Annotated in this window: 47 protein-coding genes and 2 pseudogenes (1 of these 49 only partly in view); 31 read left to right on the top strand and 18 right to left on the bottom strand. The window is 71.8% G+C overall.

The genetic code is table 11. The features are described 5' to 3' along the window. Positions 1–131: 131 nt before the first annotated feature. The 6 genes from RDV84_RS07425 to RDV84_RS07410 all read left to right on the top strand — a co-directional run bounded on the left by RDV84_RS07425 (position 132) and on the right by RDV84_RS07410 (position 3670). On the top strand, positions 132–1133 hold the full coding sequence (locus RDV84_RS07425; RefSeq protein WP_309152941.1) for a pyridoxal-phosphate dependent enzyme: 1002 nt from the start codon (positions 132–134) through the stop codon (positions 1131–1133). Between the two features lie 220 nt (positions 1134–1353). After that, positions 1354–2157: a V4R domain-containing protein gene (locus tag RDV84_RS07420; protein ID WP_078996567.1), complete on the top strand. Its 804-nt coding sequence runs from the start codon at positions 1354–1356 to the stop codon at positions 2155–2157. Positions 2158–2312: 155 nt separating this feature from the next. Then, positions 2313–3056 (top strand): MHYT domain-containing protein, encoded by a 744-nt coding sequence (locus tag RDV84_RS07415; RefSeq protein ID WP_057949644.1) that lies wholly within the window; start codon positions 2313–2315, stop codon positions 3054–3056. A 47-nt stretch (positions 3057–3103) separates the two neighbouring features. Continuing rightward, a complete protein-coding gene (locus tag RDV84_RS26000; protein ID WP_425606435.1) occupies positions 3104–3178 on the top strand; it encodes a DUF6053 domain-containing protein in 75 nt (24 codons plus the stop codon). After that, positions 3144–3248 (top strand): DUF6053 domain-containing protein, encoded by a 105-nt coding sequence (locus RDV84_RS25995; protein WP_425606436.1) that lies wholly within the window; start codon positions 3144–3146, stop codon positions 3246–3248. Before RDV84_RS26000 ends, RDV84_RS25995 begins: the two co-directional genes overlap by 35 nt. Then, complete coding sequence (locus tag RDV84_RS07410; protein WP_057949645.1) at positions 3245–3670, top strand: ketosteroid isomerase-related protein; 426 nt, start codon at positions 3245–3247, stop codon at positions 3668–3670. The genes RDV84_RS25995 and RDV84_RS07410 overlap by 4 nt, the downstream gene beginning before the upstream one ends. Positions 3671–4237: 567 nt before the next feature. Here the strand turns inward: RDV84_RS07410 and RDV84_RS07405 are convergent. The 5 genes from RDV84_RS07405 to RDV84_RS07385 form a co-directional block, all read right to left on the bottom strand. Beyond that, positions 4238–5689 carry an efflux transporter outer membrane subunit gene (locus tag RDV84_RS07405; RefSeq protein WP_309152940.1) on the bottom strand — a complete coding sequence of 484 codons (1452 nt, stop codon included), beginning with the start codon at positions 5687–5689 and terminating at the stop codon, positions 4238–4240. Then, on the bottom strand, positions 5682–8855 hold the full coding sequence (locus tag RDV84_RS07400; RefSeq protein ID WP_057949647.1) for an efflux RND transporter permease subunit: 3174 nt from the start codon (positions 8853–8855) through the stop codon (positions 5682–5684). Before RDV84_RS07400 ends, RDV84_RS07405 begins: the two co-directional genes overlap by 8 nt. Before the next feature lie 225 nt (positions 8856–9080). Then, positions 9081–10301: an efflux RND transporter periplasmic adaptor subunit gene (locus RDV84_RS07395; RefSeq protein WP_078996570.1), complete on the bottom strand. Its 1221-nt coding sequence runs from the start codon at positions 10299–10301 to the stop codon at positions 9081–9083. Then, positions 10298–11302, bottom strand: coding sequence for an SDR family NAD(P)-dependent oxidoreductase (locus RDV84_RS07390; RefSeq protein WP_309152939.1), 1005 nt, complete (start codon positions 11300–11302; stop codon positions 10298–10300). Before RDV84_RS07390 ends, RDV84_RS07395 begins: the two co-directional genes overlap by 4 nt. After that, entirely contained in the window at positions 11299–11580 is a 282-nt protein-coding gene (locus tag RDV84_RS07385) for a DUF2798 domain-containing protein (RefSeq protein WP_057949649.1), read from the bottom strand. The genes RDV84_RS07390 and RDV84_RS07385 overlap by 4 nt, the downstream gene beginning before the upstream one ends. Before the next feature lie 506 nt (positions 11581–12086). On the opposite strand from RDV84_RS07385, the pseudogene RDV84_RS07380 reads away from it, so the two are divergent. Next, positions 12087–13049: pseudogene (locus RDV84_RS07380) on the top strand (LysR family transcriptional regulator); the annotation flags it as partial. Positions 13050–13523: 474 nt separating this feature from the next. Here RDV84_RS07380 and recD read toward each other — a convergent pair. The 3 genes from recD to recC are packed head-to-tail and all read right to left on the bottom strand — an operon-like array spanning position 13524 to position 22425. Next, positions 13524–15422: an exodeoxyribonuclease V subunit alpha gene (gene recD, locus RDV84_RS07375; RefSeq protein WP_309152938.1), complete on the bottom strand. Its 1899-nt coding sequence runs from the start codon at positions 15420–15422 to the stop codon at positions 13524–13526. Further along, a complete protein-coding gene (gene recB / locus RDV84_RS07370; RefSeq protein ID WP_309152937.1) occupies positions 15419–19054 on the bottom strand; it encodes an exodeoxyribonuclease V subunit beta in 3636 nt (1211 codons plus the stop codon). Before recB ends, recD begins: the two co-directional genes overlap by 4 nt. Further along, on the bottom strand, positions 19051–22425 hold the full coding sequence (recC, locus tag RDV84_RS07365) for an exodeoxyribonuclease V subunit gamma (RefSeq protein WP_309152936.1): 3375 nt from the start codon (positions 22423–22425) through the stop codon (positions 19051–19053). Before recC ends, recB begins: the two co-directional genes overlap by 4 nt. 435 nt (positions 22426–22860) lie before the next feature. Here recC and RDV84_RS07360 point away from each other — a divergent pair, with 435 nt between their 5' ends. The 7 genes from RDV84_RS07360 to RDV84_RS07330 all read left to right on the top strand — a co-directional run bounded on the left by RDV84_RS07360 (position 22861) and on the right by RDV84_RS07330 (position 27967). Continuing rightward, positions 22861–23649 carry an ABC transporter ATP-binding protein gene (locus RDV84_RS07360; RefSeq protein WP_078999928.1) on the top strand — a complete coding sequence of 263 codons (789 nt, stop codon included), beginning with the start codon at positions 22861–22863 and terminating at the stop codon, positions 23647–23649. After that, on the top strand, positions 23649–24398 hold the full coding sequence (locus tag RDV84_RS07355; protein WP_057949653.1) for an MlaE family lipid ABC transporter permease subunit: 750 nt from the start codon (positions 23649–23651) through the stop codon (positions 24396–24398). Before RDV84_RS07360 ends, RDV84_RS07355 begins: the two co-directional genes overlap by 1 nt. Positions 24399–24612: 214 nt before the next feature. Beyond that, positions 24613–25185 (top strand): outer membrane lipid asymmetry maintenance protein MlaD, encoded by a 573-nt coding sequence (gene mlaD, locus RDV84_RS07350; RefSeq protein ID WP_309152935.1) that lies wholly within the window; start codon positions 24613–24615, stop codon positions 25183–25185. Beyond that, complete coding sequence (locus tag RDV84_RS07345; protein WP_078999930.1) at positions 25182–25844, top strand: MlaC/ttg2D family ABC transporter substrate-binding protein; 663 nt, start codon at positions 25182–25184, stop codon at positions 25842–25844. The genes mlaD and RDV84_RS07345 overlap by 4 nt, the downstream gene beginning before the upstream one ends. Then, the gene (locus RDV84_RS07340; RefSeq protein WP_231783906.1) at positions 25841–26128 is read left to right on the top strand and encodes an STAS domain-containing protein; all 288 of its coding nucleotides are present in this window, start codon (positions 25841–25843) and stop codon (positions 26126–26128) included. Before RDV84_RS07345 ends, RDV84_RS07340 begins: the two co-directional genes overlap by 4 nt. A 113-nt stretch (positions 26129–26241) precedes the next feature. Further along, positions 26242–27444, top strand: coding sequence for an MlaA family lipoprotein (locus tag RDV84_RS07335; protein ID WP_309152934.1), 1203 nt, complete (start codon positions 26242–26244; stop codon positions 27442–27444). Positions 27445–27562: 118 nt separating this feature from the next. Continuing rightward, entirely contained in the window at positions 27563–27967 is a 405-nt protein-coding gene (locus RDV84_RS07330; protein WP_309152933.1) for a hypothetical protein, read from the top strand. 166 nt (positions 27968–28133) lie between these two features. Here the strand turns inward: RDV84_RS07330 and RDV84_RS07325 are convergent, their stop codons facing one another. Continuing rightward, the gene (locus RDV84_RS07325; protein ID WP_309152932.1) at positions 28134–29720 is read right to left on the bottom strand and encodes a DNA recombination protein RmuC; all 1587 of its coding nucleotides are present in this window, start codon (positions 29718–29720) and stop codon (positions 28134–28136) included. A 322-nt stretch (positions 29721–30042) separates the two neighbouring features. On the opposite strand from RDV84_RS07325, the gene RDV84_RS07320 reads away from it, so the two are divergent. Next, positions 30043–30366: a hypothetical protein gene (locus tag RDV84_RS07320; protein ID WP_309152931.1), complete on the top strand. Its 324-nt coding sequence runs from the start codon at positions 30043–30045 to the stop codon at positions 30364–30366. Positions 30367–30376: 10 nt separating this feature from the next. Here the strand turns inward: RDV84_RS07320 and RDV84_RS07315 are convergent, their stop codons facing one another. Then, positions 30377–32032: a tetratricopeptide repeat protein gene (locus tag RDV84_RS07315; protein ID WP_309152930.1), complete on the bottom strand. Its 1656-nt coding sequence runs from the start codon at positions 32030–32032 to the stop codon at positions 30377–30379. 89 nt (positions 32033–32121) lie between these two features. Next, positions 32122–33291 (bottom strand): class I SAM-dependent rRNA methyltransferase, encoded by a 1170-nt coding sequence (locus RDV84_RS07310; protein WP_057949660.1) that lies wholly within the window; start codon positions 33289–33291, stop codon positions 32122–32124. Positions 33292–33417: 126 nt separating this feature from the next. On the opposite strand from RDV84_RS07310, the gene RDV84_RS07305 reads away from it, so the two are divergent. After that, positions 33418–34206 (top strand): rhomboid family intramembrane serine protease, encoded by a 789-nt coding sequence (locus RDV84_RS07305; protein ID WP_309152929.1) that lies wholly within the window; start codon positions 33418–33420, stop codon positions 34204–34206. A 225-nt stretch (positions 34207–34431) separates the two neighbouring features. Here RDV84_RS07305 and RDV84_RS07300 read toward each other — a convergent pair whose 3' ends face one another. Then, the gene (locus RDV84_RS07300; protein ID WP_309152928.1) at positions 34432–34965 is read right to left on the bottom strand and encodes a GNAT family N-acetyltransferase; all 534 of its coding nucleotides are present in this window, start codon (positions 34963–34965) and stop codon (positions 34432–34434) included. A 239-nt stretch (positions 34966–35204) separates the two neighbouring features. Between RDV84_RS07300 and RDV84_RS07295 the strand changes: the two genes are divergently transcribed. The 4 genes from RDV84_RS07295 (at position 35205) to RDV84_RS07280 (ending at position 39677) form a co-directional block, all read left to right on the top strand. Then, positions 35205–35870, top strand: coding sequence for a response regulator transcription factor (locus tag RDV84_RS07295; RefSeq protein WP_057949663.1), 666 nt, complete (start codon positions 35205–35207; stop codon positions 35868–35870). Between the two features lie 93 nt (positions 35871–35963). After that, on the top strand, positions 35964–37463 hold the full coding sequence (locus tag RDV84_RS07290) for an ATP-binding protein (RefSeq protein ID WP_057949664.1): 1500 nt from the start codon (positions 35964–35966) through the stop codon (positions 37461–37463). Positions 37464–37684: 221 nt separating this feature from the next. Beyond that, positions 37685–38914 (top strand): NIPSNAP family protein, encoded by a 1230-nt coding sequence (locus tag RDV84_RS07285; protein WP_309152927.1) that lies wholly within the window; start codon positions 37685–37687, stop codon positions 38912–38914. Between the two features lie 58 nt (positions 38915–38972). Continuing rightward, complete coding sequence (locus RDV84_RS07280; RefSeq protein WP_309152926.1) at positions 38973–39677, top strand: helix-turn-helix transcriptional regulator; 705 nt, start codon at positions 38973–38975, stop codon at positions 39675–39677. A gap of 600 nt (positions 39678–40277) precedes the next feature. On the opposite strand, the gene RDV84_RS07275 is transcribed toward RDV84_RS07280, so the two are convergent. Further along, positions 40278–40754, bottom strand: coding sequence for an Lrp/AsnC family transcriptional regulator (locus tag RDV84_RS07275; RefSeq protein ID WP_057949667.1), 477 nt, complete (start codon positions 40752–40754; stop codon positions 40278–40280). Positions 40755–40924: 170 nt separating this feature from the next. Here RDV84_RS07275 and phhA point away from each other — a divergent pair, with 170 nt between their 5' ends. Continuing rightward, positions 40925–41815, top strand: a complete 891-nt coding sequence (gene phhA / locus RDV84_RS07270) for a phenylalanine 4-monooxygenase (RefSeq protein ID WP_057949668.1) — start codon at positions 40925–40927, stop codon at positions 41813–41815. 184 nt (positions 41816–41999) lie between these two features. Further along, positions 42000–42608, top strand: coding sequence for a DUF4291 domain-containing protein (locus RDV84_RS07265; RefSeq protein ID WP_309153701.1), 609 nt, complete (start codon positions 42000–42002; stop codon positions 42606–42608). Between the two features lie 17 nt (positions 42609–42625). On the opposite strand, the pseudogene RDV84_RS25990 reads toward RDV84_RS07265, so the two are convergent. Together RDV84_RS25990 and RDV84_RS07260 are read right to left on the bottom strand one after the other, a co-directional pair. Then, positions 42626–42706 (bottom strand): annotated as a pseudogene (locus RDV84_RS25990) (DUF6053 domain-containing protein); the annotation flags it as partial. 17 nt (positions 42707–42723) lie between these two features. After that, positions 42724–43236, bottom strand: a complete 513-nt coding sequence (locus tag RDV84_RS07260) for a DUF6622 family protein (protein WP_057949669.1) — start codon at positions 43234–43236, stop codon at positions 42724–42726. Positions 43237–43647: 411 nt separating this feature from the next. Between RDV84_RS07260 and RDV84_RS07255 the strand changes: the two genes are divergently transcribed. The 5 genes from RDV84_RS07255 to RDV84_RS07235 all read left to right on the top strand — a co-directional run bounded on the left by RDV84_RS07255 (position 43648) and on the right by RDV84_RS07235 (position 48412). Then, positions 43648–44274, top strand: a complete 627-nt coding sequence (locus tag RDV84_RS07255; protein WP_057949670.1) for a hypothetical protein — start codon at positions 43648–43650, stop codon at positions 44272–44274. Between the two features lie 110 nt (positions 44275–44384). Further along, a complete protein-coding gene (locus tag RDV84_RS07250; protein WP_309152925.1) occupies positions 44385–45008 on the top strand; it encodes a hypothetical protein in 624 nt (207 codons plus the stop codon). 260 nt (positions 45009–45268) lie between these two features. After that, positions 45269–45631 carry a hypothetical protein gene (locus tag RDV84_RS07245; protein WP_309152924.1) on the top strand — a complete coding sequence of 121 codons (363 nt, stop codon included), beginning with the start codon at positions 45269–45271 and terminating at the stop codon, positions 45629–45631. Positions 45632–45642: 11 nt separating this feature from the next. Further along, on the top strand, positions 45643–46431 hold the full coding sequence (locus tag RDV84_RS07240) for a hypothetical protein (protein WP_309152923.1): 789 nt from the start codon (positions 45643–45645) through the stop codon (positions 46429–46431). A gap of 10 nt (positions 46432–46441) precedes the next feature. After that, positions 46442–48412, top strand: coding sequence for a carboxypeptidase-like regulatory domain-containing protein (locus tag RDV84_RS07235; protein ID WP_309152922.1), 1971 nt, complete (start codon positions 46442–46444; stop codon positions 48410–48412). A gap of 343 nt (positions 48413–48755) precedes the next feature. Here RDV84_RS07235 and RDV84_RS07230 read toward each other — a convergent pair whose 3' ends face one another. The 3 genes from RDV84_RS07230 to RDV84_RS07220 all read right to left on the bottom strand — a co-directional run bounded on the left by RDV84_RS07230 (position 48756) and on the right by RDV84_RS07220 (position 52807). Next, positions 48756–50138: an FAD/NAD(P)-binding protein gene (locus RDV84_RS07230; protein ID WP_309152921.1), complete on the bottom strand. Its 1383-nt coding sequence runs from the start codon at positions 50136–50138 to the stop codon at positions 48756–48758. Positions 50139–50651: 513 nt separating this feature from the next. Continuing rightward, on the bottom strand, positions 50652–52010 hold the full coding sequence (locus RDV84_RS07225; RefSeq protein ID WP_309152920.1) for an alpha/beta hydrolase family protein: 1359 nt from the start codon (positions 52008–52010) through the stop codon (positions 50652–50654). 83 nt (positions 52011–52093) lie between these two features. After that, on the bottom strand, positions 52094–52807 hold the full coding sequence (locus RDV84_RS07220; protein WP_309152919.1) for a hypothetical protein: 714 nt from the start codon (positions 52805–52807) through the stop codon (positions 52094–52096). Between the two features lie 32 nt (positions 52808–52839). On the opposite strand from RDV84_RS07220, the gene RDV84_RS07215 reads away from it, so the two are divergent. From RDV84_RS07215 to sigJ, 4 genes are all read left to right on the top strand, one after another. Further along, the gene (locus RDV84_RS07215; RefSeq protein WP_309152918.1) at positions 52840–54123 is read left to right on the top strand and encodes a sensor histidine kinase; all 1284 of its coding nucleotides are present in this window, start codon (positions 52840–52842) and stop codon (positions 54121–54123) included. Continuing rightward, positions 54120–54758 carry a response regulator gene (locus RDV84_RS07210; RefSeq protein WP_057949679.1) on the top strand — a complete coding sequence of 213 codons (639 nt, stop codon included), beginning with the start codon at positions 54120–54122 and terminating at the stop codon, positions 54756–54758. Before RDV84_RS07215 ends, RDV84_RS07210 begins: the two co-directional genes overlap by 4 nt. Positions 54759–54987: 229 nt before the next feature. After that, on the top strand, positions 54988–55431 hold the full coding sequence (locus RDV84_RS07205; protein ID WP_078999759.1) for a carboxymuconolactone decarboxylase family protein: 444 nt from the start codon (positions 54988–54990) through the stop codon (positions 55429–55431). A 73-nt stretch (positions 55432–55504) separates the two neighbouring features. Continuing rightward, on the top strand, positions 55505–55998 hold the 5' portion of the coding sequence (sigJ, locus tag RDV84_RS07200; RefSeq protein WP_309152917.1) for an RNA polymerase sigma factor SigJ. The gene runs 409 nt beyond the window's last position; the window shows 494 of its 903 coding nt (coding positions 1–494); the start codon lies at positions 55505–55507; its stop codon lies beyond the right edge, outside the window.

The raw sequence follows: 55998 nt of genomic DNA, 5'->3' as shown, positions 1-55998 counted from the left end.
GGCAACGTAGCCTCGGGAAACGCGCGTGCACGATGGGGCAGGGCGGCGTGGCCCTGCCGCGCGCCGCCGCGACCGGAGCATCCGCCACGCCCCCCATCCTGGCGCCGCGGCGCCTGCGCTACGCTTGTGCGATGAACGCACACGACTCCTCGACCCCGGCCGCGCCCGCCGACGCGCCCGTCTACACCGACATCCTCGCCGCCGCCGCGCGGATCGCGCCGCATGCGCACGCCACCCCGGTGCTGACCTCGCGCGCGCTCGACGAACTGGCCGGCTGCCGGCTCCACTTCAAGTGCGAGAACCTGCAACGCGGCGGCGCGTTCAAGTTCCGCGGCGCCTGCAACGCGGTGTTCTCGCTCAGCGACGAGGACGCCGCGCGCGGCATCGTCACCCAGAGTTCGGGCAACCACGGCGGCGCGCTGGCCCTGGCCGCGCGCCTGCGCGGCGCGCGCGCCACCGTGGTCGCACCGCACAACACGCCCAAGGTCAAGCTCGCCGCGATCCGCGCCTACGGCGCCGACGTCGTGTTCTGCGAACCCGGCCAGGCCTCGCGCGACGAGGTCACCGCGCAGGTGCTGGCGCGCACCGGCGGGGTGCTGGTGCATCCGTTCAACGATCCGCGGGTGATCGCCGGCCAGGGCACGGCGACGCTGGAGCTGATGGCCACCGCGCCCGGATTGGACGCGGTGATCGCGCCGGTCAGCGGCGGCGGCCTGCTCTCGGGCACCGCCATCGCCGCGCAGGGCGCCGACCCCGCCATCGCCGTCTACGGCGCCGAACCGCTCGGCGCGCGCGACGCCCACGACTCGCTCGCGCAGGGCCAGCGCATCACCGGCCGCGTCGCCGACACCGTCTGCGACGGTCTGCGCGCGGAGTTGGGCACGCTCACCTTCCCTATCCTTCGCTCACGCGTGCGCGAGGTGTTGCTGGTCGACGACGCGCAGGCGATCGCGGCGATGCGCTTGATCTGGGAGCGCATGAAGCTGGTGGTCGAACCGTCCGGCGCGGTGCCGCTGGCGGCGGTGCTGGCCCATCGCGACGCATTCGCGAACAAAAGCGTCGGCCTGATCGTCTCCGGCGGCAATGTGGACCTCGATCTGGCCGCGCAATGGTTCGCCGCGAAGCCGTCGTGACCGGTTGCCGATTCGGTTTGCGTTTGTTATGCGGCATGCGTTGAGGCGGTGCACACGGGCCGCATAAAACGCATAAAAACCAGACTTTTCTGTGATAAGCGTTTACGTTTTTTGTTAACGCAACTGGCACGCTGCGCCATCGCGCGCCAGTCCCTGTCATGCCGCGCGGACCGCTCCGAACAGGGCGATACGGACCAGCGCACAGGCCGGGGAGTTTTGCATGGTGGATGTCGAGTTTCGCGTGGTCTCCGAGCGCCGCGACGGCCTGTTGCTGGCCCTGGGACAGGTGGTCATCGCCAACGGTTTCACCTTGCTGCGCCAGCGCATGCTCAACAGCGACGAGGGCGTGGTGCTGGTGATGGTCGTGCGCGGGCCGGCCGATCAATTGCTGGTGCTGGAAGAGAAGCTCGGCACGCACCATCTGGTGCAGAGCTTCGAGGCCTCGCCCTACGAAGGCGGCAGCGCGCCGCCGCCGCCCGTGCGCGCCAACGGCGCCGGCAACGGCAACGGCCATGCGTCCGCCCCGCCGCCGCCCGCGGCCTCGGCGCCGCCGCTGGCGCCGACGCCCGCCACCGCCGCGCCGATCGACGTGCAGCGGGTGGAAACGCTGCTGCCGCAGCTGGCCCGCAACTATCCCAACATCCTGCTGCAGCTGGTCGCGCTGGAACGCGAGCTGCCGCCGGCCCAGCGCGAGGCGACCTTGCGCTACATCGGCCAGCGCGTCGGCGCCTGGGTCTACAAGCGCGACTTCGCCCTGGGCGGTCAGCTGCCGCTGGCCGACTCGGTGCGCCGCATCGCCTTGCCGGCGATGCGCCAGCTGGTCCAGGCCGAACTGCAGGACGACGTCCTGCGCGTGCGCAACAGCCCTTTCTGCCATCGCGGCGAACACGGCGAGTGCTGCCATTTCCTGCGCGGCATGCTCGGCGGCCTGCTCGAAGGCCAGCACGGCGGAACCGTGCGGGTGGTCGAGAGCCAGTGCCGCAATACCGGCGCGGAGACCTGCCGGTTCGAATTCGAAGCCTGACCGGATAGACCGGTCGACCGCCGCGGCCGGGACGCCGCGGCGCCACGCGCCGACGCACGCGCCGGCGTGGGATGCCGCTTTGGCGCGGGACGGCGCCCGGGCGGCCGATTGCTGTTCCTATCCAGCCGTACAACCCATCCACCAGGGGGTTCGCCATGCCGCTCGACCATGCGATTCAATGCGTCCACGACCCGTTGCTCGTCATTCTTTCCTATGTGGTGTCGGTGCTGGGATCGTTCACCGCCCTGCAGTTGGCGATCGCCATCCCCGGCGCGACCGGCGCGGCGCGCTGGCGCGCGGTCACCGCGGCCGGCATCGCCATGGGCGGCGGCGCGATCTGGGCGATGCACTTCATCGCCATGCTCGCCTGCCGCATGAACGTGGAGGTGACCTACGACCTGCCGCTGACCCTGGGCTCGGCGGTGGTCGCGGTGGTCTCGTGCATGGCCGGCCTGGCCATCGCCGGCACCGGCGTCTTCAACTGGGGCAAGCTGATCCTCGGCGGCGTGCTGATGGGCCTGGGCGTGACCGGGATGCACTACGCCGGCATGGCCGCGATGTTGATGCCGGCCGACACGGTCTACAACAGCACGCTGGTGGTGGCGTCGGCGGCGATCGCCGTGGTCGCCTCGATCGTGGCGCTGTGGCTGGCCTTCAACCTGCGCGGCTGGGGCCAGATGCTCGGCAGCGCGCTGGTCATGGGCGTGGCGGTGTGCGGCATGCACTACACCGGCATGCTCGCGGCGAGCTTCGTCCCGGACAAGAACGCGGCCGCCGCCGGCGGCGTCAGCGGCGGCTACCTGGGCATCGGCATCTTCGTGGTCACCACCGCCCTGCTCGCCGCGGTGCTGACCATCAGCCTGCTGCGCCAGCGGCAGCGCGCGATGGTGCGGATTTGATGAGGGCGCCGGCCTGACCGCGCCGGCCTGAAGCAGGCGCGGCTGTTGTGGGAGGGCCTTCAGGCCCGATGCTTTCGTTTCAGGTCGCTGCGTCGCCACGGAGCGAAAAGCGTCGGGCCTGAAGGCCCTCCCACAACAGCCGCGCCTGCGCGATCATGCGCCTGCCCCGCAACGCAGGACGATCGACGATGACCGAAGCCGCACGCCACCACGACCGCGCCACCGAACTGGTGCTGTCCTATTACGCCGCTTTCAACCGCGCCGACTGGGACGCGATGCTGGCCACGCTCGGCGACGAGGTCGCCCACGACCTCAACCAGGGCGCGCGCGAAACCGGGCGCGAGGCGTTCGCCGCGTTCCTGCAGCGGATGGCGCGGCATTACCGCGAGCAGCTGCGCGACATCGTGGTGATGGCCTCGGCCGACGGCACCCGCGCGGCGGCGGAATACGTGGTGCACGGCGAATACCTGGCCACCGACCCGGGCCTGCCGGAGGCGCGCGGGCAGAAGTACGTGTTGCCGGGCGGGGCGTTCTTCGAGATCCGCGAAGGCAAGATCCAACGCGTGACCAACTACTACAACCTCGACCACTGGGTCGCCCAGGTCGGCGGCTGACGGCGAGGGCCGCGACGGCCATCGCCGCGCGCATCCATCGGCAAAAAAGCCGACGAGACGGCCGCGGCGGCTGCGGCGCGGACGCGCTACCAGGTCGCGCCCGCGCGCTGCGCGGCCGGCGGAACCCGTGGCCGCGCCGCGCATGCCGCCGCGACCGGCCCGTCGGACCGAGGAAAGCGGCGCCGCGGCCGCATGGCCGCGGACGTCCATCCGAACCGACCGCCCGGGACGCGCCGCGCGCGCCCCACCGCGAGGATCGCGCGATGCGTCCCGGGCGAATCGATTCTGGAACCGGCGCGGCCCATGCGGCCGCGCCGTCAGCGTTCAAAAAGACCGACGAGCGGCCTGCGGCGGTAAGAGAGGGGAGGGGCCGCGCCGCAGGCCGGGATCGTCGGTCGGAAAGCGGTGAACCGCAGGGAACGGGGATGAGGCAAGCGCGGGATCGTCGGATGCGCTCATCGCAGTCGTTGCGATTCGCCCATCTCGCCACGACGGGTCGGGACTGCGTCCCAACCGATCGCTAGACCCGCTCTGCCGGTACTTGCGTCCCCGCTCCCTGCGTTCGGCTCAGTTGCGCGCCATGCCTTCGCGCACCGGCTCGCGCGCCGGCCAACCGCCGGCCATCGCCTTGTACAAGGCGATCGCGCCGGTGACCGAACGCGTGCGGCCGTCGGCGAACGCGTCCTGCGCCTGCAGCTGGGTGCGTTCGGCGTCGAGCACTTCGAACAGGTCGGCGGCGCCGGCCTCGTAGCGCACGCGCGCGAGCTTGGCGGCCTTGAGGCTGTCCTGCGCGGCGCGCTCCAGGTGCTGGTCCTCGACCCGCGCGCGGGCATAACGCACCAGCGCGTTCTCGGTGTCTTCCAGCGCCAGCAGCACGCTTTGCTGGTAACGCGCCAGTTCGCCTTCGGCGCTGGCGTCGGCGGCCTTGATGCGCGAGCGCACGCGGCCGATGTCGAGGAACGACCAGTCGATGCCGAGCGCGACCAGGCGGGTTTCGCTGGCGCGTTCGAACAGCGCGCTGGTGTCGATGGCCTGCGAACCGATCAGGCCCGACAGGGTGAAGCGCGGGAACAGGTCGGCGGTAGCGACCCCTATCCGCGCGGTGGCCGCGTGCAGGCGGTGCTCGGCGGCGGCGACGTCGGGACGGCGGCGCAGCAGTTCGCCCGGGGTGCCGGCGTCGAGCCGCGCCGGCAAGGCCGGCAGCGGCGCGGCCTGGTCGAGTTCGGCGACCAGCGAATCGGGCGTCTGCCCGGTCAGCACCGCGAGCCGGTGCTGGGTCACCGCGACCTGCGCTTCCAGGTTCGGCACCCGCGCCAGGGTCGCTTCGAGCTGCGCGCGCGCGCGCGCCGTGTCGAACTCAGTGCCGCGGCCGGCGTCGAAGCGCGCCTGCACCAGACGCAGCGTCTCCTGCTGGTTCTCGGCGTTCTCGCGCGCGACCCGCAGGCGTTCCTGCAGGCCGCGCAGCTCGACGTAGCTGCGCGCGACTTCGCCGACGATGGCCACCTGCATCGCCTGCAGGTCGGCCGCGCTGGCCCAGGTGTCGGCGCGCTGCGACTCGACGTTGCGGCGCACCCGGCCGAACACGTCCAGCTCCCAGCTCACGTTGGCCTGGGCGCTGTAGCTCTCGTTGTCGCGGCCGCGGTTGTCCACGCCCGGCATCTGGTCGCTGCTGGAGCGCGTGTCGCTGCCGCTGGCGCTGCCGGTGATGGTCGGGAAGCGGTCGAACTTGGCGCCGCGCAACAGCGCGTTGGCGCGGTCGTAGTTGGCCAGGGCGATGCGCAGGTCGTGGTTGGCGCCGAGCGACTCCTCGACCAGACGCGTCAGCGTCGGGTCGTTGAAGTTGCGCCAGAACTCGGCCGCCGGATCCGGCGCGGCGGTGCCGTCGGTGGCCGCTTCGGCGTCGCCGCGGGCGAACTTCTCCGGCGTGGCCAGGGTCGGCCGGACATAGTCCGGACCGACCGCGCAGGCGGCGAGCGCGAGCGTCAGCAACGCGACCGCGGGGAGCTTGAGATTACGCATGGACCGTCTCCGAAACATTGTGGTGGTCGCCGTGCGAGACCAGCTTGTTGCCGACCATCTTGCGCAGCGCCACGTAGAACACCGGGGTCAGGAACAGGCCGAACAGGGTCACGCCGAGCATGCCGGCGAACACGGTGATGCCGGTGACCGAGCGGACCTCGGCGCCGGCGCCGTGCGACAGCACCAGCGGCACGGTGCCGGCGATGAAGGCGATCGAGGTCATCACGATCGGACGCAGACGCAGGCGGCACGATTCCAGCGCGGCTTCGACAATGCCCTTGCCCTGCAGTTCCAGTTCGCGGGCGAACTCGACGATCAGGATCGCGTTCTTGCAGGCCAGGCCCATCAACACCACCAGGCCGACCTGCACGAACACGTTGTTGTCGCCGCCGGTCAGCTTGACGCCGAGCAGGGCCGAGAGCATGCACATCGGCACGATCAGGATCACCGCCAGCGGCAGGGTCCAGCTTTCGTACAGCGCGGCCAGCACCAGGAACGCCAGCAGGATCGCGAGCGGGAACACGATCATCGCCGCGTTGCCCTGGCTGGCCTGTTGGTAGCTCAGGTCGGTCCACTCGATTTCCATGCCGTTGGGCAGGACCTTGGAGGCCACGTCCTTGACCACGTCCATCGCCTGCGCCGAGGACATCACGCGCGGGTCGACGTCGCCGGCGATGTCGGCGGCCGGATAGCCGTTGTAGCGCAGCACCGGGTCGGGGCCGAAGGTCTGCTTGATGGTGACCATCGAACCGATCGGCACCATCTCGCCGCGGTCGTTGCGGGTGCGCAGGTTGGCGATGTCCTCGACGCTGTCGCGGAAGTTGCCGTCGGCCTGGGCGATGACCTGCCAGGTGCGTCCGAACTGGTTGAAGTCGTTGACGTAGGCCGAACCCAGGTAGGTCTGCAGGGTGTCGAACAGCTCGGTCAGCGGCACGCCCTGGGCCTTGGCCTTGACCCGATCCACTTCGGCGTCGAGCTGCGGCACGTTGGCCTGGTAGGTGCTGTTGGCGTAGCCCATGCCCGGGGTCTGCATGATCGTGCCCTGGAACGCGCTGACCGCGTTCTGCAGCGCGCCGTAGCCGAGGTTGTTGCGGTCCTGGATGAACATCTGGTAGCCCGCGCCGTTGCCCAGGCCGAGGATCGGCGGCGGCATCAGCGCGAAGGTGAAGCCTTCCTGGAAGCCGGCGATCTTCTGGTTCAGCTCGGCGGTGATCTCCACCGCGCTGCGGCTGCGCTCGCTGAACGGCTTGAGCGGCAGGAACGCCACGCCGGTGTTGGGCGTGTTGGTGAACTGCACCGCGTTGAGGCCCGGGAAGGCGATCGAGTGCTGCACGCCTTCGGTCTTCATCGCCACGTCGGTCACCTTGCTCAGCAGGGCGTCGGTGCGGGCGATGGAGGACCCCTCGGGCAGCTTGACCGCGGCGATCAGGTACAGCTTGTCCTGCAGCGGGATGAAGCCGGCCGGCACGATCTTGAACATGAAGCCGGTGGCGACCAGCAGCACCGCGTAGACCACGAACACCGCGCCGCGCTTGCCCAGGGTGCGCGAGACCGCGCTCTGGTACTTCTCCGAGCTGGACGCGAAGAAGCGGTTGAACGGACGGAACAGCCAGCCGAACAGGCGGTCGATCAGACGCGTCGGCGCATCCTTCGGCGCGCCGTGCGGCTTGAGCAGGCGCGCGGCCAGGGCCGGCGACAGGGTCAGCGAGTTGATCGCCGAGATCACAGTGGAGATGGCGATGGTGACCGCGAACTGCTTGTAGAACTGGCCGGTCACGCCCGACAGGAACGCCATCGGCACGAACACCGCGCACAGCACCAGCGCGATCGCCACGATCGGGCCGGACACTTCCTTCATCGCCTGGTGCGCCGCGTCGAGCGGGCTCAGGCCTTCCTCGATGTTGCGCTCGACGTTCTCGACCACCACGATCGCGTCGTCCACTACGATGCCGATCGCCAGCACCAATCCGAACAGGCTCAAGGTGTTGATCGAGAAGCCCAGCAGGTACAGCGCGGAGAACGTGCCGACCACCGACACCGGCACCGCGATCAGCGGGATGATCGAGGCGCGCCAGGTCTGCAGGAACAGGATCACCACCAGCACCACCAGCAGCACCGCTTCCAGCAGGGTCGAGACCACCGCCTTGATCGAATCGCGCACGAAGATGGTGGTGTCGTACACCGCTTCGTACTTGATGCCGTCGGGGAACGACTTGGAGAGCTGGTCCATCGTGCCGATGACCTGCTCCTGGATCTGCAGCGCGTTCGCGCCCGGCGCCTGGAAGATGCCGATGCCGACCGCGTTCTTGCCGTCGAGCTGCGAGCGCAGGCTGTAGTCGCCGGCGCCCAGTTCCAGGCGGGCGACGTCGGACAGCCGCACCACTTCGCCGTCGTCGCCGCGCTTGAGCACGATCTCGCCGAATTCCTTCTGGTCGCGCAGGCGGCCCTGGGCGTTGATCAGGGTCAGGAAGTCGCTGCTGTTGGGCATCGGCTCGGCGCCGAGCTGGCCGGCGGAGACCTGCACGTTCTGCTCGCGCATGGCGCGGACCACGTCGCCGGCGGTGAGGCCGCGCGAGGCGATCTTGTCCGGGTCGAGCCAGGCGCGCATGGCGTAGTCGCCGCCGCCGAAGATCTGCGCGTCGCCGACGCCCGACAGGCGCGCCAGGTTGTCCTTGACGTGCAGGCGGGCGTAGTTGCGCAAGTACAAGGTGTCGTACTTGCCGTTCGGCGAGGTCAGGTGCACCACCATCAGGAACACCGGCGACTGCTTCTGCGTCGTCACGCCCTGGCGGCGCACGTCCTCGGGCAGTCGCGCCAGCGCTTGGCTGACCCGGTTCTGCACGCGCACGGCGGCGTCGTCGGCGTTGGTGCCGGGGCGGAAGGTCACGGTGGTGACCAGCACGCCGTCGGAGCCGGCGACCGACTTGATGTACATCATGTCTTCGACGCCGTTGATCGCTTCTTCGAGCGGCGTGGCGACGGTTTCGGCGATGACCTTGGGGTTGGCGCCCGGATACACGGTGCGCACGACCACCGAGGGCGGCACCACTTCGGGATATTCGCTGATCGGCAGGATCGGTATCGAGATCAGGCCGGCGGCGAAGATCACGATCGACAGCACCGCGGCGAAGATCGGCCGGTCGATGAAAAACTTGGAAAAGTCCATGACGGATTCCTTGGTGCGGCGATGAGCCGCATGGGTCCCCGGCCGGGCCCGTTGCTGCGGGCCGGCCTTTGATTGCTTGTGAACCGGCTGGAGATTCGTCATTCCCGCGAAAGCGGGAATTCCGAGGCTTCAAGCGTTCTCGCCCGAAAGGCCCTGGATCCCCGCCTTCGCGGGGATGACGACAGGTAGATCCGGCCGGTTCGCGGGGTGGCGGTTAAGTCCGGATCACAAGGCCCCGGCCGCCGCGCCCGGCGCCGCGGGCGCCGGTGCCGGCGCGCCCATGGCGATGTTCTTGGGCTGCACCGGCATGCCCGGGAAGAACACCTTCTGCACGCCGTGGACGATGACCTTGTCGGTCGGCGCCAGCCCGGATTCGACCACGCGCAGCCCGTCGATCATGCGGCCGAGCTTGACGTCCTTGCGCACCGCCGCGTTCTTCGGGCCGAGCACGTAGACGTACTTGCGGTCCTGGTCGGTCAGCACGGCCTTGTCGTCGACCAGCATCGCCTTGAAGTCGCCGCTGCCTTCCAGCTGCACGCGCGCGAACAGGCCCGGGGTCAGCACGCGCTCGTCGTTGGGGACCACGGCGCGGGCGCGGATGGTGCCGGTGTTGGCGTCGAGCTGGTTGTCGGTGAAGTCGACGGTGCCGGCGTGCGGGTAGCCGCTCTCGCCGGCCAGGCCGATGCGGACCGGGTTCTTGTCGCCGGCGCGCTCGCCCTTGCGGGCCAGCTCGTTGTAGCGCAGGTAGGTCTGCTCGTCGGCCTCGAAGTACACGTACATCGGGTTCTGCGAGACCACCGTGGTCAGCAGGGTCTGGTCGGCCGAGGCGAGGTTGCCGACGGTGATCAGGGCGCGGCCGGCGCGGCCGTTGATCGGCGAGCGCACTTCGGTGAAGGTCAGGTCGAGCTGGGCCGAGGCCACTGCGGCTTCGGCCGCGCGCACCGCGGCGTCGCCGCCGGTGCTGGCGGCGCGGCGGGTCTCGAACTCCTCGCGCGAGATCGCCTTGGCCTCGACCAGGGTCTGGGCGCGCTTGTCCTGGGTCTGGGCCAGGCGCGCTTCGGCGCGCGCGCGTTCCAGTTCGGCCTGGGCGCGGGCGAGCTCGGCGCGGTAGCGGCGCTGGTCGATCACGAACAGCAGGTCGCCTTTCTTGACGTCCTGGCCTTCCTTGTAGGCGACGCGGTCGACGTAGCCGCTCACGCGCGCGCGCAGCTCGACCGATTCGGGCGCGCTGACCCGGCCGGTGAACTCGTCCCACTGCCGGACCTGCTTGCTCAGGACCTGGGCGACGCTGACTTCCGGCGGCGGCGGCGCGCCGCCTTCGTGCGGGGCGGCCTGGCTGCCGCAGCCGGCGGCGGCCAGGGCGATGACGAGGCTCGCGGTCAACGCGAGCACGGAGAGTCCGACGCCGGGCTTGCCGGAGCGGACGGAGAAGTGACGGGTGCTCATCGTGGGGTGGGTTCCTGTTTGGGATTCGGTGCGGTCAGCGACTTCAGCAGGGCGCGCGCGTCGAGCAGACATCGTTGGGTCTTGTCGTCGGACGTGCAGTCCGGTTCTTGCGCGGTTGCGATCGCGGCTGCGGGAAGCGGGACCGTCTTGGGTACGGTGTTCGTGCTGGTAGGGGCCGGGCTGGTAGGGGCCGTGCTGATAGCGGGCAGGCGGGTAGCGGGCGGAGCGGAGCTGGCGGGCGTTGCGTGTTCGCGGCTGGCGGGCGGAGAGGGGAGGCGGATGCGCGGCGGCAACAACGCCGGTCCCGGCGCGCGCACCGCGTACGGCACGATCGGACGCGGCGGTTCGTCGCCGGCGTCGTGGTCGATCAGCGCCAGCGCGCGCTGCCCGACCGACAGCGCGCTGGGCCATTCGGGGCAGGAATGGCGTTGGTTGAACTCGGTGCACACCGGCGTGTCGACGGCCAGCAGCTGCACCCGCACGGCCTGCTGGCGCGCTTCGTCGTGCAGCACCCGCGCGAGCATGCGCAGCGCGGCCGCGCCGATCGAGCGGTGGCCGTAGCCGGCCCACGGGTGCTCGCTGCCGGGACCGCCGATCAGCACGTAGGTGCCGCCGCGATCGCTTTCGGCCAACAGCGGCAGCAGGTGACGGGCCGCGGCGAGGTGGGGGAGGAGATCCTCGTCGAGCTTGCGCCGCAGGAACTGCGCCGGACTGTCGAGCAGGCGGCCGCGCTCGGCGCTGCCGCACACCGCCGCGACCACGCCCGCGAACGGCCGGCCGAGCTTGCGCAGGGCGCGCGCGAGCTTGGCGCCGGCGGCGTCGTTGGCGACCGAACCGGCCAGCACGGTCAGGTCGGCTTGGGGGTAGCCGGCCTTGAGCGCCTTGAGTTCGCTGGACCGGCGCGCCACCGCGATGACCGGGCGGCCGGCGTCGATCGCGGCCTGCACGACCCCGCGGCCGACGCCGCCGGTGGCACCGAGTACAACCAAAGGGGCTTTCATTGTCCCGCTCCTGGGACTTTCTCTCCCACAACCGGGATGATCACGTGATGCTTGTCATCCCGGGTGTAGTGCGCGAGCACGGCGCCGATCGCCGGCATCAGCAACATCGCCGCGGGCAGGGCGATGGTGAAGGCCAGCACCCAGGCCAGCATCCACGCTTCTTCGGCGCCCTGGGCCAGGCCCTGGCGAAACACGACCACGGCCAGCCCGATCAGGGCGGACATGGCCACCAGCATCAGTGGCAGGAATGCGTACCTGGCTTGGCGTGGGGTCAACATGGCGGGGGGACCTCGTGACGATGTGCGGCACAGGTTAGAGACGCGAACGGGTCTTGATTAGCCCGGGATTCAGGGAATAATTGTCCCGGCAACGGTCCAATCCCGACCCGAGGCCCCTTGAAGGCCGGATGGCCCGTCCCCAACCCGATAGCGCGGCAAGGGGTCCGCCAGGCAGTGCATCGCACGACGGCGCCACTGTCGCGGTTCGCCCGCGACGACGGCAGTGGAGGCGATCAATCCCTGCCGGTGACAGCCGTCATCACGTACACCGCGCCGGCAGGAGCCGGCGGGCGCCAAGCAGCAAGGGACTGGCCGGCCGCATGCCGGCAGACCGCGATCCGCCCGCGTCGTCGCGACGCACCGCGGGGCGGCCGCGCATCGCTGTTCGCTGCACGTACACACCTACACATCGACACACCTTCCGCCTCGCGTTCGAACACAATCGCTTACCGGCTTCGGGTACGCGCCGCTGTGTTCCGGCCACCGAACCAGGAGTCCATACCCCCATGGCTCACGATCTCAACGACACGCTGATCTTCGTCAAAGTCGTCGAAAGCGGCAGCTTCATCGCCGCCGCGCAGGCGCTGCGCCTGCCCAAGACCACGGTCAGCCGCAAGGTGCAGGAGCTGGAAACGCGCCTGGGCGCGCAGCTGCTGCACCGGACCACGCGCAAGCTCGGCCTGACCGAGGCCGGCAACGTCTATTACGAACACTGCCAGCGCATCGCCCGCGAACTGGCCGAGGCCGAGAGCGCGGTCGGCCAGCTGCAGGGCGGCCCGCGCGGCTGGCTGCGCATCACCGCGCCGTACTCGGTCGGCATCACCTGGATCGCGCCGCTGCTGGGCGAGTTCCATGCGCGCCATCCGGAAGTGCGGGTGGAGATGAACCTCAGCAACGAGACCGTCGACATGATCGACCAGGGCATCGACGTCGCCCTGCGCCTGGGCAGCCTGCCCGACTCGAACCTGATCGCGCGCAAGCTGGCAGTGTTCCGCACCCAGATCTACGCCAGCCCGAACTACCTCGCCCGCCACGGCGAGCCGCTGCACCCCGACGACCTGCGCCACCACCGCACCCTGGCCATGCCCAAGTCGCGGCGCAGCAACAACGAATACGTGTGGCCGCTCAGCGACGGCGAGCGCACCGTCGACTACGTGGTCGACCCGGTCATGGTCGCCAACGACCCCGGCCCGCTGCGCGGCGCGCTGCTGTGCGGCGAAGCGCTGATGCTGGCCGCCGACGTCACCGTCAAGGCCTTCGCCGAACAAGGCTATGTGCAGCGCGTGCTGGCCGGCTGGACCGGCCCGGAGTACGAATTCAACGCGGTGTTCCCGCGCGGCCAGGTGCAATCGCCGAAGGTGCGCGCGTTCGTCGACTTCCTGGTCGAACGGCTGAACTTCGACGCCGACTACATGCAGGTGCTGTGCCCCGACGCCAAGCGCTTCCGCAAGGCGTCCGAGGAAGCCGAAGCGGCGATGGCGCACGGCCTGGCCAAGGAAGCCGGCGACACCCGCGCGATCGCGGTGCCGGTGGTGGAAGCGATCGAGGCGATCGCCGAAGCGATGGACAACGGCGGCAAGCGCCCGGCCAAGGCGCGCGGCGCGGCCAAGGCCGACCCGGCGCCGGCGCGGCGCGACGATACGCCGAGCGACGAAGACGCCGCGCTGGCCTGATCGCGACGGCGCGCGGCGCCGGATAGTTTCGTTGTGTGGAGTCCCTGTCGTCTCGCGGTCGAGGCGGCAGGGTTTTTTTTGCGGCTCGTCGAATCTACCGACCGCTCCCTGTAGGAGCTGCGCAAGCTGCGACCGCGACACCGCGCTTGCGACGTCCGCTTGATGCCCATCGGCCTTCCCGCGCGGCAGCTTGCCGGAGTTTCGTCGTCGTCGCGCTGTCGCGGTCGCAGCTCGCGCAGCTCCTACAGGAAGCGGCTGCGGGTTTAGCGCTCAGCCCAACCGCCAAGCCAAGCCCGACACCCGCGCCGCGTGCCGCGCCAGCGCCGAGCGCAGCACTGCCTCGCTCGCCGCCACGTGCAGTTCGCTGCGCGCGCGGGTCATGCCGGTGTAGACCAGCTCGCGCGACAGATGCCGCGCGTCCTGCCGCGGCAGCTGCAGCCACACGCGCTCGAATTCCGAGCCCTGCGACTTGTGCACGGTCATCGCGAACGCGCCGCTGTGCGCGGGCAGGGCGGAGGGGTGGTAGGCGCGCACGCCTTGCGCGCCGCCGGCGAACCAAGCGACGGTACCGGCGGCGGGATCTTCGCGACCGTCGGCGGCGCGCGCGCGCAAGCACACGCCGATATCGCCGTTGAACAGGCCGTGGCGGTAGCTGTTCTCGGTGATCAGCAGCAGGCGGCCGTGGAAATAGGCGGGACGATGCGCGCCGGCCAGGGCCTCTTCGATGCGCGCGTTGAGCGGCGCCGCGCCCTGGCCGCCGTCGCGCAGCGCGGTCAGCAGGCGCAGGCGCGCGGCCAGGGCCAGCGCCTGTTCGGGGTCCGCGGCCTCGCCGATCGCGCGCCACGCCGGCAGCAGGCGCTCGCGGCCGTTGCCGGCGAGCGGGTCTTGCGCGTCTTCGTGGAAGTGCACGCCCGCCAGTTCGCCGCCGCGCAACAGGGCCAGCGCGGTGTCGGCGTCGCCCTCGCGCACGGCGTCGGCCAGCGGCGCCAGCCGCAGGCTGTCGGCCTGGCGATAGCCGCGGCGCAGGTGCACGCGGTTGGCGCTGAGCGGCGTCGGCGCCGGCAACACGGCCACCGCGTCGCCGAGCAGCGGGCGCAGCGCCTGCGCCTGCGCCGCGGGCAGGCCGTCGTCGTCGCCGGCGGCATCGACGATCGCGGCGAGCACGTCGCCGGCTTCCACCGACGGCAGCTGGTCGCGGTCGCCGAGCAGGATCAGGCGCGCGCCGTCGGGCACGGCTTCGATCAGCTTGCACATCAGCGGCAGGTCGACCATCGACGCTTCGTCGACCACGACGATGTCGAACGGCAGCGGGTTGCGCGCGTCGTGGCGGAAGCGCGGGCGATCCGGCACCACGCCGAGCAGGCGGTGCAGGGTGCCGGCCTGTTGCGGCAGCGCCTTGAGCAGGCCGGCGTCGAAGCCGTTGCCCGGGTCGGCGTCGGCCTGGTCCGCGGCCTCGCCCGCATCGGTCGCGAACGCGGGCAGCCCGCGCAGGCGTTCGGCCGCGGCGCGCAGGCTCTCGGCCATGCGCTCGGCGGCGCGGCCGGTCGGCGCGGTCAGCGCGATCCGCGGCGGCGCCACGCCGTCCAGGCGCGCCTGCGCGATCAGCAGCACCAGCAGGCGGGCGATGGTGGTGGTCTTGCCGGTGCCGGGGCCGCCGGTGGCGAGCAGCAGCGATTGCAGCAACGCCAGCGCGGCGGCGCGGGCCTGGCGGTCGTCGTCGCGCGCCTGCGGGAACAGCTGCGCGAACAGCGGCGCCAGCGCGGCGAGGTCGGCCGGCGGCGGCGCGAACGCCTGCAGCCGACGCAGGCCGGCGGCGAGGCGGCGTTCGTACTCGCGGTAACGACGCAGGTACAGCAAGCCGTGCTCCAGCACCAGCGGCGCGGCGGCGTCGGCAGCCGCGCCGGCCGCGGGCGCGGCGACCCAGCGCGACTGCGCCAGCGCGTCCAGCCACATCTGCGGGTCGGGCCATTCGATCGCCGCCTCGCTCAGCGACTGCGGCTGGCGCGGGTCGAACGCGGCGTGGCCGCGCGCGATCGCCTGCGAGGCCAGCGCCGCGCCGGCCAGCACCAGGTCGGGCGTGTCGCGGTCGAGCCGGCGCAGCGCCTGCGCCAGCGCATGATCGACGGTGCGCAGCGCGCCGTCGCGGAACAAGGCGTCGAGCAGGCTCATCGCGCCGCTCCGGCGAACAGCGCGTCCATCGCCTCGATCAGCGCGCGCGGCGGCTTGGCCGCATGCACGCCGGCGCCCGGATCGGCGGCGTCGAGGCCGCGGCAGAACAGATAGCGCACGCCGCCGAAGTCGCGTTCGTAGTCGTAGTCCGGGCCGAGGCGGAAGCGCAGCCAGCGGTGCAGGGCGACGGTGTAGATCAGCGATTGCAGGTCGTACTCGCTTTCGGCCATGGCGCGCTCGACCTGCGCGGCGTCGAAGCCGGGCAGGCGATTGGTTTTGTAGTCGAGCACGTAATAGCGGCCCTCGTGCGCATAGACCAGGTCGATCTTGCCGGTCATCAGGCCTTCCAGGCGCCGGCGCGAACCGAAGCCGCGGCGCTCGCGCACCTGTCCGTGCGCGTGCAGCACCGCCAGCAGCGCATCCACCGGCGCGGCGTCGAGGCCGAAGTGGAACTCCATTTCGCTGCGCCGGGCCGGCTCGGGCACGTCGCATAGGCGCGCGCCCTCGGGCAGCGGCGCGACCAGGGTGCGGCCGACCAGCGAGGCGAGCAACGCCAGGCCGTCGTCGATGTCGGCCTCGGCGTAGCCCTCGCTGCGCATGGCCGCGGCCAGCGCCTCGTCCTGGCCCGGCGGCGGCGCATCGCCGTCGCGCCAATCGCGCCATGCGGCGAAGTCCACGCGTTCGAGCGCGCTGTGCACGACGTTGCCGAAGCGGCTGCCGCCGAAGCGCGCGTCGCCGGGCAGCGGCGCGGCCACGACGAGGTCGGGCGCGGCTTGCGGTTCGTCTTCGGCGCCGCGCTCGTCCTGCGCGGCCGGGTCGAAGCCGCTGTCTTCGTTGGTCAGCTGGGTGAAGCTGTACACCCACCAGTCGCGCGCGGCGCGCGCGCGCGCCTCGCGCGCCGGCGGCACCGCGCCGGCCGCGGCCGGCGGCAGCGGCCGCGGCGGCGGCTCGATCGCGGCGGCGTCGATCGCCACGCCGGGCTCGCGCGCCAGCGCCGCGGGATCGGCCAGCATCGGCTGCAGCGGCGACAGCGCGGCGTGGTACAGCGGCCCGATCGCGATCCACAGCGCATGGCGCGCGCGGGTCAGGCCGACGTAGAGCAGGCGCGCGTCCTCGGCGCGGGCTTCCTGCGCGGCGCGCTCGCTGGCGTCCTGCCACTGCGGCGCGTCCGGATCGAATACGTCGCTTTGCAGCTGCATCACCCGGCCGTGCTCGGGATCGGGGTATTCGCACCAGCGTCCGCTGCGCGGCTCGCGGCCCAGCGCCACGAACGGCAAGAACACCAGGCCGAACTCCAGGCCCTTGCTCTTGTGCAGGGTCAGGATCTGCACCCGATGCGCATCCGATTCCAGCCGCAGCTGCTGCTTCTCGTCGCTGTCGTCGGCCTCGGCGATGCGCAGGCGCAGCCAGTCGCGCAGGCCGTGCAGGCCGAGCGCGCGACGGTCGGCTTCCTGCAGGGTCTCGGCCAGCTGCAGCAGATTGGTCAGCCGGCGCTCGCCGTCGCCCAGCGCCAGCAGCCGCGGCGCCTGTTGCGCGCACAGGTCGGCGAGCAGGGCCAGCGGACCGTGGCGCTGCCAGCGCTCGCGCCATTGCAGCGCCTGCGCCTGCCAGCGCGCCTGTTCGGCTTCGTCGGCGGCGACGCGGGCGACCGCGGCGCCGTCCAGGCCGAGCAGCGGCGTCGCCAGCGCCGCACGCAGGCGGCCGCTGTCGCCGGGATGCAGCAGCGCGTCGAACAGGGTCAGCGTTTCCATCGCCTGTTCGGTCGCGAACAGGCTGCGGCGGCCGGCGGCGACCGCGGCAATGCCGGCCGCGGCGAGCGCGCGCTGGATCGATGCGGCTTCTTCGTGGCTGCGCACCAGCACCGCGATGTCGGCCGGGCGCAGCGGCCGGCCCTGGATCGTGGCGCGGCCGTCGCGCGCGTCGGCGAGCCAGCCGTGGATCGCGGCTATGCAGGCGCGCGCGGCCAGCTCGCGCGATTCCGGCGAGCTCCACACCGACGTCTTGCGCCCGTCGTCCGGCGCCGGCAGCGCGCGCAATATCAGCGCCGGCGCGGTCGCGCCGTCGCGCTGCAGGTCTTCGTCGGCGACCGCGCCGCCGGCCTCGACCTCGCGGAAGCGGATGCGCGGATCGATGAAGGCCGCTTCGCCGGCCTGGGCGTACAGCGCGGCGATCGCGCGCAGCAGCGACGGCCGCGAGCGGAAGTTGTGGTCCAGCGGCGGCGCCGCCTCGGCCTGCGCGGCGGCGGCCAGATAGGTATGCACGTCGCCGCCGCGGAAGCCGTAGATGGCCTGCTTGGGGTCGCCGATCAGGAACAGCCCGGCGCCCGCGGGCGAATCGCCCTCGCGCGCGGCTTCGCCGAACACCCGGCGGAAGATCGCCCACTGGCGCGGATCGGTGTCCTGGAACTCGTCGACCAGGGCCACCGCGTACTGCTCGCGCAGGCGCCGCGCCAGCGCCTCGCCGTGCGGCCCCTCCAGCGCGCTGGCGACATCGGCGATGAGGTCGTCGAAGCTCTGCACCCGCCGCACGCGCTTGAGCTCGGCCAGGCGCTGCGCCGCCGCCGCGCGGATGCGGTGCGCCAGCGCCAGGCGCTGCCCCGCCAGCCACTGCTCGCGCTGCTGCGCGGCGTCGAGGTAGCGCGCGACCGCGTCGAACAGCGGCGAGGCCGGCACCTGCGCTTCCTTGCCCTTGTTGGCTTTCGACGCCAGCGCGGACGGCGCGAGCTTGGCCGCGCGCTCGTCCAGCGGCTGCGACCAGTCGCCGTTGGCGCACCAGGCCCGCAACTGCGCGCGCAGTTCGTCGGGCAGATGGGCGCGGTAGCTGTTGCCGTTGAGCGCCTTGCCGGCGATGGCCGCGGCCAGCGCGGCGAAGGCATCGTCGGCGTGCGCGGCGAACGCGTCGCGCAGCGCGGCGCCGGCGCGGTCGAGTTCGGCCAGCGGGTCCTGGCTCGAAGCCGGCGCGGCCGGCAGCAGCAGCGGCGTGCGCAGCAGCGCGCCCAGGTCGGCGGCCAGCGACGGCGGCCCGCCCGGCCATTGCAACGCCAGCAGTTCGGCTTCGCCGGCGTCGTTGCCGAACGCGCGCCACAGGTCCACCGCGATCTCGTCGAGCAGTTCGCGTTCGCTGCCGATCAACTCGGGCGCGGCGAACGGCTGGCCGGTTTCCAGCGCGTGCTCGGCGAGCACGCGCGCGCAGAAGCCGTGGATGGTGACCACCGCGGCCAGGTCGATCTCGCGCGCGGCGCGCTGCAGCCGCGCGCGCAGCGCCGCTTCGCCTTCGATGTCGGCCTGCGCGCGCACCAGCGCGCGGGTCAGCGCGCGCTCGGCATCGTCGTCGGCTTCGGCCAGCGCGGGATCGTCCGCGGCGATGCGCGCGGCCAGCAGCAGGCGCCGGCGCAGGCGTTCGCGCAGTTCCTGGGTCGCCGCGTCGGTGAAGGTCACCGCCAGGATCCGGCTCACGCCGAGGCCGCGCTCGATCACCAGCCGCGCCACCAGCGTGGCCAGGGTGTAGGTCTTGCCGGTGCCGGCGCTGGCCTCGATCAGGCGCAGGCCGTCGAGCGGCAGGTCGAGGAAGGGATCGCGCGCGGCGGGTCCGTGCTTGACGGATTCGTGCTTGGAGGATTCGGGCGCGCTCATGCGGCGTCCTCGTCGCGGCCCAGCACCACCGCGTCGAACACGCGCTTGGCGATCGCGCGGAATTCCTCGCCCAGATCGGCGTCGGCGAACGGATCGCGCCCGCGCAGCGCCAGGCGCACACCGGGCTGGCCGCCTTCGCCCCAGTGGCGCGGGCCGCCGTGCCACTGCGCTTCGGCGCGGCTCCAGCCGTCCTTGTCCTGCATCGCCGCCTCGTACCACAGCCAGCCCGCGCGCGGCAGGAACGGCAGCGGCAGGCGCAGGCCGTAGTCGCGCAGGCGCAGCAGCGCGGCCAGCGCGGCGCGCGCCTGGCGCGGCGGCAGCGCGGCGCGCACGTGCGGGCCGGGGCCGTCGCTGGCCTGGGCGAACTGCGCCAGCGGGCGGCCGTCCTCGAGCGCGGACAACACCAGCCAGTCCAGGCCGTGGGCGATCTGCGCGGGGCCGTGCAAGGTGTCGAAGCGCAGCCGCGCCAGGCCGCTGGGATACAACTCGTCGAGCTTGCCGAGCAGGCGGGTGCCGTCGACCTCGAGTTCGAACGGCCGCGTCTGCGCCGCGCCTTCGCGCCAGCGCGCGAACGCGTCGGCGTACGGCCGCACCTGGCCGAGCAGCGCGTCGAGCTGGCGCCGCCCCAGCGGCCCCGACGGCAGCAAGGCGCGCGCGCGCAGCGAGGCCTGCAGGCGCTCGCGATCGACCGCGCCGTCGCCGGCGATCAGGTCGTCGAACACCGCGCGCTGCAGTTGCTGGCGCAGCAGGCCGCGGCCGGGCAGCACCAGCGGCTCGACGTCCTGCGCGGTCTCGATCTCCTCGGGCAGGCGCAGGCCCAGGCGCTGGCGCAGGAACGCGCTCGGCGGATCGCGCAGGAAACTGCGCAGGTCCTGGTAGTTCAGGCGCCGCTCGCCGCCGTCGTCCGGCAACGGCGGCAGCGGGTCCTGCAGCCACGGCCCCAACTCGCCGCGGCGCGCGGCGCCGGCGTCGACCGCCGGCCGCCATTCGCTGCGGTAGCTGAAACGGCGCGGCTCGGCCGCCTCGCCCGCATCGCCGCCGAACGCCGCCGGCGCGAACGGCTGCAGCGGCTGGCGCACCACGAACTGCGCGCGCGCGGCGGCCGGATCGGCGTGGTAGCGGGCGATCGCGTCGAGCAGTTCCGACACCAGCGGCGAGGGTTCGCGCTGGCTGCCGTCGCGCGGATCGGCGCCGAGGTAGCTCAGGTAGAACGCGTCGGATGCCGCGCCGAACAACTGCAGGAACAGGAAACGGTCGTCGTCGCGCAGCGAGCGGTCGCCGTGGCGGCGCGCGCCGGTGCCGAGTTCCGCGGCGAGGCGGTTGAGGCCGCCGGCCGGATCGCGGCGCGGGTAGTCGCCGTCGTTCATGCCGAGCAGGCAGATCGCGCGGAACGGGATCAGCCGCATCGGCACCATCCGGCCGAAGCTGACCCCGCCGGTCAGCAGCGGCGCGCGCGTGTCGGCCTCGGCCAGTGCGACGCGGAAGTGCGCGCGCACCACTTCCGGCGCGACGGCGCCGTCGAAGCCGGCCGCCGCGGCGTCGCCGGCGAAGGCTTCCACCAGCGAGCGCAGGCGTTCGAGCGTGCGCTGGTCGGCGCTGTCGCGCGGGCGCTCGGGCAACAGCGCGCGCAGCAGGCCGAGCAGGCGCTGCGACCACTGCGCCGGGCTCAGCTCGGCGGCGAGGCCGCGCTCGAACCGCGCCAGCACCCGCAGCAGCCGGATCAGCGCGTCGAGCGCGTCGAGCGCGGCGCCTTCGAGTTCGGCGTACGGCGCCACGCCGGCGACCAGGGCGCCGTCGTCGTCGTCGCCGCCCGCGGCGTGGCCGATCAGCAGGCGGTCGAGCGCGAACGCCCAGGTGTAGGCGTCGTCGCCGGGCGCGTCGTGGCGGCCGCGATGGGCCGCGTCGATGCCCCAGCGCGCGCCGGCTTCGCCCAGCCACACCCGCAGCCGGTCCAGGCCGTCGCCGTCGAGGCCGGCCTGTTCGGCGATCGCCGGGGTCGCCAGCAGGTCGAGGATTTCGCTGAGGCCGAAGCGCGACACCGGCAGCGCCAGCAGGCGCAGGAACACTTCGGCCAGCGGTTCGGCGGCGAGCGGGCTGACGTCGGCCAGCGCGTAGGGAATGAAGCCCGGCCGCCCGGCCAGGCCGCCGAACACCGCGGCGATGTGCGGCGCGTAGGGATCGATATCGGGCGCCAGCACGGCGATGTCGCGCGGCTGCAGCGGCGGGTCGAAGCGGCGGCCCTGTTCGGATTGCGGATCCAGCAGGCCCTGCAGCTGGTCGTGCAGCACCTGCACTTCGCGCAAGCGGGTGTGGCAGGCGTGGACCTGCACGCTGGCGTCGAGCCGGTCGATCTGCGCGCGCCACGGCTGCGCCGGCAGCGCGCGCCGGTGCAGCAGGTCGCGCTGCAGGCGCTGCAGCAGGCTGTCGCGCGCGGGGTCGTCGTAGCGGCTGTCTTCCGGGTCGGCGTAGGCGGCGATCTCGCCGGAGGGGTGCACCACTTCGTAGCCGCCGAGCACCGCCATGAAGTCGCGCCCGGCCGCGCCCCAGGCCTGCAGCAGCGGGTTGTCGTCCTCGCCGAACGCGGCGGCGTCGCCCTGGCGCAGGCGCTCGGCCAGGGTGCCCAGGTCGCCCCAGTACTTGCGCGTCGGCGTCGGCAGGTAGAAATGCAGGGTGCCGGCGCGGGCCTGGGTGGCGATCACCCGCAGCACGTCGGGCGAGATGTTGAGGGTGGCGAACGCGAACAGGCGCGGCGGCAGCCCGCGCGGAGCGTCGTCGCGCGCGCCGTCGCCGCCGGCATCCCCGCCGAATCGGTGCAGGTATTCGTCGATCCGGCGCGCGCGGTAGCGGCGGCCGCCGGCGACCTTGCGCCACAGCGCGGCCTGCGGGTCGCCGCGCTCGTGGCCGGCGTCCCAGGCCAGCAGCCAGTCGCGGCGCCAGGCCTGGTATTTCTCGAACAGGCCGGCGAGCTCGCCGGCTAGCGACCAGGCCTTGAGCGGGTCGTCGCCGTCGAGGTAGCCGCGCAGCGGCGCCAGCGCCGGTTCGCGCAGTTGCGTCGGCTGGGCCAGTTGCGCGTACAGCCGCCAGCGCAGCGCGGCGGCGTCGAGGTCGTCCTCGCCGCCGGCAACGTTGGCGTCGAGCGCGCGCTGGACGAATTCGCCCGGGGTCAGGAATTCCAGGTTCGCGGCGATGCCGTGCGCCTGCGCCAGGGTCGCCTGCAGCCAGCGCCGCATCGCCACCTGCGGGATCAGGATGGTGTCCGGCGCGAGCAGCGCTTGCCCCGGCGCCGGCGTGCGCAGCTCCTGCGCGAGCAGGCCGGCGAGCACATCCAGCGCATTGGAATGGTAGAGACGGAAATCGGGACGCGCCGGCATAGGGCGCCATCTTGCCGTACCGCGACGCGGCGCGCGCGCAGCGGATCGGGCGTGTGCGCCGGCGCGGCGAGCACGCGGCGCGCCGGCGTTGCGCGCGGTCGCCGCGCGCCGCCCGGCCGGCGCCTGCGCTTCGTTGTCGTTCGCCGGCCGCCGCCGCGCAGCGGCCGGACCGGCCTTAAAAGGCCCTTAATCGTTGCACGCTCGAATAGTGCGCGAAGACCGGCGTCGGCGCCGGCGACGCGCCGATCCGGTGCCGAACGAGCGCCGATCTCGCATCGAACCGCGGCGGTCAAGCAACTGATGCGGCGACGACGGCGCCCGTCACCGGCTAAGCTGCGACAATGTCTTGCGCTCCACCCCCGTTCAGGCGGGCTGGGCCAAGCTGCGCCGTTTTGTAGACGTCCGCCTTCCGCCCCACCGGATTGCCGCCCCCGCATGTCGAAGCAAACGCCCATCGTCCGCCTCACCGACCTGCGCCTGGACCGCGGCGGCCGCAGCGTGCTGCGCGGGATCAACCTCAGCGTGCCGCGCGGCAGCATCGTCGCCGTGCTCGGCCCGTCCGGCAGCGGCAAGTCGACCCTGCTGTCGGCGCTGACCGGCGAACTGGCGCCGGCTTCGGGCACGGTCGAAGTGTTCGGCCGGCCGGTGCCGCAGAACCCGCGCGAGCTGCTGGAACTGCGCAAGGGCATCGGCGTGCTGCTGCAGGGCAACGGCCTGCTGACCGACCTGACCGCGGCCGAGAACGTGGCCCTGCCGCTGCGCGCGCACACCAAGCTGCCGAACCCGGTGATCCGCCGGCTGGTGCTGATGAAGCTGCACGCGGTCGGCCTCAGCGCGGCCGCCGACGCGTATCCGCGCGAACTCTCCGGCGGCATGGCCCGGCGCGTGGCGCTGGCGCGCGCGCTGGCGCTGGACCCGCCGCTGATGATCTACGACGAACCGCTGACCGGCCTGGACCCGATCGCCTCGGGCGTGGTCATGAGCCTGGTGCGCCGGCTCAACGACACCCTCGGCCTGACCAGCATCGTGGTGACCCACCACGTCCACGAAACCCTGCCGGTGGCCGACCACGCCATCGTCATCGCCAACGGCGGCATCGTCTTCTCCGGCACCCCGGCCGAGCTGGAGCATAGCGACGACCCGTTGGTGCGCCAGTTCCTGCGCGGCGAGCCCGACGGCCCGATCGGCTTCGACGCCGCGCCGCGCAATTCGGAGGCCGCGTAATGGCGTTGTTCGATGTCGTCCGCTCGCTGGGCCGCGCCGGCCTGTTCTCGCTGTCGGTGTTCCGCGCGTCCAAGCCGACGGCCGACTTTTTTCGCGAGCTGATCCGCGAAATCTACAAGATCGGCGCGCGTTCGCTGCCGATCATCGCCGTTGGCGGCGCGTTCGTGGGCTTGTCGGTGACCTTGCTGGGCTACCGCGCGCTCGACACCTACGGCGCCGCCAACCAGGTCAGCGCCATGCTCGGCTTGGGCCTGTACCGCGAGCTCGGCCCGGTGCTGACCGCGCTGCTGTTCATCGGCCGCGCCGGCAGCTCGATCGCCGCCGAACTGGGCCTGATGCGCGCGACCGACCAGATCACCGCGCTCGGCCTGATGGCGATCGACCCGGTCGGCAAGGCGGTGGCGCCGCGGTTCTGGGCGGCGGTGCTGTGCGTGCCGCTGCTGACCGGCTTCTTCTGCAGCCTGGCGATCAGCGCGAGCTACTTCGAATCGGTGCACGTGATCGGCCTGGAGCCCGGGATCTTCTGGCAGGTGCTCAAGGACAGCGTGGATTTCTTCGACGACTTCCTCATGGCGTTCGTGAAGTCGGCCGTATTCGGCGGCACCGCGGCGCTGGTGGCGGCCTACGTGGGCTACCACGCCGAGCCGACCATCGAGGGCACCTCGGTGGCGACGACGCAGGCGGTGGTCAACGCCTCGCTGCTGGTACTGATGTTCAACTTCGTGATGTCGGCGTTCTTGTTCAAGTAACGAGCTTCCCTTCTCCCGCGCGCGGGAGAGGGTGCCCCGAAGGGCGGATGAGGGCACGCAAGGTGACCGGAGCTGCGCGCTGCGCGCCCCTCACCCCAACCCCTCTCCCGCAGGCGGGAGAGGGGCTTTAGATACTTCGCTGTAGTCCGTCAGCAGACAAACCGTTTCCCCAGCCGCGTTGAACCGCGCGGGCTTTATCCCCAAGGTGGTGCCCATGTCCGTCCGCAGTCCCCGCATCGAATTCGCCGTCGGCGCGTTCCTGCTGCTCGCCCTGGCCTCGCTGCTGGTGTTGGCGATCGCCTCCACCAACGGCAAGTTCGGCTTCGGCCGCGACAATTACGAGGTCACCGCCAAGTTCACCAGCATCGGCGCGCTGCGCCCGAACGCGCCGGTGAAGATCGGCGGCGTCAACGTCGGCCAGGTCGCCGACATTTCGCTGGACCCGAAGAGCTACGCCTCGGTGGTCACCCTGGCCATCGACAAGCGCTACAACAAGCTCTCCGCCGACACCTCGGCCGGCATCTTCACCAGCGGCCTGCTCGGCGAGAGCTATATCGGCCTGACCCCGGGCGGCGACCCGGAAGACCTCAAGCCGGGCGACGAGATCTACCTGACCCAGCCGGCGATCGATCTGATCCAGTTGGTCGGCAAGTACATGTTCAGCGGCGGTGGCGCACAAGGCGGTGGCAACGCCAGCGGCGGCGACGCCGCCAAGCCCGCCGACGCCGGCACCCCCGATTACCTCAAGGGCGAGCAACCCGCCCCCTCCAGCGAGAGCAAGCCATGAAGCGCATCCTGACCGCCTCCGTCCTCGCCTGCGCCCTGTTCGCAGGCGTCCCGTCCCTGGCCCTGGCCCAGGCCACCGCCGCCGCGGGCACCGCGCCGGCCGCCGGCACGCCGAGCGCGATGGTGCTGGGCAACACCACCCGCATCCTGTCGACCCTGGAATCGCGCCGCGCCGAGTTCAGCAAGAACCGCGCCGCGCTGAGCCAGTTCGTCACCACCGAGTTCAACCAGCTGTTCGACCGCGACTACGCCGCGCGCCTGGTCCTGGGCACCCACGGCCGCGGCGCGGCCGACGCCGACGTGGCGCTGTTCTCCGACGCGCTGACCAGCAGCCTGATGCAGCGCTACGGCTCGGCCCTGCTCGACTTCAACACCCGCCTGCAGGTGCGGATCAAGTCCGAGACCCCGCTGCGCGGCGGCGCCATCGTCAAGGTGTCGAGCGAGTTCCTGCGCCAGGGCGGCGAGCCGGTGCCGGTCGACTACCTGCTGCGCAAGACCGGCAACCAGTGGAAGGTGTTCGACGTGATGGTGGAAGGCGTCAGCTTCGTGCAGACCTTCCGCAACCAGTTCGATGCGCCGCTGAGCCAGAAGTCGATCGCCCAGGTCGCCGCCGACATCAAGGCCGGCAAGCTGCAGGCGCAGGCGAGCGGCAACAAGTGAGCCCGGCTCCGGCCAGCGTGCGGCGCGACGGCGAGACGCTGGCGTTCGCCGGCGTCCTCGACCGCGCCGCGGCGGCCGCGCTGTGGCCGCAGGCGCGGCCGCTCGCGCCCGGCGCGCGCCGGTTCGACCTGACCGGCGTGGCCTCGGTCGACAGCGCCGGCCTGGCGCTGCTGGCCGAACTGGCCGCGCAGGCGCCGGGCGTGGCTGTGGTCGGCGAGCCGACCGGGCTGGCCGAGCTGCGCGCCGCCTACCGCCTGGACGATTCGCTCGGCTTCGGCCGCTGAGGACCGCGCCGCCGGAACGCTTTCGCTGCATGCATCTCATCGTTGCGGTCGCCGACGCCCACGGACGTGGCCTGGCCGCCCCCACCGTTGTCCCGGAAGACTAGACTGCAACCATGCGCCCCCACGCACTCCCCCTCGCGCTGGCCTTGGCCCTGGCCGCGCACACCGTCCCGGCCGCGGCGCAGGACGCCGCCCCGGTCCTGCCGGGCGATCCGTCCGCGCTGACCATCGACACCGCGGCGCTGGCCGCGGCCGCGCAAGCCGACGCCGCGACCCAGGCGACCGACGCCGGCGCACCGGTGCTGACCGACTCGGCGCGCGCGCTGGATGCGGCCGTTGCCGCGACCGACGCCGCCCAGGCCGAAGCCCTGGCCGGCGCGTCCGCCAGCGCCGACGCGCAGCCCGCGCCGGACGCCTCGCTCGACTACGCCCTCGCCCAGGTCGACCCGACCGCCGCGACGCCGCCGCCGGCCGAGCCGGCCGCGGCCGCCGACGACCCGCGCACCCAGGCCGAGCGCGACTTCGACGCGCTCTACGGCAACCCGCAAGGCGAGTACAACCCAGTCGCCGATCCCACCCTGCCGGCGCCGGCCAACGTGCCCGGCGGCTACGACCCGTGGGAGAAGTACAACCGCAAGATGCACCGCTTCAACAACGCGGTCGACCGCGGCGTGGCCAAGCCGCTGGCGCGCGCCTACACCAAGGTGGTGCCGCGGCCGATCCGCCTGGGCGTCAGCAACTTCTTCAACAACCTCGGCCAGCCGGTGTCGATGGTCAACGCGCTGCTGCAGGGCAAGCCCAAGCAGGCGGCGCAGTCGCTGGGCCGGTTCGCGCTGAACACCACGCTGGGCATCGGCGGCATCTTCGACCCGGCCACCGCGGCCAAGCTGCCCAACCGCAGCGAGGACTTCGGCCAGACCCTCGGCGTGTGGGGCTGGAAGCGCTCGCGTTACTTCGAATTGCCGTTCTTCGGCCCGCGCACCGTGCGCGACGCGTTCGGCGCGGTCGGCGACGCCCCGCTGAGCCCGCTGCGCCGGATCGAACGCGACCGCATCCGCATCGGCCTGCAGGGCCTGCAACTGGTCGACATCCGCGCCCAGCTGCTGCCGCTGGACAACCTGCGCGAAGGCGCCGAGGACGAATACGCGCTGGTGCGCGATTCCTGGATGCAGCGCCGCGACTACCAGATCTTCGGCGACCGCCTGGAGAAGAACGGCGACACCGCGTTGCCGGACTACCTGCAGGACGACAGCAACCCCAGCGTGCCGGCGAACGCGATGCCGGTGATGCCGACCGACGGCGCCGGCGTGCGCTGAGGCGACGCGACAGCGGATATGCGAACGGCCCGGATGCGAATCCGGGCCGTTTTGTTTTTGCGCGCCGCGATGCTGCGGTGGAAGCGGCGCGCGCAGCGGCCGCATCACTGCAATTGCGATGAAACGTTCGCTGTTACCGCGATGGCGCGGTCGCGGCTCGCGCCGCTCCTGCAGGGTCTTCGGCCGCTGGCGATGCAATCCATCGCCGCCATTCCGGCGAAAGCCAACCGAAGCGACGCAGCTCCGCCGCCGCATCCCGAAGCGGCAAAACCCCAAACTCGTCATTCCGGCGAAAGCCGGAATCCATTTTGATGTTGCCGTTGCCGTTGCCGTTGTCCTTGGCTTGGACGCAACCTCGCCCGAGGCCCACGCCCCGCAGCCCCGGAGGGCGTGCGCATGGATGCGCACGCGCGCCATGGGACAGGATGTCCCTTATGGCGCGGCCCCGCGCAAGGTGCTGGACCTAGTGGCTTTTGACCTTAAACAAGCGTTTTTCTTTGGCTACTTTCTTTTGTCGCGCTGACAAAAGAAAGTAGCTCGGCCGCTTGCGGACGAAACGCTTTTGATTGCGGCTTGTCGTCACTCGTTGCTTCGATAAGAGCAAGAGCAACAGCAAAGTCAAAATGGGTTCCGGCTTTCGCCGGAATGACGAGCTGGCGGATTCGTGGCTTCAGGGAGTGCCGGCGGAGCTACGTAGCTTCGGTTGACCCCGACCCATCGCCCCTAGCCACCGCCGCATCATCATCAGCCACAGGCAAAGCCAGCGGCGCCGAAGCGTCTTCGCCGTCGCTTTCATCCTCGTCCAGCGCCAACTCCACCAGCTTCGCCGGCATCGCCTTGTTCGGCTTGACCCCGAGCTCGCGCAGCATTTCGGCCTGGCGGATCGCATTGCCTTTACCGCGCCCGAGCTTGTCGCGCGCGGCCTCCAGCGTCTTGTGGGCGCCGTCGAGCTGGTTCGCGGCCTTGTCCAGGTCGGCCACGAACGCGGCCAGCTTGTCGTACAGCAGCGCGCCGCGCTTGGCGATCTCCTGCGCGTTGCGGCTCTGCGCTTCCTGCCGCCACAGGTGCTTGACCGTGCGCAACACGAACAGCAGCGTCGACGGGCTCACCATCAGCACGTTGCGGTCCCAGCCTTCCATGAACAAGCCGCGGTCGTTGGCGACGGCGAGCATGAACGCCGGTTCGATCGGCACGAACATCAGCACGAAATCGAGCGAACGCAGGCCGTACAGCTCCTGGTAGCGCTTCTCCGACAGGCCGCGCATGTGCTGGCGCATCGATTCGACATGCCGCTTGAGCGCGCGCGCGCGGGTGTCCTCGTCCTCGGCGCTGACGAACTGCTCGTAGGCGACCAGCGACATCTTGGCGTCGACGATCATGTGCCGGTCTTCGGGCAGGTGCACGGTCACGTCCGGGCGGCGCTCGCCGTCCTCGGTGCCGTGGCTCTCCTGCACGTCGTATTCCTCGCCCTTGCGCAGGCCGGCCGACTCCAGCACGCGCTCGAGCACCAGTTCGCCCCAGGCGCCCTGGGCCTTGTTCGAGCCCTTGAGCGCGGTGGTGAGGTTCTTGGCGTCCTCGCTGAGCGACTGGTTCAGCGCCATCAGCTGGCGCACCTGCTCGCCCAGCGCGGTGCGGTCGCGGGTTTCGTTGTCGTAGACGGTCTCGACCCGCGCCTGGAACTCGCTCAGCTTCTGCTGCAGCGGATCGAGCAGCTGGCCCAGGTGGCTGCGGTTCTGCTCGGTGAAGCGGCGGCTCTTCTCTTCCAGGATCTCGTTGGCGAGGTTGCGGAACTGCGCGCTGAGTTCGTCGCGCACCTCGCGCAGCTGGGCGATCTTCTCCTGCGCCTGGTTGCGCTCGGCCTCCAGCTGGGTGCCGACGCGGCCGAGTTCGACCGTGCGCCGGTTGAGGTCGCCGGCCAGCGCGTCGCGTTCGCGTTCGAGCTGCTCGAACTCCACGCGCAGGCGCTGCAGGGCCTGCTGTTCCTTGTCGAGTTCGGCGCCGCTGCGGCCGATGGCCTCGCGCAGCAGGCCGCTGTCGCGCACCAGCTGGCCGCGCTGGGCCTCGAGGTCGTCGAGCCGCGCCTGCAGTTCGGGAATGCGCGCGCAACGCTCGGCCAGTTGCGCGCGCTCGGTGTTGGCGGCGTCGAGCCGGTCGCCCAGCTCGGCGCGCGCGGCCGCGTGCGCGCGTGCGGCGCCGGCGCGGGCCAGCAGCCAGGCCAGCGCGGCCCCGAACAGGGCGGCGACGAGAATGGCGGCGGCAGCGAGGGTCGGGGACATCGGGACTCGAGGGGACGGGGGCGGGGCGGGCGGAAAGAGGGGGAGCGGGCCGTCCGTGCCCGGGCCAGCGCGCGGCGGCGGTGGCGGCAGGCACCCACGGGGCGCCTAGTCTAAAGGCCAGTCTAAACGGGTGAGTCTCAGGTCCTGCGACCGGCGCCGGCGGCGCGCGGCGTCGCATCGACTGCGATTTCGGTCACAAATAATCAGCAAGATCCACATTCGATATTCCATACGGAACAGCATTGCCGCCCGCGCCTGTGCCAATCTTGGCCGCAGCCGCCGGGTCGCCGCAGGCCCGTTCCGCACAAGCGAAGGCCCGCCCATGGACCCGCGAGACCCCCGACTGTACGCCGACCCGCGCGGCGTCTGGCGCGACGACGGCGCCGGCCGCGTGCACGGCATCCGCTGGCGCGACATCGACGGCATCGACGGCTACGCGATCGACGCCGCCGACCGCCGCCTGGTCTACCTCGCGCTGGGCACCGCCAGCGGCGAGCGGCTGGAACTGCGCACCGACTGGCCCGGCTACCAGGACGTGACCCGCGCGCTCAGCGCGCACCTGCCGGGCCTGGACGTGGACGCGCTGCAGCGGCTGGATCAGGCGCGCCCGGAAGATCCGCCGGCGATCCTGTGGTGGCGCGATTGAGCGCGCCGGCTCAGTCCGCGGCCGCCAATCGCTGCTGGATCCGCCGCAGCTGCTCGCGATAGCCGGCCTGCGCCGGAGCGCGCTCCAGCGCCGCCCGTTGTTCGCGCTCGGCCTCGCGGGCGTCGCCCGCGGCCAGCAACAGGCCCGCATATTGGTGGCGGAAATAGGCGTTGTCCGGCGCCAGCGCCACCGCCCGGCCGATCGCCGCCAATGCCGCCTGCGGCCGCCCCAGCCGGTCCAGCGCATGGGCGCGGTGGCTCAGCAGCAGCGGCGTGTCCGCGATCCGCTCCAGCGCCCGGTCCTGCACCGCCAGCGCATCGTCCCAGTAGCCGCGCGCCAGCAGCGCGCTGGACAACCGCGCCGCCGCGCCGCTGTAGGACGGCTCCACCGCGCAAGCCTGCGCCAGCAACTGCGCGCGTTCGGCCTCGGGAACGCCGGCCGCCGCCTCGCCCAGGCGCGCGCGATCCGGATCGAGCGACGGCTGCGGCATTCGCGGCGGCGGCTCCGGCGACCGGGGCGGTTCGGCAGCGGCCGCCGCGGCGCGCTCCAACCTGGCCAATTGCTGCAGGTACACCGGCTGGTCGCGGTGCAGGGCCACCGCCGCGCGCTGGTGCTGCAACGCTTCGGCCCACGCTTGCGCCTGGCCGAGCAATTGCGCCAGGTGGTGCGCGAAGTAGGGATGCCGTGGCGCCGCCTCGCGCGCCCGCCGGGCCGCCGCCAGCGCCTCGCCGTCGCGCCCGAGCGCCGCCAGCGCCTGCGCGCGATGGCTGTGCAACACCGCGATGAACGCCGGCGAGGCGTAGTCGAGGGCCTGCTCCTGCACGCTCAGCGCCTCCATCGCCAGGCCGCAGGACAGCAGCAGGGTCGAGCGCTTCAGCGCGACGCCCACGTGGGTCGGCTCGATCGCGTGGGCGCGACGCAGCAGTTCCAGCCGCGCCTGCGGCGACAGCGAGCGCACGCGTTCGGCCAATTGCAGGTAATAGGCGGCCGTGTGCTTGCGTTCGCGGCGGAAGCGGGCGACGGCGTCCGCGCGCATGCGCGCCCAATCGCCCTCGCGCGCCGCCGCGAGCATCGGCTTGAGGATGCGGCCGCCGACGCCGTCGTGCCCCATCAACGGCAACCGCACCCGTACCGGATCGCAATGCGCCGCGATCCGCTCGATGTGGCGGGCATCCGCGGCGAACCACGGGTCGTACACCAGCACCGGCCGCACCCGCGGCGAGATCGCCGCGACGCGGTCGCGCACGAATGCCGTGCCGGCGGCTTCGGCCGCCCAGCGGGTTTCGAATCCGACCTTGGCGCGGTCAATGGAGAACTGCGGCGCGACCGCGAATGCGATGCCGGCGCCGAGGTCGTTGGCGAAGTTGAGCGCGGCGTAGCCGCCCATGCTGCTGCCGTAGGTCACCACCCGCGCATAGCGCCGGGCGATGCCGGCCGCACGGTCGATCGCCGCTTGCGCGCCGTCGGACTGGTACCAGTCGTCATCGGCCGAACGTATATGCAGTGCCGGCCACTGCTGGGATTCGCACAGTTTTTCGGCCCATCCCGGCGCGTCCAGGGTCGGTCGCCCCGACCAGGGCGCGAACGAAATCACCAGGCATTCGGCATCGATGTCGAGCGAGTTGGCGCGCAGGCACGCCGCCTCGTTGCGGAACAGTTCGACCATCGCGGGCGGTCAGGGCGGGCAACGGGACCGCGAGTGTGGTCCACGTCCGCGGCGCTGCCAACGCCGCGGGCCCAAGATTCGGACGAGTCCTAGTCCAGCACGCGGCAGAACACCGCCTTGAGGTAGCGCGACTCCGGCACCTGCGCCAGCCACGGGTGATCGGCGCCGGCGCCGGCCACGCGCAGCACCTGCACGGTGCGGCCGGCGTAGAACGCGGCGCGGCGCAGCATGTCGAGGAACTGGTCCTCGCTGACCAGGCCGGTGCACGAGAAGGTCGCGAACAAGCCGCCGGGCTTGACCACGCTCAGCGCCAGCTTGTTCATGTCGAGGTACTTCTTCAGCGCCGGAATGACCTGCTCGCGGTCGCGGGTCATCTTGGCCGGGTCGAGGATGACCACGTCGAAGCGCTCGCCGGCATTACCCATGTCGCGCAGGTACGGGAAGATGTCGGCCTGGACGAACTTGACGTGGGCGCCGTTGAGCTTGGCGTTGCCCTTGGCGATGTTGATCACGTCGGCGTCGATGTCCACGCCGATCACTTCCTCGGCGCCGCGCGCCTTGGCGTAGACGCCGAAACCGCCGGTGTTGCAGCACAGGTCGAGCACGCGCTTGCCGGCGACCTGCTGCGACAGCCATTCGCGGTTCTCGCGCTGGTCGGCGAAGAAGCCGGTCTTGTGCGCGCCGGCCGGGTCGGCGCGGAACTTGATGCCGTATTCGGTGATGACCGCCGGCGGCACCGCCTCGGTGCCGCGGAAATCGAAGCTTTCCTGCTTCTGCACGTGCTCGTCGGCGAAGGCGTAGAAGCGGCAGCCGGGGAACTGCGCGCGCAGCGCGTCGTAGATCCATTCGCGGTGGCGGAACGCGCCGGCGCTGAAGTACTCGACCACCAGCAGGTCGCCGTAGCGGTCCACGACCAGGCCGCTGATGCCGTCGCCTTCGCTGTGGACCACGCGCCAGGCGTCGCTGACCTCGTCGAGCCGGAGCACGTCGCGGCGCAGCGACACCGCCGCGGCGATCTTGCGCGCGAACCAGTCGGCGTCGACCGCCACGTCCGGATCGTTCTCGAGCATGCGCAGGGCGATGCGCGAGTGGCCGTTGTAGAAGCCGCGGCCGATCCATTCGCCGTCCACGCCGATCACCTCGACGATGCTGCCGGGCTTGGGGCGCTGGGCCGGCTTGTCGACCAGGCGCTGGAAGATCCAGGGGTGGGTGGATTTCCAGGCGTTCTTGAGGCGTACGGTGGGGAGTTCGGTAGTCATCGCGCCATTCTACCGGGCCCGGCGCCCCGGGCCGGAATGCGAACGGCGGCCCAATCCCGCCGGCGGGACAATGAAGCCCACCGCGGCCGGCTTGTTTTGCCCGCCGCCGGTGCCAATCTGGTTCCCATGCACCTGCCCACCGACGCCCCGATCCCCGACACCCCGGCGCAGCGCAAGACCGACCGCGCGCGGCTGACCCGGGCCCTCAACGCCAGCCTGGCCTTCGTGCTGGCGCTGGCGGCGGTGTACGCCGCCCAGGGCAGTTTCGACATCCGCCCGTTCACGGTTTCGCCGTGGACCGCCGCGGGCCTGCTGGGCCTGCTGACCGCGCCGCTGCTGCACGGCTCGATCGAGCACCTGGCCGCGAACGCGACCTCGCTGCTGTTGCTGGGCACCCTGGCCGGCGCGGTCTATCCCAAGGCGACGCTGCGCGCGCTGCCGGTGGTGTGGCTGGGCTCGGGGCTGGGGGCGTGGCTGCTGGGCGAGCCGGGCAGCCATCACCTGGGCGCCAGCGGCCTCACTCATGGCCTGATGTTCCTGGTCATGACCCTGGGCCTGCTGCGCCGCGACCGCCCCTCCATCGCCGCGGCGATGATCGCCTTCCTGCTCTACGGCGGCATGCTGCTGACGGTGCTGCCGCGCGAGGCCGGCGTCTCCTGGCAGGCCCACCTGGGCGGCGCCGTGGCCGGCGTGGCCTCGGCCTTCGCCTTCCGCCTGCGCGACCCGCTGCCGCCGCGCAAGCGCTACAGCTGGGAAGACGAAGAAGACGCCGAGTTGGTCCCGGTCAACGACGAACTGGAACCGCCGAGCCCGCGCAACGTGCCGGTGCTGTGGAACCGGCCGGATCCGGGCGACGTGCACAGCGGCGTGGTACTGGAGTTTCCGCGGCGCGATCCGCCGGCGGGGCCGCAGTGAGGGCGATGCGCGGCTGACGACGCAGGCACGGCCCGCGTTGTCGTAGCGGTGCCCGGCGGATTGGATGCCGATGCGCGCTCGCGTCGTCGGCTCAGCGCGCTGGCGGTGGTTGCGATTGTCTTGGTGGGATAAACCTTCAAATCGAGTGGGTTCCGGCTTTCGCCGGAACGACGGTGGCTGAGCGAATTCGCAGCCACTCGCCCACGACGAGGTCCCGCGCAGCGCTCACACCGGCGCGACCTCATCCTCCATCCGCACCACATACCGCACCGCCTCCACCCGCACCGCGCGCAGCGGCGCTTCCAGCTCGCGCGCGGCCTCGCTCCACTGCGGCGACTGGCACTGCAGGTTCAGGCAGCCGAAGCGGCGCGCCGCCTCCAGCGCCTGGCCCAACAGCGCGGTCTCCACGCCGCGTTCGAGCCACGGCTCGCGCACGTAAGGATCGTCGAGCTGCAGGCAGTAAGCGCGCTCGAGCATGGAGAAGCTAGCGGTGGCGCTGGCGTAGCCGATCACCTCGCCGTCGGCTTCGGCCAGCCAGGCCCAGGCGCCGAACGGCGGTTCGAACAGCACCTCCATCAGCTCCAGCGCGTCCGCGCGCGGCGGGCCGTAGGGGCGGCGTTCGAGCGCGCGGCGGTCGCTGTGCTCCTGGCACAGCGCGATCAGGGTCGGGGCGTCGGCGCGGGTCACCGCGCGCACGCTCAGGCCGGCGGGCGCGGCGAGGGAGGGTTCGGAACGGGTCACGGCGAGCTGGGGGTTCATCGCGGGTTTCCGGTAAGCGGCGGAGGGGGAGTGCGGCGACGCGGTAGCATCGGCGCGGAACACCGCGGACGCGGCGGCCTGCGCTGCGGGCGCGGTCATCCTGCGCGCCGGCTTTTAAGAACTTTTTAATCGTGCCGGCGCACAGTGGCTGCGGACGATGCGGCCGATCGCCGCAACCCCCTTGCCGCAGCCCCTTTGCCGCAACACCCATCCGAGCGACACCGAGACACGACCGGGCGATGAACATCCTGCTGGTGGAAGACGACGCGATGCTGGCCGAGGCCGTGCGCACGGGCCTGGGTCACGACGGCTGGCGGGTCGACTGGGTGGCCGATGCGCCGCTGGCCAAGACCGCGCTGGTCGATCACGACTTCGACGCGGTCGTGCTCGACCTCGGCCTGCCCGGCGGCTCCGGCCTGGGCGTGCTCGGCGCGCTGCGCAACCGCTACGACGCCACCCCGGTGCTGATCGTGACCGCGCGCGACAAGCTCAGCGAGCGCATCGCCGGGCTCGACGCCGGCGCCGACGACTACATCGTCAAACCCTTCCAGCTCGACGAACTGTGCGCGCGCCTGCGCGCGGTGATGCGGCGCAGCCAGGGCCGGGTCTCGCCGGTGCTCAGCTGCGGCGCGGTGGTGCTGGACCCGGCGCGGCGCCTGGTCACCCGCGACGGCGAGCCGGTCACGCTCAGCGGCCACGAGTTCCGCACCCTGACGCTGCTGCTCGAACGCCAGGGCCGGGTGGTCACCCGCGAACAATTGGAGGAAGCCGTCTACGGCAGCTCCGGCACGATCGAGAGCAATACCATCGCGGTGTACGTGCACCAGCTGCGGCGCAAGCTCGGCGAGCAGTTGATCGTGACCGTGCACGGCTACGGCTACCGCGTCGGCGGCGGGCCGAACTGACATGGCCGCCGTGCGCACGCGTCTGCGCCCGCAACTGCGCGCCCGTCCGCGCACGGCGTCGGCGCGTGCGTCCGCGCCGCCCGGCGGCCGCCGATGAGCGCGATCGACGGCCGCGATGCCGGCACCGGCACCGGCGACGGCGAGCGCGAAGCGCGCTGGCGCGAGCGCGAACGCCAGCTCAGCAGCTGGCGCGAACGCTGCCGCCAGTCGCGCGAGTTCCCGGCCGGCCGCTCGCTGCGCTGGAAACTCACCTGGGTGCTGTTCAAGGCGGTGCTGCTGGCCTGGTTCGTGTGGCTGAGCTGCCAGATCTGGCAACTCGGCCGCGAACACACCGGCATGCTCGACAACTCCCTGCGCGAGATCGCCGAACAAGTGCTCGGCTCGATGCCCGAGGGCCTGGACCGCCTGCCCTCCCGCGATCCCGCCCGCGCTACCGTGCCGGTCGACGCCGACCGCAAGATGAGCTTCCAGGTCTGGGCCAACGGCCGCAACGTGGTGTATTCCGCGGCCGCGCCGCTGCAACCGCTCAATCCCGAATTCAAGGACGGCTTCGCCCGCCGCGTCATCGACGGCGAGCGCTGGCAGGTCTACACCCTCACCGACAAGCCGCGCGGCCTGGTGGTGCAGGTCGGCCGGACCAAGCGCATGGCGATCGAGGAACTGCAGAACTGGATCGTCGGCAGCCTGCTGGCCGCGGCGCTGATCCTGGTGCTGTTCGCGCTGGCGACCTGGCTGGTGATCGGGCGCTCGCTGCGGCCGATCACCGCGCTGCGGCGGATTCTGCAGGAGCGCCAGCCGCTCGACCTGACCCCGCTGCCGACCCATCCGCTGCCCTCGGAATTCCATCCGCTGGTGGAGGCGTTCAACGGCCAGCTCGAACGCGTCGACGCGGCCGTGCAGCACGAGCGCCGCTTCATCTCCGACGCCGCCCACGAACTGCGCACGCCGCTGGCGGTGCTGAGCACCCACGCCGAACTGGCGTTGCGCGCGACCACGCTGGAAGCGAAGAACGCAGCCCTGCAAAAGCTCAACGCCGGCGTGCAGCGCAGCGCGCGGCTGTCGGAACAGCTGCTCGACCTGGCCCGGCTCGACGCCGGCGAGGAAAGCGTGCGGCTGGCGCCGCTGGATCTGTCCGACCTGATCGTGCTGGTGATCCGCGACTTCGAGACCCTGGCGCGCGAGCGCCGCCAGCGCATCAGCCTGCGCGCCGAACCGACCCGTTTGCTCGGCGACGTCGACCAGCTCGGCATCCTGCTGCGCAACCTGATCGACAACGCGGTGCGCCATGCCGGCGCCGACGGCCAGGTGGCGGTGAGCTGCTCGGCCGAGGCCGGCGGCGCGGTGCTGCGCGTGGCCGACAACGGCCCCGGCGTGGCGACGGACGATTGCGAACGCATCTTCGATCGCTTCTACCGCGCGCCGGGCAGCCCCGACGGCGGCAGCGGCATCGGCCTGTCGCTGGTCGCGCGCATCGCCCAGACCCACGGCGCCAGGATCGAATGCGGCCAGGGCCTGGAGCGCGGCGGCGACGACCCGCGCGGCCCCGGTCGCGGCTTCGAAGTCTGCGTCCGGTTCCCGCCGGTGCCGGCGTGACCGGCCCGTAGCCCCCCTGTAGCAGCGGCGCAAGCCGCGACCGCGATAGCGCGGATACGACGCCGGCCCTGTAGACCTTACGCACCCGCGAGCTAATAGCGCCGGACATCGCAGCGGCGCGACCGCGGCTTGCGCCGCTCCTGCGCGGGCTACCGCTGCTGCCAAGGCGTTGGCAGCAGCCCCTGCGCATCCTGACCCGGTTTCCACGCTCCGGGACTGCGATGAATCACGACGGCCGCCACGACTTCGACTTCCTCCACGGCCACTGGCAGGTGCGCAACGAACGCCTGCGCGAGCGCCTGGCCGGCAGCGACGACTGGGAGATCTTCCACGCCACCCAGACCTGCGAACCGGTGCTCGGCGGCCTGGGCAACGTCGACGCCTTCCTCAGCGACTGGCGCCGCGACGGCGGCGAGGACACCTTCCAGGGCATGACCCTGCGCCTGTTCGATCTGCAGCGCAGACGCTGGAACATCTGGTGGGCCGGCAGCCACGACGGCGTGCTGGAGCCGCCGGTGAGCGGCGGCTTCGCCGACGGCGTCGGCGTGTTCGAAGGCGAACTCGAACACCACGGCCGACCGGTGCGCGCGCGCTTCGTCTGGAGCGCGATCGGCGCCAACACCGCGCATTGGCACCAGCAGTTCTCGATCGACGGCGGCGCCAGCTGGGAGACCAACTGGCATATGTGGCTGCGCCGACGCGACGCGGACGGGCGCCTGCCGCACGAGGACGCGGTGATCGAACTGCGCCGCTACACCCTCAAGCCCGGCCGCCGCGACGAATTGATCGAACTGTTCGAGCGCGCGTTGATCGAGCCTCAGGAAGCGGTGGGCATGCACGTGATCGGCCAGTTCCGCGAACTCGACGAATCCGACCGCTACACCTGGGTGCGCGGCTTTCCCGGCCATGCCGCGCGGGTCGAGGCCTTGCAGGGGTTCTACGGCGGCCCGATCTGGAAGCGCCATCGCGACGCCGCGAATGCGACCATGATCGACAGCGACGACGTGCGCCTGCTCAAGCCAGCGCGGCCGCGCTCGGCGCTGCCCGAGGCGCAACGCGAGCGCGCGCCGGTCGGCGCGTCGGCGGACGCGGACGCGGACGCGGACGGCATCGTCTGCATCGGCGTGTGCGAGTTGGATGCGCCGGCGCAGGCGAGTTTCCTCGAACGCTTCGAACGCGATTTCGCCCCGTTGCTCGAGCCGGCCGGCCTGTCGCTGCTCGGCGTCTACGTCAGCGACGACACGCCCAACGGCTTCCCGCGCCTGCCGGTGCGCGAGGGCGAGCCGGCGCTGGTCTGGTTCGCGCGTTGCGCCGACGCGCGGGCGCCGCTGCGGCTCGCCGAGGCGCCGCAGTGGCGCGCCGCGGTCGCCGACGCGCTGCGGGCCGGACTCCGGCGCGCGCCGCAGCTGCTGCGGCTGGCGCCGACCGCGCGTTCGGAACTGCGCGGATGAAGCGGTATCCCGACGTTGGCGCGCTTGAGCGCGACGGCGCGACGCGGGATCATGCGGCATGCGCCGCGCCGACCGCCTGTTCCTGCTGATCCATGCCCTGCGCGGCCGCCGCCAGGCCATCACCGCCCAGCAGCTGGCGCAGACGCTGGAAGTCTCGCTGCGCACCGTCTACCGCGACGTCGCGGACCTGCAGCGTTCGGGCGTGCCGATCGAGGGCGAGGCCGGCGTCGGTTACGTGCTGCGCAAGGGCGCGGACATTCCGCCGTTGATGTTCAGTCCCGACGAACTCGAAGCGCTGGTGGTCGGCACCCGCTTCGTGCGCGCCTTCGGCGGCGAGCGTCTCGGCCGCGGCGCCACCGCGGCCTTGCTGAAGATCGAAGCGGTGCTGCCGCCGGAACTGCGCGAGCGCGCCGCCCACACCCGCATCTTCGCCCCCGAGCTGGCCGGCCGGATCGAATCCAGCGGCCTGATCGACGCGCTCCACGCCGCAGTGCAGGAGCATCGGGTGCTGCGCCTGACGTACCGCGACAGCGGCGCGCGCGCCAGCGAGCGCGAGATCGAACCCTTGTGCCTGTCGTTCTGGGGCGGCAGCTGGACGCTGGGCGCATGGTGTCGCCTGCGCGAAGATTTCCGCAGCTTCCGTCCGGACCGCATCGCGACTCATGCGGCGACCGGGGAAGTCTTCGCGGCGGACGAACGGCGCGGGCTGCAGGCGTATCTGCGTTCGGTGGGCGGGGCGCTGCCTGATCGTTGGAAGCGGTGAGAACGGGGTGTTGGAGCCTGTGCTGCCAATCCTCGTAGAACCCGGATCTTCGACCGTCATTTCAGCGAATGCTGGAATCCACTCTGTTGTTGTTGCTGCTGTTGCCGTTCGCCTGGACGCAACCCCAAGCGAAGCACACGTCCCGCAGCCCCGGAGGGCGCGCGCATGGATGCGCGCGCGCGCCATGGGGCAGGATGCCCCTTATGGCGCGGCCCCGCGCAAGGTGCTGGACCTAGTGGCTTTTGACCTTAAACAAGCGTTTTTCTTTGGCTACTTTCTTTTGTCGCGCTGACAAAAGAAAGTAGCTCGGCCGCTTGCGGACGAAAGCTGTTGATGGTGGCTTGTCGTCGCGCGACACATCGGTAACGGCGGAAGCAACAGCAAAATCAAAATGGGTTCCGGCTTTCGCCGGAATGACAGTGGCGGGGTTGCGTACCCGACTGTAGGAGCGGCGCGAGCCGCGACCGCGCCACGGCAAACACAGTGAAAGTTTCGTCGTAGTTGCGTTGTCGCGGTCGCGGCTCGCGCCGCTCCTACAGTCGGATACGCAGCTCAAACGAAACAACCGGAACCTATCTCCCCTCCCCGACGCCCCGCCCCTCACTTCGCCGGCAACGGCAACGCCTTGAACTCCTTCACCGTCCGCAACACCAGACTGGAGTTGATGTCCGCGCCCCCCGCCTGATTGAGCAGACGATCCAGCAGAAAGCGCGAGAGATGCTCCAGATCGCGCACCACGATCTGCAGCAGATAATCCATGTCGCCGGTCAGCGCGTAACACGCCACCACCTCGTCCCAGTCGCCGACGAACTCGGCGAACGCCGCCACCGCCTCGCTGTCGTGGCGGCCCAGGCGCACCCGCACGAACGCCTGCAGGCCCAGGCCCAGCCGCGCCGCGTCGACCTCGGCGCGGTAGCCGCGGATCACCCCCTCGCGCTCCAGCCGCTGCACCCGGCGCAGGCAGGCCGAGGCCGACAGGTGCACGCGTTCGGCCAGTTCGGCGTTGGTCAGGCGGCCGTCGCGCTGCAGCTCGGCCAGCAGGACGATGTCGGTGCGGTCCAACTCGATGGTGGCCATTTTCGGCGGCTCCCGGGCAATACACGCAAGAATGTTGCGCTAAACCGGGTTTCAGGCGCAACAACGCAAGCCTATTGCGCCCGGGCGCGGCTAAAGTCGTCGTATCGGTCCGATCCGGGCCGGCCATGAGGACGTCGGCCCGATCCAGGCCGGCCCAGGAGCGAGTCGGTATGAACACCACCCCGCAACGCGTCGAACACCAGCTCACCGACAAGGGCTACGTGCCGGTCTACACCACCGCCGTGGTCGAACAGCCGTGGAGCTCGTATTCCAGCGACGACCATGCGGTGTGGGCGCAGCTGTTCGAGCGCCAGCAGAAAGTGCTGGTCGGCCGCGCCAGCGACGAGTTCCTGACCGCCCAGCGCGCCATGCACATGACGCCGGACCGCATCCCCAAGTTCGACGACCTCAACCGCACCCTGCGCGCGCACACCGGCTGGGAGCTGATCGGCGTGGAAGGCCTGCTGCCGGAGCTGACCTTCTTCGACCACCTCGCCAACCGCCGTTTCCCGGTGACCTGGTGGATCCGCAAGCCCGAGCAGATCGACTACCTGTCCGAGCCCGACCTGTTCCACGACCTGTTCGGCCACGTGCCGCTGCTGATGAACCCGGTGTTCGCCGACTACATGCAGGCCTACGGCAAGGGCGGAGTGAAGGCGCACGGGATCGACCCCGATGCGCTGGTTCACCTGACCCGGCTGTACTGGTACACGGTGGAATTCGGCCTCATCAAGCAGGCCGACGGACTGCGCATCTACGGCAGCGGCATCGTTTCGTCGAAGAGCGAATCGATCTACAGCCTGGAGTCGAACGCGCCCAACCGGATCGGTTTCGATCTGGAGCGGGTCATGCGCACGCGCTACCGCATCGACACCTTCCAGAAGACCTACTTCGTCATCGACAGCTTCGAGCAGCTGATGCGCGCGACCGAGCCGGACTTCACCCCGATCTACCAGCGCCTGCGCGAGCACGACTCGATCCCGGCCGGCGACGTGCTGGCGAGCGACGCGGTGTTCAACCGCGGCACCGGCGAGGGCTGGCTGACCGACGGCGACGTCTGATCCGCAAAATCGCGGTTCGCCCGCATCCCTCGCTGGAGGAGCGACGCGAGTCGCGACCGCGACACTGCGCCGACGACGCGGACTTCGCCGCCCGTCCGCCACGAGCGGCGCCGCCGTCGTCTTCGAAAGCCGCGCGCTACACTCGCGGCCGATGAACGACGAAAACCCGAGCCAGACCCCGCACATGGGTGCGGGCCGCGACGCCGCCGCGCAGACCGCCAGCGGCGTTCCCTATCGCCAGATCCGCGCCGTTTACGACGACGCCACGATCCGCGTCTACCAGGCCTTCAACGACCCGATCGCCGACGCCGCGCTCGCCGCCGGCCGTTTCGTCGCGCCGTTCTCGCGCTCGCGCATGACCTGGATCAAGCCCTCGTTCCGCTGGATGCTGTACCGCGCCGGCTGGGGCTTCAAAGACGACAACCAGCGCCGCATCCTCGCCATCGACATCGCACGCGAAGGGTTCGAGTGGGCGCTGGCGAACAGTTGTTCCTCGCATCCGGATCCGGCGATGACGCCGGCGCAATGGCAGCGCCATCGCGATGCCACGCCGGTGCGGATCCAGTGGGACCCCGAGCGCAACTTGCGGCTTGAGCCGCTGGACCATCGTTCGATCCAGATCGGCCTGGGCCGGCCGGCGGTGCTGCGGTATGTGCAGGAGTGGACGCAGCGGATCGAGGACGTCACGCCGCTGGCGCATCGCGTGCACGAACTGGTCCAGGCGGATCGGTTGGACGAGGCCGCGGCGCTGTTGCCGGCGGAGCGGCCGTACGTTCCCAAGACCGAGGTCTGAGCGGGCGCGGCGTTCGTAGGAGGGCCTTCAGGCCCGATGCTGTTCGCTCCGCGCACCGCGACCTGAGCCGGAAGCATCGGGCCTGAAGGCCCTCCCACCACAAACAGGCCGCAACTCAGGCCGATGCCAGGTCGGTCTGCGGCGCGCGCCGCTGGCCGGCGAGGAAGCGCGCAGCCCAGCCGACGAAGTAGCCGGCGCTGAAGCCCGACACGACCAGGTCCCAGCCCATCGCGCTGTCGCGCAGCTGCGGGTGGGTCGCGGCGAACACCTGCAGGACGTAGTGGGCGCCGAAGATGCCCAGGTTGCGCAGCAGCGGCAGCGCGCTGCCGGGCTGGCGCACCAGCCGGCGCTGGTGATCGAAGGCGAGCGCGGCCGGGTCCAGCGACCACAGCCCGAGCACGCCGCCGACCGCCGCGCCGGCGATCCAGTGCAGCAGGTTCGTCGGCGCCGCGCCCAGGTGCACGACCAGGCCGTACAGGCCCCAGGCGATGAAGATCGCCGGCACCGCCCACACCCGCACCAGCGATTGCACTCCGGTGCGCAGGCGGCGCAGGCCGAGCGCCAGCAGCACGGCGAACAGGATGAACACCCAGGTCGGGGTGGCTTGCAGCAGGTGGCTCAGGTTCATGGCGGCTCTCCGGTCGCAGCGGCGGCGGGCTTGGGCGGACGGTCGCGGGGTCGCGATCCGATGGCGCCCATGCTCGGCCGCGGCGCAGCGCGGGCGCAGTCCCGGCGGTCATCGATGCGGCGTGCCGGAAGTCACTGCGATGCCGACTCCGATGCACCGGACTGGCACCCGGTAGGACGGAGTTATTGACCTAAGACGTCACATCGCCAGCGCGCGGATGACGTGCCACGGCGCTTCCCGCCCACCCTGGCGCGGCGGAATTTTTTATGAACCAGTTCACGTTTTAGTATTCGACGATCACGCCGCACTAACAAATCAATCTGCGATGTGAATCACGTTATGGCATGGATTGTGCTTTGTCTGGCCGGAGCGCCCGGATTCCCCGGCGCCGACTCCCTTCGGACACCATCCATGCGCAAGTTCCCGACCGCTCTCCTGGCCGCTTCGCTGCTGGCCGGCCTGCCGCTGCTGGCCCAGGCCGAGTCGCAGTACTCCACCGGTACCGCGTCGCCGATCACCGCCACCGCCCGCCTCGATTTCCAGATCACCGTGCCGAAGATCCTGTTCCTGCGCGTGGGCGCCGGCGCGGACTACAGCAACACCGCCACCATCAACCAGATCGCCTTCGCCGTGCCGGCCGCCAACCTCGGCAGCGGCGCCGCCGTCGCCGCCACCGCGGCCTCCGGCGACCTCGGCAACGGCGGCGTCACCGCCAAGCTGGTCGGCAACAACGGCACCATCACCCTGTCGTCGTCGACCGTCGGCGCGCTCGGCAACGGCGCCGGCGACAGCATTTCCTACAGCCAGATCCAGACGTCGGTGGCGACCAACACCACCGCCACCGCGCTGCCCGCGCCGGCCCTGGCCGACGGCGCCGTCACCAGCAGCACGGTCGCGCCCGGCGCCGGCGGCAAAGTGGTCAACCTCGACGCCAAGTGGACCTACGCCTACCTCAACGGCGCGGTGGTCGCGCCGGGCACTTACGGCGGCGTCAACGCCAACAACAGCCGCGTCACCTACACCGCGTCGATGCCGTAAGCCGCATGCCGGCCGCGCGCCGGCCGCACCACCAACCGATGCGCCCCGCGCCGATCCGGCGCGGATCCGGCGCCGCCGACCGCGGCGGCGCCTTCCCCGGAGACTTCGCCATGACCGCACGCTTGCGCGGCTGGGCCCTGCTGCTGTCCGCCGCCGCGTTCGCGCCCGCCGCCGGCGCGTTCACCGCGACGATCAATCCCGGTTCGCGCGGCATCTACCTGCGCGTCGGCGACGGCATCTACACCGGCACCTACACCGGCAACGGCACGCCCGGCAACGGCGGCGGCGTCGATGTGGTGTCGACGACGGTGCCGGCGGCGGCGCTCGGCAACGGCGTCGACCAGGTCATGACCACCACCGCCTCCTCGGGCGTGAGCAACTACGACGGCTACGCGTTCTGCAACGTGCCGGCGCAGATCTACGTCGGCGGTTTCTATCGCCGCAGCGGCAGCGGCGGCGCTGCCACGCTGACCGCGACCGTGCCGGCCGGCCTCACCAACGCGCAGGGCCAGAGCATCGCGTTCTCGCAGATTTCCTGGACCAGCAGCGGCAACGGCGACACCGGCGGGCAGCCGATCCCGGCCGGCACCTTCCAGCCCGGCACCCAGGCGCTGACCAGTTTCCCGATCAATACCTGGCGCGAGAGCTGCCACACCTTCCGCTACGCCAACGATGCCGTGGTCGGCGCCGGCACCTACACGGGCAGGGTGGTCTACACCTTGAGCGCGCCGTGAGCGCGCCAGTCGGCGAGGGCGTTGAGCGCGCCGTAAGCGCGCGGGTCGGCGAGGGCGTCCGGCCGGAAGCGGCGCGCGCGGCGGCGGCGCGGATTCGCGCGCGCGGCGTGGCTTGCGCCGTCGGCACAGGGGCGCGGTCGCGGCTCGGGCCGCTGCAGCAAGCGCTTCGCGCCGGCTGCGTCGCGGCGCTGGCGGTTGCGCTGTCGCCGTCGCTCGCGGGCGCGGCGACCCATCGCGTCGACGACAGCGGCAGCCAGGTGATGAACCCGAACGTGCAGATGCGCTGGGATGCGAACGTGCCCGGCGCGCGCGGCCGCGGCGTCGCCGGCGCGCTCGAGGTCGCCCTGCGCCTGGACGTGGCGGCCTGGCGCGGCCGCAACGGCCGCATCTACATGACCCTGCCGGCCTCGCCCTCGGGCCCGCTGCAGGTCGCCTGGACCACCCAGGGCCGCTTGCTGCCGGGCCGGCTGGTCAGCGGCGAGCGCGCCCTGGTCTACGCCGGCCCGATCGGCGAAGACGCGCTGCGCGACCGCCTGCGCCTGGACCTGCAGGCCGACGGCCAGCGCCTGGACCGCGCGCAAACCCTGACCTTCTCCTTCGAAATCGACCTGGACGAACCCTGATGCGCTCGCTCGTGCGCCGTTTCGCTGTGCTCTGCCTTCCGCTCGCGCTGCTGCCGGCCGCCGCCGGCGCGCAGGGCTTCTCCGCGCTGGTCTCGCCGCCGCGCTTCGAAGACCGGGCCAAGCCCGGCAGCGTCTATCGCAACGTGGTGGAGATCACCAACGTCTCCGCGCGCGCGGCGCGCTACACGCTCAAGACCGCGGACTGGACGATGGACGCCCACGGCGCGGTGGCGTTCGACACCGCGCTGGCGCCGGGCAGCTGCCGGCCGTGGGTCGGGCTGGAAGCGGCGCAGATCGACGTCGCCGCCAACGGCAAGCGCCGCTACCGCTTCGAAGTGGCGGTGCCGGCCGACGCGCTGGCCGGCGAGTGCCGCTTCGCGATCCTGCTGGAAGGCGAGCCCGAAAGCGCCGGCGGCGCGCTCGCGCTGCCGGTGTCCGGGCGCATCGGCATCATCGTCTACCTCGCCGTCGGCGAGGCCGCGGCGCGGCTGCGCGTGGTCGAGACGACCACCGCGCAGGTCGACGGCCAGCGCGTGCCGGTGCTGCGCGTGCGCAACGAGGGCAATGCGCACACCCGCCTGGAAGGCCTGATCGACGGCATCGACGCCGGCGGTCGCCGTTACGGCCTGCAGCCTTCGAGCCTGCCGATCCTGCCCGGCGAAACCCGCACCCTGGCGCTGACGCCGCAGGCCGACGACGCCGATTCGGCGCCGCCGGCGCTGGCCTATCCGCTGCAGCTCAAGGGCGCGCTGGAGTGGGACCGGCAGACCCTGCCGCTCGACCTGCGCCTGACGCCTTGAGCCGCGCGCGATGACCGCCCGCGCCCGTCCGCCGCGACCGCGCCGCCTCGCCGTGGCGCTCGCGCTCGCGCTGTGCGCCTGCGCCGCGCCGGCCGCGGCGCAGGACGGCGCGGCCGCGGCCGAGTACCGCGACCGCATCATCGCCCCGCAGGCGCTGGCGCCGCTGCCGCCGGACCCGGAAGACGCGCTCGACGACAGCGGCCTGCCGCGCTCGCTGCGGCTGAGCCTGGACTACGCCCGCAACGAACGCGGCGGCGAGGCCTACGACGAACGCGGCCTCAGCCTCGGCGGCTATTGGGAAACCGCGGATTGGGGCGCGTTCTCGCTCGACGCCGCCGCGCTGCGCAGCGACCGCGACGGCGGCCGCGACTGGGGCGGCGCGGCCACGCTGTGGCAGCGCGGCGTGTACCTGGACGGCGGCTGGCGCGGCGACAACGGCCTGGGCGTGATCGCCACGCCGGCGCCGGAGTTGCAGCGCAACCAGTACCGCTTCTTCCTGCCGACCGTGGCGATGGCCGGCGCCAGCAGCCAATGGACGCGCGCGGACGACGGCCGCAGCGTCTACGCCGCGTTCGGACGCGCCGGCGTGTTCGCCGGCACCCGCACGGTCGGCTTCGAACTGGCCGACGGCGACGTCGCGGCGCTGGGCGCGCAATGGCAGCCGGCGCCGGGCTGGACCGCCTCGGCGGCGTTGCTGGGCAGCGACGGCCGGATCGCGCCGGACGCGCGCGGCGACGCCGCCTACCTCGCCGGCGCGACCCGCGCCGGGCATTGGGCCGCGCGCTGGAGCTCGGGCGCCGACTCGGTCCAGTTCAACCTGCTCAACAGCCACGGCCGCGACGGCAACGCCAGCGGCGGCTGGATCGACGCCAGCGCGCGGCGCGGGCGCTTCCGCCACGACGCCGGCGTGTTCTCGCTCGACCCCGGCCTGGCCTGGGGCGCGCTGCCGATCAACCAGGACGTGCGCGGCGGCTATTACCGGCTGGGCTACCAATACGGGCGCTGGCTGTGGAACGCGAGTCTGGACGAGATCCGTTCGATCCGCGGCGACGGCTTCGACGGCCGCTACGCCACCGCGTTCGCGCGCTACCAGGCCAGCACCCGGCTCGGCTACGGCGCCAGCACCAGCCTGCGCCAGGCCGAGCGCGGCGGCGACGCGTATTCGCTGCAGGCCTTCGCCGACTGGCGCAGCGACTGGGGCCAGACCCGGCTGCAGCTCGACCGCGCCGACGCCGGCGGCGGCGAGCGCAGCTGGCAGGCCAGCCTCGACCAGGCCCTGCCGCTGCCGGAAGGCCAACACCTGTCGCTGTCGCTGGCCTATGCCGAACTCGGCCAGCGCGCGCGCCAGGCCACCCGCAGCGCCAGCCTGTCGCTGTACGGCGGCCTGCGCCTGGGCCAGCGCTGGAACCTCGACGGCAACGCGCGCTGGACCGACGGCGACGGCCCCAGCGCGCTGCGCGGCGGCGACGTCAACCTGAGCCTGACCGGCCAACTCGCGCGCGGCTGGTCGCTGAGCGCGGCGCTGTTCCAAAGCCGCGGCTCGCAGCGCTCGCCGTTCCTGCTCGACCCGCTGGCCCTGGATTCGCCGTTCCAGCGCCTGCCGCGCGAACGCTCCGCCTTGCTGACCCTGCGCTACGACTGGCAGGCCGGCCGCCCGCTGCCGGTGCTCGGCGCCGCGCCGGACGCCGCCAGCGGCGACATCGCCGGCGTGGTGTACCTGGACGACAACGGCGACGGCGTGCGCGCCGCGTCCGAACGTCCGGCCGCCAACGTCACCGTCCTCCTCGACGGCCGCTGGGCCGCGCGCACCGACAGCAGCGGCGCATTCGCCTTCGCCCGGGTGAGCGTGGGCGAACACCGGATCCAGGTCCTCGCCGACAACCTGCCGCTGCCGTGGACGCTCGACGAAGCCCCGACCGCCGTGCGGGTGTCGGTGCGCGACGCCGCGCGGGTGGACATCGGCGCGACCCGGCCGCGTTGAGGCGGCGCGAGCGCTCGCGACTCGCGTCGCTCCTGCAGGGGGATACAGACCCACGCAGCGCTCAGCGAAACCGGCCGAAGCCTCTGTAGGAGCTGCGCAAGCTGCGACCGCGAAAGCCGGCCTGCGGCGAAAGCCCCGCCGCGAGCGTGAGAGTCCGCGGTCGCGACTCGCGTCGCTCCTACATGGGGATACCGACCTGCGCAGCGCTAGACGAAACCGGCCGAAGCCTCTGTAGGAGCTGCGCAAGCTGCGACCGCGAAAACCGGCCTGCGGCGACAGCCCCGCCGCGAGCGTGAGAGTCGGCGGTCGCGACTCGCGTCGCTCCTGCAGGGCGACGCCGAAGCTACGCCGTCGCCAGCACCGGCCGGTTGCGCGCTACCGCCGCGGTCGACAACAACCGCCCGGCGAGATCGCGCGCGGCGACGCGCAGTTCCGGCACGGCGGTGATCTCCCACAGCTGCGCCCGCAACAACGGCCCGATCGCGTACAAACCGCGCACGGCCACGTCCTTGTGGTCGAGCACTTCGAACCGCGCCGAGGCGCGCAGCCCCAGGCCCAGCGGATCGGCCGCGACCAGCCCCGATTCGCGCAGGTGCGCGATCAGGGGGTGGGTGGTGCGCTCCACATCGGTGTCCAGGCCGGTCGCGCGGATCAGCACGTCCAAGCGTTCGCTGCGCAGTTGCTGGCCGCCGCGTTCGCGGATCAGCGCCTCGACCGCGTCGTCGCCGCGGCGCGCGCGCAGCAGGCGGCCGGCGCGGATCTGCAACTGCCCGGATTCGCGCAGCGCCTGCAGTTCCTCGGCCAGTTGCGGCGCGATGCGGTGGCGCAGCGCTTCCCAGTACGAGCGCAGGTGGCGCAGGAAACCGCCGCGCTGCGCGGTCGGCATCCCGGCCCAGAAACCCTGCAGGTAAGGACGCAGCGCATCGACCAGGCTGCGCCAGTCGTCGATCACCGGCGCCAGGTTGCGCAACGCGCGCAGCAGTTCGCGCGGCGCGTGGCTGTCGAGCGCGTGCAGCACCGCCGGCGGCAGCGCCACCGGCGCCGGCGCCGCGTCCTCGTGCGCGCGCGGCAGCAGGCCGTGGCGCGACAACGCCACGATCGGGCCGCGATGGCCGCGCTTGCGCAGCGTGGTCACCACGTCGGCCATGGTCAGGCCGGTGCCGACGATCAGCAGGCGCGCGTCGGGCGCGATCGCGTCGATGGCGCCGTCCTGCCACGGCCAGCCGATGTAGCTGGGATGCACCGCCAAACGCGGGCCGACCCCGGCCAGCGGTTGCGGCGGCAACGCCCCGACCGCGAGCACGACTTTATCGGTCAGGAAGTCGCTGCCGTCGGCCAGGTGCACGCGAAAGCCCGCCGAGGCGCGCTCCACCGCGATCGCCTCGTGGCGGATCTGGCTGAAAGCGGCGGTGCTGCCGGCCACCGCGGCCTGCAGCTGCGCGTGCAGGTATTCGCCGAACAGCAACCGCGGCAGATAGCTGCCGCGCGCGCGGTCGGTGAGATTCAGCCAGTCGGCGAAACCGCCCGGCGCCTCGGGCGTCGCGCCCAGGTCGCTGGCGCGCACGTTGAGCAAATGCTCCGGCCGCGCCTCGCCGTAGGCGATGCCGCGGCCGTAGCTTTCCGGCTGCCCGACCAGGCACAGCTCCACGCCGGGACCGGCGTTGCGGGCCAGTTCGCTGGCCAAGGCGCTGCCGCTGAAACCCGCGCCGACGATGGTGATGCGCATGGGGCTGCTCCTGCATTGAAGTGAGGAGCAGACGTTCTAGTGGATTGCGTGCGCGCAGGTGTAAAGCGACGGTTACCGGTTCGTAAAGCGCGGGGCACGATGCGGAAGATCGTCATGACGATTCGCCATCACCGCGGTCGTCAAACTGCAATGTGCGTCGCATGCGCGCCGGGAACTCGGCAATTTCCGCTCCGCAGCGGGAATTGCGACGCGGGCGGAACGAACAGCGTCGGGCCTGAAGGCCCTCCCACAACAGCCACGTGCGCTTGAGCGGATCGCTCCTGTGGGAGGGACTTCAGTCCCGACGCTTTTGTTTCAGCGGCGATCGACATCCGACGCGGGCGGACCGGAAAGCATCGGGCCCGAAGGCCCTCCCACGGCAGCCGCATGCGCTTGGGCCGATCACTCCTGTGGGAGGGACTTCAGTCCCGACGCTTTTGTTTCAGCGGCGATCGACATCCGACGCGGGCGGACCGGAAAGCATCGGGCCCGAAGGCCCTCCCACAACGGCCGTCACTTCGGCCCGGCCAACTGCTTGGCCGTGCCGTACGGCCAACCGTCGAGCGTGCCGCGCTTGATCCAGTCCAGCAGCATGCGCAGATAACCGTCGGCGGTGCGCGTGTGCTGGCGCTCGCCCTGCGCGTTCTTCGATTCGTATTCCAGGATGCCGTGATCGGCCTGCGGAAACACCACGCTGGTGATCGGGCGGCCCGCGCGGCCGAGAGCGGTCAGGCGCTTTTGCGTTTCCCCGGACGGCGCCTCGATATCGTCGCCGCCGAGCACCCACAGCTGCGGAGTCTTGAGCGTGCGCAGCACCGGCATCGGGTCGTAGTCCCAGCTGACTTCGTAATCGTATTTCTTGAATTCGGCCATGACCTCGTCGCGCGTATGGGTCGCGACCAGGCCGCTGTACTCGCCCTTGACCGCTTTCCACCACGGCTGCGTTTCGTACTTCTTGCGCACCGTCGCCAACTCGGTCCAGCCGCGCTGGCCGCTGCTCGACGCGATCAGGCCGGTGGCGTCGGTGAGTTCGCGCGCCTTGCGCAAGGTCGCCGCGTCGCCGAAACCGGCCGCGCGCAGGTCCAGCACTACCTGGTCGCGGTCCTCGGCCAGCACGCCGTCGGCCAGGCCGAAGCCGACTTCGACGAACTGCGCTTGCGGCGCCTTGCTCGCCGCCAGCGGCGCGATCCAGCCGCCCTGGCTGCCGCCGAGGTAGCCGACTCGGCCGACCCGCTCGCCGCCCACGCGCAGCGCCTCGCGCAGCGCGGCGACGGCGTCGTCGGAGAGCTCGTGGAAGTTCTGCGTGTACTTGCCGCTGGAACCGCCGGTGCCGCGCTTGTCGTAGACGAACACGCCCACGCCTTCGCTCGGGAACAGATACTGCTGGTAGTACAGATCCACGCCGGAGTAGTTCTCCGAGCCGTGCACCATGACCACCACCGGCACCTTGTCCTGGCCGGCCGGCAGCACCAGCCTGCCGCGCAGTTTCACGCCGGCGCCTTCGAAAGTGGTGTCGACGACATCGAGCTCGACCGGCTCGCCGCGATGGCCGTCGAACACCACGCCTTCGCCGCAGCGGCCCAGTTCGACCTTCACCGTATCGGCGCGGTCGCTCCAGCCGACGGTGGCGACCAGCGCGCCGTCCTTGCGGGCGAGCTTGCCGGTGCGGCCGTCGAGCAGGCGCCAGCGCAGCGCCGAGGGTTCGTCGATGCGGCCCAGCGTCAGCGAGCGGCCGTCGTCGAGGCGATAGGCGCCGACGTGGCAGCCCAGATCCGGGCCCGCGGCGGCGGGCGCGGGTTCGGCGGCGTGGACGGCGGCGGCCGCGGACAGCGCGGCGGTCAGCGTGGCGAAGCGCAGGGCGGACGGGATCATGATGCGTGGCCGTGAATGAGGAAGTCATCGGGTGTGATGCATCCACCCTGGCCGCGGTTGCAACGCGGCGGCCGTCTTCGCCCTCAACGCTGTGCACTTTCCTTTTTCGCCGCGTTGTGCTGTGCGCCCCAGCGCCGGTCGGCCCACAGCTTGGCCGCCAGCGCCACGGCCACCGGCCCGAACCAGGCCAGTTGCTGCAGCGTGGCGCCGCCGAGCATCGGCAACAGCCGCGGCAGCCCGATGCCGAGGAAGGCGATGTGCACGGCCACGCCGTTGCCGATCATCGCGTTGTAGTGCTCGATCATCCACCAGCGCGGCCGCGCCGCGAGCGCGTCGCGATTGCGGCGCTTGCGCAGCATGCTCGCGCCGATGCCCAGGCCGATCGCGGAGAACCCGATCGGCAGCGGATGGCCCTTGGCCAGGCCGAGCGCGAGCATGGCCGCGCCGCTGGCGAACGACAGCGCCGCCAGCGCCACGAACACCGGGCCGGTGTAGGCGCGCACGTCGCGCTTGTCGGCGATCGCGCGCCAGCCGCTCCACACGCCGGTGGCGGTGATCACCAGCAGGTACGCCAGGAACGCGGCGGTGACCGGGTGGCCGCGGTGCAGCGCATAGCCGGCCATCGGCACGCCGGTGACGATGATGCCGGCCATCGCCAGCGCGAACGCCTGGCCGGCGCGGCGATGCAGCGCGCCGCCCTTGCGGCTCAAACCGGCGCCCCAGAATCCGCCGAGCGCGACCGCGCCCAGGCCGATGTGCAGCCACTTCACCACCGCGTACGCGTCCGCCAGTTCCATCCTCGCCGCTCCTGCCGGCGCACCGGGCCGGAATGGCGCCATGCTCGGCGCGCGTCGCCGCGCGCGCAGCGCCCGGCGGTCATCGATGCGCCGTGCCGGAAGTCACTTTCGGCGCCGGCCCCGTTGCCACCGCGGCGCGCGCCGCGCAGCATGGCCGCATGCCGATGCCCCCGCCGCTGCGCACGCTGTTGCAACCCCTGAACCTGCCGGCGGTGCTGAGCTGGCTCGGGGTCGGCCTGTCGCTGCCGTACGACCGCGCCACCCAGGGCCCGCTGGTGTGGACGGTAATGGCCGTGTTCCTGTTCGCCTTCCTCGGCGACGAACTGGTCGGCACCGCGCGCGCGCGCCGCGGCTTCTGGTTTTCGCTGCAGGCGACCACCGCGCTGGCGATCTGCTACCTGGCCCCGCGCGGCGGCGCGGCGCCGGCGCTGCTGGTGATCCTGGTCGCGCAGTTGGCGATGAGCTATCCGCTGCGGCGGGTGGTCGCGATGACCGCGGCGCTCAACCTCGCCCTGTACCTGATCCTGTCCACCGCCGGCAACCGCGGCGCGCTGATCATCACCCTGTGCTTCATCGGTTTCCAGGGCTTCGCCGTGCTGGTCGCGCACTACGCGCGCGGCGCCGAACAGGCGCGCGACCGCCTGGCCCTGGTCAACGCCGACCTGCTCGCCACCCGCGCCCTGCTCGCCGACAGCGCCCGCGACGCCGAGCGCCTGCGCATGGCGCGCGAGCTGCACGACGTCGCCGGGCACAAGCTCACCGCGATGATGCTGAACCTGCGCGCGCTCGCCGCCGAGCCGGACCTGGCCGAACGCCGCGAAGTGCAGGTGGCGCAGCAACTGGCCGGCGAACTGCTCGGCGACATCCGCAGCGTGGTCCAGGCCTTGCGCGATGCGCGCGGCCTCGACCTGGCCACCGCGCTGCGCGCGCTGGCCGCGCCGCTGCCGCGGCCGGCGCTGGAGCTCGATCTCGACGACGAACTCAACCTCACCGATCCCGCCCTGGCCGAAACCCTGCTGCGCGTGGTCCAGGAAGCGCTGACCAACGCCGCCCGCCACGCCGACGCCGCGCGCCTGCGGGTCGCCCTGCACCGCGACGGCGCCGCGCTGGAGCTGCGCATCGCCGACGACGGCCGGGTGCACGCGCCGCTGCGCGAAGGCAACGGCCTGTCGGGCATGCGCGAACGCGTGGCCGCGGCCGGCGGCGAACTCGATTTTTCCCTCAGTCCCGAAGGCGCCATGCGCATCCACGCCCGCTTCCCCTTGCAACGGCCCTTGCCCGGACCCCGTGCGCCGACCGCGGCGACGCCGGCATGAGCGCCGCGCCGATCCGCATCGCCCTGGCCGACGACCAGGCCCTGGTCCGCGCCGGCCTGCGCGCGCTGCTCGAACGCCTGGGCCTACAGATCGCGTTCGAAGCCGACGACGGCCGGGCCCTGCTCGAGCAACTGGCGCAGACGCCGGTGGACGTGGTGCTCAGCGACATCCGCATGCCCGGCATGGACGGCATCGACGCGCTGCTGGCCCTTCGCGAACGCGGCGACCGCACCCCGGTGCTGCTGCTGACCACCTTCGACGACAGCGAACTGCTGCTGCGCGCCACCGAAGCCGGCGCGCAGGGGTTCCTGCTCAAGGACGCCGCGCCGGAAGACCTGCGCGAGGCGATCGCCAGCGTCGCCGCGGGCGCGACCCTGCTGCAGCCGGTCAGCACCGAACCGGTGCGCGCGCGTTACCGCTACCACGCCGACGACGCGCCGCGCGCCTTGTTCACCGAACGCGAGGTCGCGGTGCTGCGGCTGATGGCCGGCGGCTACTCCAACAAGGAGATCGCGCGGGCGATGTTCCTGGCCGAGGGCACGGTCAAGAACTACGTGTCGGTGATCCTGGAAAAACTCGATACGCGCGACCGCACCCGGGCGGTGTTGAAGGCGATCACGTTGCGGGTGATCTGAGCGGCGGGTCGCGCCGGCCGGCGCGGGTTCGCGGACGCGGCTCGCGCCGCTCCTACAGCCGGATACGAAGCCGCCGAAGCCCCTGTAGGAGCGGCGCGAGCCGCGACCGCGACGCCGCACCTACGACGCAAACCGCTCCCGACAAGAAAATCCGTCGCCCATGTCACGCCGCCCCCGGCTGGATCGTCGAACCGGATGTAAGCCCCTTACATCCACCAGGACGATCCCCATGAGCACCCCCGAAGCGATCAAGTTCGAACGCGAAATCCCCCAGGTCCTGAGCCAGTTCGGCGCCGCCCACGGCGCGGTCCAGGCCGCCGCGGACGCCAGCGGCCTGCCGCGCGCGATCTACCACCTGATCCAGTTGCGCGCCTCGCAGATCAACGGCTGCGCGTTCTGCGTCAAGATGCACACCCGCGAGGCGCGCCAGGACGGCGAGAGCGACGACCGCCTGGACCGGCTGGTGGTGTGGCGCCACGTCGCCGACTTCAGCCCGGCCGAGCGCGCCGCGCTGGCCTGGACCGAGGCGCTGACCCGGGTCGAGGACGACACCGACTACGGCGCGCTGCGCGCCGCGTTGCGCGCGCACTACGACGAAGCGCAACTCGCCGCGATCACCTCGCTGGCGGCGATGATCAACCTGTGGAACCGCCTGCAGGTGTCCAAGCACTGACGCCTCCGGCCGGCAGTGCAGCGGCGCCGTTATCCTGGCGCCGGCCCCACCTTCGCTTTCGCATCGACGCGCCATGACCGCCGCCCACGACGACCGACTCTTCGCCCAGCACGCACCGATGCTGACCGGCCTGGCCTACCGCATCCTCGGCTCGCGCGCCGACGCCGAGGACGCGGTCCAGGACACCTACCTCAAGTGGCGCGAAGCCGGGCGCGAGGCGATCGACAACCCGGCCGCGTGGCTGACCACCGCCTGCACCCGCCGTTGCATCGACCTGCTGCGCGCGGCCCACCGCACCCGCGTGGACTACGTCGGCTCGTGGCTGCCCGAACCGATCCAGGCCGAGTTCGCCGAGGCCGGCGGCGACGGCGGACCGGAAGCGCACTGGACCCTGGCCTCGTCGCTGTCGACCGCATTCTTGCTGCTGCTGGAACGGCTGACGCCGAAGGAGCGCGCGGCCTACCTGCTGCACGAGATCTTCGATCAGCCCTATGCCGAGGTGGCGTCGATCCTGGAGATCGAGGAGGCCGCCTGCCGCAAGCTGGTGCAGCGCGCGCGCGGCAACAT

Source organism: Lysobacter yananisis, assembly GCF_031199375.1.
In the GTDB taxonomy this organism is placed as follows: Bacteria; Pseudomonadota; Gammaproteobacteria; order Xanthomonadales; family Xanthomonadaceae; genus Lysobacter; species Lysobacter yananisis.
The sequence above is the reverse complement of the archived record's forward strand: the minus strand, read 5'-3'. Positions and strand labels throughout refer to the sequence as shown.

What these genes read in the sequence shown, in the direction of transcription:
- RDV84_RS07315 (WP_309152930.1), bottom strand. Translation starts at nt 32,032, where the DNA reads ATGGTCGAACTGTTCCGCAACGAGGCGGCGTGCCTGCGCGCCAACTCG.
- RDV84_RS07245 (WP_309152924.1), top strand. Translation starts at nt 45,269, where the DNA reads ATGAACCCGAACGTGCAGATGCGCTGGGATGCGAACGTGCCCGGCGCG.
- RDV84_RS07265 (WP_309153701.1), top strand. Translation starts at nt 42,000, where the DNA reads ATGGGTGCGGGCCGCGACGCCGCCGCGCAGACCGCCAGCGGCGTTCCC.
- RDV84_RS07420 (WP_078996567.1), top strand. Translation starts at nt 1,354, where the DNA reads ATGGTGGATGTCGAGTTTCGCGTGGTCTCCGAGCGCCGCGACGGCCTG.
- RDV84_RS07260 (WP_057949669.1), bottom strand. Translation starts at nt 43,236, where the DNA reads ATGAACCTGAGCCACCTGCTGCAAGCCACCCCGACCTGGGTGTTCATC.
- RDV84_RS07310 (WP_057949660.1), bottom strand. Translation starts at nt 33,291, where the DNA reads ATGACTACCGAACTCCCCACCGTACGCCTCAAGAACGCCTGGAAATCC.
- RDV84_RS07320 (WP_309152931.1), top strand. Translation starts at nt 30,043, where the DNA reads ATGGACCCGCGAGACCCCCGACTGTACGCCGACCCGCGCGGCGTCTGG.
- RDV84_RS07415 (WP_057949644.1), top strand. Translation starts at nt 2,313, where the DNA reads ATGCCGCTCGACCATGCGATTCAATGCGTCCACGACCCGTTGCTCGTC.
- mlaD (WP_309152935.1), top strand. Translation starts at nt 24,613, where the DNA reads ATGTCCGTCCGCAGTCCCCGCATCGAATTCGCCGTCGGCGCGTTCCTG.
- RDV84_RS07295 (WP_057949663.1), top strand. Translation starts at nt 35,205, where the DNA reads ATGAACATCCTGCTGGTGGAAGACGACGCGATGCTGGCCGAGGCCGTG.
- RDV84_RS07235 (WP_309152922.1), top strand. Translation starts at nt 46,442, where the DNA reads ATGACCGCCCGCGCCCGTCCGCCGCGACCGCGCCGCCTCGCCGTGGCG.
- RDV84_RS07285 (WP_309152927.1), top strand. Translation starts at nt 37,685, where the DNA reads ATGAATCACGACGGCCGCCACGACTTCGACTTCCTCCACGGCCACTGG.
- RDV84_RS07230 (WP_309152921.1), bottom strand. Translation starts at nt 50,138, where the DNA reads ATGCGCATCACCATCGTCGGCGCGGGTTTCAGCGGCAGCGCCTTGGCC.
- RDV84_RS07250 (WP_309152925.1), top strand. Translation starts at nt 44,385, where the DNA reads ATGACCGCACGCTTGCGCGGCTGGGCCCTGCTGCTGTCCGCCGCCGCG.
- RDV84_RS07280 (WP_309152926.1), top strand. Translation starts at nt 38,973, where the DNA reads ATGCGCCGCGCCGACCGCCTGTTCCTGCTGATCCATGCCCTGCGCGGC.
- RDV84_RS07355 (WP_057949653.1), top strand. Translation starts at nt 23,649, where the DNA reads ATGGCGTTGTTCGATGTCGTCCGCTCGCTGGGCCGCGCCGGCCTGTTC.
- RDV84_RS07345 (WP_078999930.1), top strand. Translation starts at nt 25,182, where the DNA reads ATGAAGCGCATCCTGACCGCCTCCGTCCTCGCCTGCGCCCTGTTCGCA.
- RDV84_RS07305 (WP_309152929.1), top strand. Translation starts at nt 33,418, where the DNA reads ATGCACCTGCCCACCGACGCCCCGATCCCCGACACCCCGGCGCAGCGC.
- recC (WP_309152936.1), bottom strand. Translation starts at nt 22,425, where the DNA reads ATGCCGGCGCGTCCCGATTTCCGTCTCTACCATTCCAATGCGCTGGAT.
- RDV84_RS07275 (WP_057949667.1), bottom strand. Translation starts at nt 40,754, where the DNA reads ATGGCCACCATCGAGTTGGACCGCACCGACATCGTCCTGCTGGCCGAG.
- RDV84_RS07335 (WP_309152934.1), top strand. Translation starts at nt 26,242, where the DNA reads ATGCGCCCCCACGCACTCCCCCTCGCGCTGGCCTTGGCCCTGGCCGCG.
- RDV84_RS07325 (WP_309152932.1), bottom strand. Translation starts at nt 29,720, where the DNA reads ATGTCCCCGACCCTCGCTGCCGCCGCCATTCTCGTCGCCGCCCTGTTC.
- RDV84_RS07215 (WP_309152918.1), top strand. Translation starts at nt 52,840, where the DNA reads ATGGCGCCATGCTCGGCGCGCGTCGCCGCGCGCGCAGCGCCCGGCGGT.
- RDV84_RS07425 (WP_309152941.1), top strand. Translation starts at nt 132, where the DNA reads ATGAACGCACACGACTCCTCGACCCCGGCCGCGCCCGCCGACGCGCCC.
- phhA (WP_057949668.1), top strand. Translation starts at nt 40,925, where the DNA reads ATGAACACCACCCCGCAACGCGTCGAACACCAGCTCACCGACAAGGGC.
- RDV84_RS07225 (WP_309152920.1), bottom strand. Translation starts at nt 52,010, where the DNA reads ATGATCCCGTCCGCCCTGCGCTTCGCCACGCTGACCGCCGCGCTGTCC.
- RDV84_RS07290 (WP_057949664.1), top strand. Translation starts at nt 35,964, where the DNA reads ATGAGCGCGATCGACGGCCGCGATGCCGGCACCGGCACCGGCGACGGC.
- recD (WP_309152938.1), bottom strand. Translation starts at nt 15,422, where the DNA reads ATGAGCCTGCTCGACGCCTTGTTCCGCGACGGCGCGCTGCGCACCGTC.
- RDV84_RS07400 (WP_057949647.1), bottom strand. Translation starts at nt 8,855, where the DNA reads ATGGACTTTTCCAAGTTTTTCATCGACCGGCCGATCTTCGCCGCGGTG.
- RDV84_RS07210 (WP_057949679.1), top strand. Translation starts at nt 54,120, where the DNA reads ATGAGCGCCGCGCCGATCCGCATCGCCCTGGCCGACGACCAGGCCCTG.
- RDV84_RS07360 (WP_078999928.1), top strand. Translation starts at nt 22,861, where the DNA reads ATGTCGAAGCAAACGCCCATCGTCCGCCTCACCGACCTGCGCCTGGAC.
- RDV84_RS07395 (WP_078996570.1), bottom strand. Translation starts at nt 10,301, where the DNA reads ATGAGCACCCGTCACTTCTCCGTCCGCTCCGGCAAGCCCGGCGTCGGA.
- RDV84_RS07300 (WP_309152928.1), bottom strand. Translation starts at nt 34,965, where the DNA reads ATGAACCCCCAGCTCGCCGTGACCCGTTCCGAACCCTCCCTCGCCGCG.
- RDV84_RS07330 (WP_309152933.1), top strand. Translation starts at nt 27,563, where the DNA reads ATGAAACGTTCGCTGTTACCGCGATGGCGCGGTCGCGGCTCGCGCCGC.
- RDV84_RS07405 (WP_309152940.1), bottom strand. Translation starts at nt 5,689, where the DNA reads ATGCGTAATCTCAAGCTCCCCGCGGTCGCGTTGCTGACGCTCGCGCTC.
- RDV84_RS07255 (WP_057949670.1), top strand. Translation starts at nt 43,648, where the DNA reads ATGCGCAAGTTCCCGACCGCTCTCCTGGCCGCTTCGCTGCTGGCCGGC.
- RDV84_RS07205 (WP_078999759.1), top strand. Translation starts at nt 54,988, where the DNA reads ATGAGCACCCCCGAAGCGATCAAGTTCGAACGCGAAATCCCCCAGGTC.
- RDV84_RS07390 (WP_309152939.1), bottom strand. Translation starts at nt 11,302, where the DNA reads ATGAAAGCCCCTTTGGTTGTACTCGGTGCCACCGGCGGCGTCGGCCGC.
- RDV84_RS07410 (WP_057949645.1), top strand. Translation starts at nt 3,245, where the DNA reads ATGACCGAAGCCGCACGCCACCACGACCGCGCCACCGAACTGGTGCTG.
- RDV84_RS07385 (WP_057949649.1), bottom strand. Translation starts at nt 11,580, where the DNA reads ATGTTGACCCCACGCCAAGCCAGGTACGCATTCCTGCCACTGATGCTG.
- RDV84_RS07220 (WP_309152919.1), bottom strand. Translation starts at nt 52,807, where the DNA reads ATGGAACTGGCGGACGCGTACGCGGTGGTGAAGTGGCTGCACATCGGC.
- recB (WP_309152937.1), bottom strand. Translation starts at nt 19,054, where the DNA reads ATGAGCGCGCCCGAATCCTCCAAGCACGAATCCGTCAAGCACGGACCC.